The organism is Asaia spathodeae NBRC 105894, assembly GCF_025994195.1.
Taxonomy (GTDB): domain Bacteria; phylum Pseudomonadota; class Alphaproteobacteria; order Acetobacterales; family Acetobacteraceae; genus Asaia; species Asaia siamensis.
This window is the reverse complement of the sequence record NZ_BAPY01000026.1, coordinates 169956-227626: the sequence shown is the minus strand read 5'-3', so window position 1 is coordinate 227626 and position 57671 is coordinate 169956. Positions and strand designations below refer to the sequence as shown.

Annotated in this window: 50 protein-coding genes (2 of these 50 cut by a window edge); 32 read left to right on the top strand and 18 right to left on the bottom strand. The window is 59.1% G+C overall.

The window, feature by feature from the left end; all coding sequences use genetic code 11:
* From recJ to AA105894_RS10375, 5 genes are all read right to left on the bottom strand, one after another.
* Positions 1-332, bottom strand: the beginning of a protein-coding gene (gene recJ, locus AA105894_RS10395; RefSeq protein WP_267311637.1) for a single-stranded-DNA-specific exonuclease RecJ. Its footprint begins 1477 nt before the window's first position; 332 of the gene's 1809 nt are visible here — the first part of the coding sequence; its start codon is at positions 330-332; its stop codon lies off the left edge, out of view.
* 21 nt (positions 333-353) lie between these two features.
* On the bottom strand, positions 354-1346 hold the full coding sequence (gene glpX / locus AA105894_RS10390) for a class II fructose-bisphosphatase (RefSeq protein WP_188425466.1): 993 nt from the start codon (positions 1344-1346) through the stop codon (positions 354-356).
* 84 nt (positions 1347-1430) lie between these two features.
* On the bottom strand, positions 1431-2744 hold the full coding sequence (locus AA105894_RS10385; RefSeq protein ID WP_267311636.1) for a homoserine dehydrogenase: 1314 nt from the start codon (positions 2742-2744) through the stop codon (positions 1431-1433).
* Positions 2741-3946, bottom strand: a complete 1206-nt coding sequence (locus tag AA105894_RS10380; RefSeq protein WP_267311635.1) for an LL-diaminopimelate aminotransferase — start codon at positions 3944-3946, stop codon at positions 2741-2743. The genes AA105894_RS10385 and AA105894_RS10380 overlap by 4 nt, the downstream gene beginning before the upstream one ends.
* Positions 3947-4045: 99 nt before the next feature.
* Positions 4046-5047 (bottom strand): hypothetical protein, encoded by a 1002-nt coding sequence (locus AA105894_RS10375; protein ID WP_267311634.1) that lies wholly within the window; start codon positions 5045-5047, stop codon positions 4046-4048.
* 183 nt (positions 5048-5230) lie between these two features.
* On the opposite strand from AA105894_RS10375, the gene AA105894_RS10370 reads away from it, so the two are divergent.
* From AA105894_RS10370 to AA105894_RS10360, 3 genes are read left to right on the top strand one after another with little or no spacing between them, the layout of a single operon-like run.
* On the top strand, positions 5231-5899 hold the full coding sequence (locus AA105894_RS10370) for an ATP-dependent Clp protease proteolytic subunit (protein WP_188425469.1): 669 nt from the start codon (positions 5231-5233) through the stop codon (positions 5897-5899).
* Between the two features lie 18 nt (positions 5900-5917).
* Complete coding sequence (locus tag AA105894_RS10365; protein ID WP_267311633.1) at positions 5918-6925, top strand: ferritin family protein; 1008 nt, start codon at positions 5918-5920, stop codon at positions 6923-6925.
* On the top strand, positions 6922-7773 hold the full coding sequence (locus AA105894_RS10360; protein WP_188425471.1) for a hypothetical protein: 852 nt from the start codon (positions 6922-6924) through the stop codon (positions 7771-7773). The genes AA105894_RS10365 and AA105894_RS10360 overlap by 4 nt, the downstream gene beginning before the upstream one ends.
* Positions 7774-7858: 85 nt before the next feature.
* Here the strand turns inward: AA105894_RS10360 and ggt are convergent, their stop codons facing one another.
* The 3 genes from ggt to AA105894_RS10345 are packed head-to-tail and all read right to left on the bottom strand — an operon-like array spanning position 7859 to position 14258.
* Positions 7859-9655: a gamma-glutamyltransferase gene (gene ggt, locus AA105894_RS10355; RefSeq protein ID WP_267311632.1), complete on the bottom strand. Its 1797-nt coding sequence runs from the start codon at positions 9653-9655 to the stop codon at positions 7859-7861.
* Positions 9656-9670: 15 nt separating this feature from the next.
* Positions 9671-11740: a M1 family metallopeptidase gene (locus AA105894_RS10350; protein ID WP_267311631.1), complete on the bottom strand. Its 2070-nt coding sequence runs from the start codon at positions 11738-11740 to the stop codon at positions 9671-9673.
* Complete coding sequence (locus tag AA105894_RS10345) at positions 11727-14258, bottom strand: TonB-dependent receptor plug domain-containing protein (RefSeq protein WP_267311630.1); 2532 nt, start codon at positions 14256-14258, stop codon at positions 11727-11729. Before AA105894_RS10345 ends, AA105894_RS10350 begins: the two co-directional genes overlap by 14 nt.
* Before the next feature lie 111 nt (positions 14259-14369).
* Between AA105894_RS10345 and AA105894_RS10340 the strand changes: the two genes are divergently transcribed.
* The gene (locus AA105894_RS10340; RefSeq protein WP_267311629.1) at positions 14370-14606 is read left to right on the top strand and encodes a hypothetical protein; all 237 of its coding nucleotides are present in this window, start codon (positions 14370-14372) and stop codon (positions 14604-14606) included.
* A gap of 268 nt (positions 14607-14874) precedes the next feature.
* Here AA105894_RS10340 and AA105894_RS10335 read toward each other — a convergent pair whose 3' ends face one another.
* The 4 genes from AA105894_RS10335 to AA105894_RS10320 form a co-directional block, all read right to left on the bottom strand.
* Entirely contained in the window at positions 14875-16464 is a 1590-nt protein-coding gene (locus tag AA105894_RS10335; protein ID WP_267311628.1) for a Hint domain-containing protein, read from the bottom strand.
* Between the two features lie 277 nt (positions 16465-16741).
* Positions 16742-17773, bottom strand: coding sequence for an Ldh family oxidoreductase (locus tag AA105894_RS10330; protein ID WP_267311627.1), 1032 nt, complete (start codon positions 17771-17773; stop codon positions 16742-16744).
* Between the two features lie 20 nt (positions 17774-17793).
* On the bottom strand, positions 17794-19077 hold the full coding sequence (locus AA105894_RS10325; protein WP_267311626.1) for a cation:dicarboxylate symporter family transporter: 1284 nt from the start codon (positions 19075-19077) through the stop codon (positions 17794-17796).
* 67 nt (positions 19078-19144) lie between these two features.
* Entirely contained in the window at positions 19145-21475 is a 2331-nt protein-coding gene (locus tag AA105894_RS10320) for a TonB-dependent receptor (protein ID WP_267311625.1), read from the bottom strand.
* Positions 21476-21651: 176 nt separating this feature from the next.
* Here AA105894_RS10320 and AA105894_RS10315 point away from each other — a divergent pair, with 176 nt between their 5' ends.
* Positions 21652-22344, top strand: coding sequence for a GntR family transcriptional regulator (locus tag AA105894_RS10315; RefSeq protein WP_267311624.1), 693 nt, complete (start codon positions 21652-21654; stop codon positions 22342-22344).
* 60 nt (positions 22345-22404) lie between these two features.
* Here AA105894_RS10315 and AA105894_RS10310 read toward each other — a convergent pair whose 3' ends face one another.
* Complete coding sequence (locus AA105894_RS10310) at positions 22405-24522, bottom strand: TonB-dependent receptor (RefSeq protein ID WP_267311623.1); 2118 nt, start codon at positions 24520-24522, stop codon at positions 22405-22407.
* A gap of 262 nt (positions 24523-24784) precedes the next feature.
* Here AA105894_RS10310 and hemC point away from each other — a divergent pair, with 262 nt between their 5' ends.
* The 4 genes from hemC (at position 24785) to AA105894_RS10290 (ending at position 29337) form a co-directional block, all read left to right on the top strand.
* Positions 24785-25840, top strand: a complete 1056-nt coding sequence (hemC, locus tag AA105894_RS10305) for a hydroxymethylbilane synthase (protein ID WP_267311622.1) — start codon at positions 24785-24787, stop codon at positions 25838-25840.
* 144 nt (positions 25841-25984) lie between these two features.
* Positions 25985-28240: a catalase/peroxidase HPI gene (gene katG / locus AA105894_RS10300; protein WP_373316762.1), complete on the top strand. Its 2256-nt coding sequence runs from the start codon at positions 25985-25987 to the stop codon at positions 28238-28240.
* A 60-nt stretch (positions 28241-28300) separates the two neighbouring features.
* The gene (locus AA105894_RS10295) at positions 28301-28738 is read left to right on the top strand and encodes a pseudoazurin (protein ID WP_267311621.1); all 438 of its coding nucleotides are present in this window, start codon (positions 28301-28303) and stop codon (positions 28736-28738) included.
* A gap of 11 nt (positions 28739-28749) precedes the next feature.
* On the top strand, positions 28750-29337 hold the full coding sequence (locus tag AA105894_RS10290; RefSeq protein WP_267311620.1) for a cytochrome b: 588 nt from the start codon (positions 28750-28752) through the stop codon (positions 29335-29337).
* Positions 29338-29446: 109 nt separating this feature from the next.
* On the opposite strand, the gene pgm is transcribed toward AA105894_RS10290, so the two are convergent.
* Complete coding sequence (pgm, locus tag AA105894_RS10285; protein ID WP_267311619.1) at positions 29447-31093, bottom strand: phosphoglucomutase (alpha-D-glucose-1,6-bisphosphate-dependent); 1647 nt, start codon at positions 31091-31093, stop codon at positions 29447-29449.
* Between the two features lie 248 nt (positions 31094-31341).
* Here pgm and AA105894_RS10280 point away from each other — a divergent pair, with 248 nt between their 5' ends.
* From AA105894_RS10280 to AA105894_RS10205, 16 genes are all read left to right on the top strand, one after another.
* Positions 31342-32529 carry an SMP-30/gluconolactonase/LRE family protein gene (locus tag AA105894_RS10280; protein WP_373316767.1) on the top strand — a complete coding sequence of 396 codons (1188 nt, stop codon included), beginning with the start codon at positions 31342-31344 and terminating at the stop codon, positions 32527-32529.
* 458 nt (positions 32530-32987) lie between these two features.
* Positions 32988-34925, top strand: coding sequence for a Hint domain-containing protein (locus AA105894_RS10275; protein WP_267311617.1), 1938 nt, complete (start codon positions 32988-32990; stop codon positions 34923-34925).
* Positions 34926-35594: 669 nt separating this feature from the next.
* On the top strand, positions 35595-37421 hold the full coding sequence (locus tag AA105894_RS10270) for a Hint domain-containing protein (RefSeq protein WP_267311616.1): 1827 nt from the start codon (positions 35595-35597) through the stop codon (positions 37419-37421).
* A gap of 271 nt (positions 37422-37692) precedes the next feature.
* A complete protein-coding gene (locus AA105894_RS10265) occupies positions 37693-40326 on the top strand; it encodes a penicillin-binding protein 1A (RefSeq protein WP_267311711.1) in 2634 nt (877 codons plus the stop codon).
* A gap of 29 nt (positions 40327-40355) precedes the next feature.
* Positions 40356-41487 (top strand): peptide chain release factor 2 gene (gene prfB / locus AA105894_RS10260; RefSeq protein ID WP_188425487.1). Its coding sequence is split into 2 segments (ribosomal slippage): positions 40356-40424 and positions 40426-41487, totalling 1131 coding nucleotides; the frame shifts between segments, so codons are not numbered across the junction.
* Positions 41488-41874: 387 nt separating this feature from the next.
* Complete coding sequence (locus AA105894_RS10255; protein WP_188425488.1) at positions 41875-42537, top strand: energy transducer TonB; 663 nt, start codon at positions 41875-41877, stop codon at positions 42535-42537.
* A gap of 199 nt (positions 42538-42736) precedes the next feature.
* Entirely contained in the window at positions 42737-43801 is a 1065-nt protein-coding gene (locus AA105894_RS10250) for a MotA/TolQ/ExbB proton channel family protein (RefSeq protein WP_267311615.1), read from the top strand.
* 2 nt (positions 43802-43803) lie between these two features.
* A complete protein-coding gene (locus AA105894_RS10245) occupies positions 43804-44226 on the top strand; it encodes an ExbD/TolR family protein (protein ID WP_188425490.1) in 423 nt (140 codons plus the stop codon).
* A 114-nt stretch (positions 44227-44340) separates the two neighbouring features.
* Positions 44341-44775 (top strand): ExbD/TolR family protein, encoded by a 435-nt coding sequence (locus AA105894_RS10240; protein WP_188425491.1) that lies wholly within the window; start codon positions 44341-44343, stop codon positions 44773-44775.
* A complete protein-coding gene (locus AA105894_RS10235) occupies positions 44776-46032 on the top strand; it encodes a hypothetical protein (RefSeq protein WP_229719539.1) in 1257 nt (418 codons plus the stop codon).
* Between the two features lie 100 nt (positions 46033-46132).
* Positions 46133-46897: a response regulator gene (locus tag AA105894_RS10230; protein ID WP_267311614.1), complete on the top strand. Its 765-nt coding sequence runs from the start codon at positions 46133-46135 to the stop codon at positions 46895-46897.
* A 6-nt stretch (positions 46898-46903) separates the two neighbouring features.
* The gene (locus AA105894_RS10225; protein ID WP_188425493.1) at positions 46904-48265 is read left to right on the top strand and encodes an ATP-binding protein; all 1362 of its coding nucleotides are present in this window, start codon (positions 46904-46906) and stop codon (positions 48263-48265) included.
* Positions 48266-48339: 74 nt separating this feature from the next.
* Positions 48340-48903, top strand: coding sequence for a NifU family protein (locus tag AA105894_RS10220; RefSeq protein WP_188425494.1), 564 nt, complete (start codon positions 48340-48342; stop codon positions 48901-48903).
* 31 nt (positions 48904-48934) lie between these two features.
* Positions 48935-49525 (top strand): malonic semialdehyde reductase, encoded by a 591-nt coding sequence (locus AA105894_RS10215; RefSeq protein WP_267311710.1) that lies wholly within the window; start codon positions 48935-48937, stop codon positions 49523-49525.
* A complete protein-coding gene (locus tag AA105894_RS10210) occupies positions 49525-50169 on the top strand; it encodes a tRNA threonylcarbamoyladenosine biosynthesis protein TsaB (protein WP_267311613.1) in 645 nt (214 codons plus the stop codon). The genes AA105894_RS10215 and AA105894_RS10210 overlap by 1 nt, the downstream gene beginning before the upstream one ends.
* Entirely contained in the window at positions 50166-50630 is a 465-nt protein-coding gene (locus tag AA105894_RS10205) for a GNAT family N-acetyltransferase (protein ID WP_267311612.1), read from the top strand. The genes AA105894_RS10210 and AA105894_RS10205 overlap by 4 nt, the downstream gene beginning before the upstream one ends.
* Here the strand turns inward: AA105894_RS10205 and AA105894_RS15970 are convergent.
* Positions 50603-50836 (bottom strand): sulfurtransferase TusA family protein, encoded by a 234-nt coding sequence (locus tag AA105894_RS15970; protein ID WP_373316761.1) that lies wholly within the window; start codon positions 50834-50836, stop codon positions 50603-50605. The two genes, AA105894_RS10205 and AA105894_RS15970, sit on opposite strands and share 28 nt — an antisense overlap.
* Positions 50837-50932: 96 nt before the next feature.
* On the opposite strand from AA105894_RS15970, the gene AA105894_RS10200 reads away from it, so the two are divergent.
* The 5 genes from AA105894_RS10200 (at position 50933) to AA105894_RS10180 (ending at position 54873) form a co-directional block, all read left to right on the top strand.
* Positions 50933-51331: a MucR family transcriptional regulator gene (locus tag AA105894_RS10200; protein ID WP_267311611.1), complete on the top strand. Its 399-nt coding sequence runs from the start codon at positions 50933-50935 to the stop codon at positions 51329-51331.
* Between the two features lie 66 nt (positions 51332-51397).
* Positions 51398-51892: a Fur family transcriptional regulator gene (locus tag AA105894_RS10195; RefSeq protein WP_267311610.1), complete on the top strand. Its 495-nt coding sequence runs from the start codon at positions 51398-51400 to the stop codon at positions 51890-51892.
* Between the two features lie 23 nt (positions 51893-51915).
* Positions 51916-52788 (top strand): GNAT family N-acetyltransferase, encoded by an 873-nt coding sequence (locus tag AA105894_RS10190; protein WP_188425827.1) that lies wholly within the window; start codon positions 51916-51918, stop codon positions 52786-52788.
* Positions 52789-52866: 78 nt separating this feature from the next.
* The gene (gene lnt / locus AA105894_RS10185) at positions 52867-54330 is read left to right on the top strand and encodes an apolipoprotein N-acyltransferase (protein WP_267311609.1); all 1464 of its coding nucleotides are present in this window, start codon (positions 52867-52869) and stop codon (positions 54328-54330) included.
* Positions 54331-54393: 63 nt separating this feature from the next.
* The gene (locus AA105894_RS10180; protein ID WP_267311608.1) at positions 54394-54873 is read left to right on the top strand and encodes a helix-turn-helix domain-containing protein; all 480 of its coding nucleotides are present in this window, start codon (positions 54394-54396) and stop codon (positions 54871-54873) included.
* A 19-nt stretch (positions 54874-54892) separates the two neighbouring features.
* Here AA105894_RS10180 and AA105894_RS10175 read toward each other — a convergent pair whose 3' ends face one another.
* Positions 54893-55555: a tyrosine-protein phosphatase gene (locus AA105894_RS10175; protein ID WP_267311607.1), complete on the bottom strand. Its 663-nt coding sequence runs from the start codon at positions 55553-55555 to the stop codon at positions 54893-54895.
* 12 nt (positions 55556-55567) lie between these two features.
* On the opposite strand from AA105894_RS10175, the gene AA105894_RS10170 reads away from it, so the two are divergent.
* Together AA105894_RS10170 and AA105894_RS10165 are read left to right on the top strand one after the other, a co-directional pair.
* Positions 55568-55960, top strand: coding sequence for a hypothetical protein (locus AA105894_RS10170; RefSeq protein WP_267311606.1), 393 nt, complete (start codon positions 55568-55570; stop codon positions 55958-55960).
* On the top strand, positions 55953-56699 hold the full coding sequence (locus AA105894_RS10165; RefSeq protein ID WP_267311605.1) for a class I SAM-dependent methyltransferase: 747 nt from the start codon (positions 55953-55955) through the stop codon (positions 56697-56699). Before AA105894_RS10170 ends, AA105894_RS10165 begins: the two co-directional genes overlap by 8 nt.
* 33 nt (positions 56700-56732) lie before the next feature.
* Here AA105894_RS10165 and AA105894_RS10160 read toward each other — a convergent pair whose 3' ends face one another.
* Together AA105894_RS10160 and AA105894_RS10155 are read right to left on the bottom strand one after the other, a co-directional pair.
* Positions 56733-56912, bottom strand: coding sequence for a Trm112 family protein (locus AA105894_RS10160; RefSeq protein ID WP_188425828.1), 180 nt, complete (start codon positions 56910-56912; stop codon positions 56733-56735).
* A gap of 110 nt (positions 56913-57022) precedes the next feature.
* Positions 57023-57671 carry the 3' portion of a tetratricopeptide repeat protein gene (locus AA105894_RS10155; RefSeq protein WP_267311604.1) on the bottom strand. It continues 308 nt past the right edge of the window, so 649 of the gene's 957 nt are visible here — the last part of the coding sequence; its start codon lies beyond the right edge, outside the window; it ends in the stop codon at positions 57023-57025.

Sequence of the window (57671 nt, the reverse complement as noted above, 5' to 3'; positions counted from 1 at the left end):
TCGCCGAAAACACCGATCGTCTCGCCATTTCTGACGGCTTGGGCAATTCTGTTGCAGGCCTCATCCATGCCGCGCAGGCAGGAAGGGTCTGGCAGCCAGTCACGCAGACGAGGGTCCAGAAACGCTGCAACGCGGGTGGCCTCGACGCCCCTGCTGTGCAGGATACGGGCCAGGATTTCAGGAATGGCGGCGCGTTGCGCCATGGCCAAAGCCAGTCGGCCATCGCCAGTGGCGAGGCTCTCCTCGCGCCAGACCCATGCTCTTCCGCTACCGCTGGAATGGACCGAAAGAACCGGTTCTGGTGAGGCGATGAGGGAGGGGGCGTCAGACATACGCCCCCTTATAGTTCGGGATCAGTGACCTGCCCACGTCTTGGTGGAGAAATCATGACGCCCTTCGATGAAGCGCACCGTGGCCGATTTCGACCGCATGACGATGGAGTGCGTGCGGGCAATGGTCGGGCCATAGAAGCGTACGCCACGCAGCAATGTGCCGGTGGTCACACCCGTGGCCGAGAACAGAACGTCACCACGCGCCATGTCATGCAGGCCAAGCTTGCGGGTGGGGTCATTGCCGGGGTCCATCGAGCGTGCGCGTTCGACCTGGCTTTCGTCCTCGAACATGAGACGGCCCTGCATCTGGCCACCGACGCAACGCACGGCAGCAGCGGCCAGAACGCCTTCCGGCGCACCGCCTGAACCTGCATAGATATCCACGCGGCTCTCATCCATACAGGCGGCAATGGCGGCGGCAACGTCGCCATCGGTCAGAAGCATGACGCGGGCGCCAGCTTCACGGGCGCGGGCGATCAGCTCCTCATGGCGCTCACGATCAAGGGCGCACATGGTGATGGAGGAAATATCCTTGCCCTTGGCTTTGGCGAGGTCACGCAGCGTGGTCTCGATGGGGGCATCGATGTCGATCAGATCGTCCGGCAGGTTGGGGCCAACCACCAGCTTCTGCATATAGATGTCAGGAGCATGGAGGAAATTGCCACTTTCAGCCAGCGCCACCATCGTCATGGCGTTCGGCATATCCTTGGCGCAGAGATTGGTGCCCTCAAGCGGGTCGACGGCGATATCCATCTTCGGCCCGCCAGCGCCCACTTTTTCACCGATATAGAGCATCGGCGCTTCATCCATCTCGCCTTCACCGATGACGACCGTCCCCTCGATCGCCACTGTGTCGAACGCTGCCCGCATGGCCTGAACGGCCGCACCGTCAGCCTCGTTCTTTTCCCCACGGCCCGTCCAGGCCGATGACGAGATGGCTGCTGCCTCGGTTACGCGAACGAGTTCGAGCGCGAGGTTGCGATCCGTCACTTTATACTTAGGAGAGAAAGGCATCCGGTAAATCCTATCTGTACTCTATCCAGCTGAGCCGGAATTGCGACACGCCCTGTTATGCCGGGATGTGCCGCCTTTGCCACATCACACAGTCTCGATTTTCATGAGCAGTGGAGTGCCGATGACGGTTTCAAGCGGTTTCAGGGCCGTCAGAACGGAAAGCATGGCCGCTTCGCTGGTTTCATGTGTGACAAGCGCAAGCGGTACAACCGTCTGTGAAGATGATTGCTGACTGGCCTCTTCCGCGGCGTGCTGCGAAAGGGCGCGAAGCGAAACCCCATAGTCGCGCAGGGCTGCCGTGATGTCTGCAACGACACCCGGACGATCCTGTACGAACAGTCGCAGATAATACTGCCCGCGCAGGCTTTCACGCGGTGCGCAGGCGATTTCGGGCTGTGGTGCCATGCCCCAGACAGGCAGCGCCGTGCCACGGGCAAGGTCGATCACATCGGCCACAACCGCACTGGCCGTCGGGCCAGCGCCGGCGCCACGCCCCTCGATCAGCATGGGGCCACTGAAGCGGCCTTCTGTCAGAACAGCGTTGAACACACCGTCGACATTGGCGATCGGCGCTGATTGCGGCACCATGCAGGGGCGCATCGACGCCTCGATCTGGCCTGCGTCGTCACTGCGCGCGCTGCCCAGAAGCTTGATGCGATAGCCCATTTCGCGCGCAAAAGCCTGGTCGCAGGCGGCGATGTTGCGAATGCCCTCGACATGAAGGCTGTCAAAGCGCACGGGCCGACCGAAGGCCAGACCGGCCAGAATGGCCAGCTTGTGCGCCGCATCCCAGCCATCGACATCGGTCGTGGGGTCGGCTTCGGCATAGCCCAGAGCCTGTGCCTCGGCGAGGATATCGTCGAAGTCGCGCCCTGTCTCACGCATGGCGGTCAGGATGTAGTTGCAGGTGCCGTTCAGAATGCCGCCAACACGCAGCAGATGATCGGCAGCAAGACCTTCACGCACCAGCTTGATGGCCGGAATGCCGCCAGCAACCGATGCTTCGAACAGGAGCGATGTGTTGTTCTCGCCCGCCAGCGTGGCAAGGGCTGCGCCATGGATGGCAAGCAGCGCCTTGTTGGCCGTGACGACCGGCTTGCCGGCACTCAGGGCTTTTTCAACAAGGGCGCGGGCAGAGCCCTCTGCACCGCCGATGAGTTCCAGCACCACATCGACCTTCGGGTCGGCAGCAAGGTCGATGGCGTTGTCATGCCAGGTCAGGCCCGACAGATCGACGCCGCGGTCACGATTGCGGTCACGCGCCGAAACGGCCACCACTTTGATACGCCGCCCGGCGCGGGCGGTAATGGCCTCGGCATTTTCACGCAGCAGTCGCACCACGCCAGCCCCGACCGTGCCGAGACCAGCGATACCAAGATGAAGAGTTTGACCGTTCACGAAACTGCCTCTGCCTGTTTGACACCATGTTTATTGAGAAAGGTCTTGATGGCGCGCGTTGCCTGACGCAGGCGCTGCGTGTTCTCGACAAGACCGATACGAACGAAGCCTTCGCCATATTCGCCAAAGCCCAGGCCCGGCGCCACGGCCACCCCGGCTTCTCTCAGCAGGAGCTTGCTGAAATCGACGCTGCCCATCTCGGCAAAGCGCTCGGGGATGGGCGCCCAGGCGAACATCGACCCCTGCGGCGAGGGAACATCCCATCCGGCGGCATGCAGCCCGCGGATCAGCACGTCACGCCGCTCGCGATACATGTCGCGGATCTCGGCCACGCAATCTTGGGGGCCGCTCAGCGCGGCCACGGCGGCAACCTGAATCGGGGTAAAGGCGCCGTAATCGAGATAGGATTTGATGCGTGTCAGGGCCTGGATCAGATGCGGATTGCCTGCGGCAAACCCCATGCGCCAGCCCGCCATCGAGTAGGTCTTCGACAGCGAGGTAAACTCGACAGCAATATCCTTCGCTCCCGGCACCTGCAGGATTGACGGCGGCGGTTCATCACCGAAATAGATCTCGCAATAGGCGAGGTCGGACAGAATCCAGATCTGCTCGCGCCGGGCGAAAGCCACCAGCTCCTTGTAGAAATCCAGAGAGGCCGTGAACGCCGTCGGGTTGGAGGGGAAGTTCACGATCAGCGCGGTCGGCTTGGGTACGGAGTGACGTACGGCGCGTTCGAGCGCACGAAGCATGTCTTCATCCGGTGTGGCTGGAATAGAGCGTACGGAAGCACCTGCGATGATGAAGCCGAACTGGTGGATCGGGTAGGACGGGTTCGGCACCAGAATCGTATCGCCAGGGCTGGTGATGGCCGAAGACAGATTGGCCAGACCTTCCTTGGAACCAAGAGTCGCGATGACTTCGGTCTCGGGGTTCAGATCCACACCGAAGCGGCGCTCGTAATAGCCTGCCAGCGCACGGCGCAGGCCGGGAATGCCGCGGCTGACCGAATAGCGATGGCTGCGCGGGTCGGCCACGGTCTCAACCAGCTTCTTGACGATATGGGGCGGTGTCGGGCTGTCGGGATTGCCCATGCCCAGATCGATGATGTCCTCACCATGCGCTCGGGCCGCGGCCTTGGCCTTGTTCACCTCGGCGAAGACATAGGGCGGCAGGCGGCGGATGCGGTGGAACTCTTCGGTCATTTTTTGGGCTCGGGGGCACAGGGTTGAAATAAAATTACCGGAGTCAGGGCGACTCCGACAATCTTCACTAACCCGATTCCAGAACCGGAGGAACCTTCCTCAGTAGGGAGAGCGGTCAATTCTCGCGCCGCGTCCCAGCGCGCCAGCGCTGATGCGGATATCCGACGCCGGTACACCACGCAGGATCAGGGTCTGTGCCAGAGCGCGTGCGCGCAGCAGGCCCAGCTTGATCCCGAGCACCTGCTCGGCAGGCTGGAAGGAGGTGATCTCGCCAAAGCCCTTGATGAAAATCATGTCGTGCGGGCCGCGCGCGCCCAATACCTTGCCGATCACGCCATCCTGTCCGCTCGCCATCTGGTCCGATGCCTGGTTGAAGCGGATCAGCGTGCCGTGAGGCTCTGTCAGGTCATAGGCGGGCGGGGCGATATCGGGCAGTGCTGCATCGCGAGGGATGGCAAAACCCGGGAAACTGGGCGCAACGGGGGGCAGATCGCCGATCTGGGGAAGTTCTCCCGGCTTGATGGGCGGCGGCGCGAAGCGGGTGACCTCTGGCAGAGCTGCCTCTGGGGCAGGTTTGGGCTCATCTGCTGTCCTGGCCTTGTCGGGCTTTGCTTGCGGGGTTTTGGAAGCCGCAGCAGGCTGGGCGGGCTTGTCCGTACCGGCGGGTTTGGCCGGGGTATCGGCGGCCGTTGCTGTCGGCGTTGCAGGGGGCGTCTGGCCGGGGGCCGTGACGCTCATCGATGAGCCGTTTTCATCCGTGGCCGGGCGTGGTTTCGGCGGCGGCGGTGGGGCGGCAATCGTCAGCGGGCCGTCGGCAACGACGACATGCTGGCTCAGATTGCGCTGGAGCGTCATGCGGGCAGTCAGGGCCTGACGGGCTTGCGCGCTGGGCAGATCGACAGACGTTCTAGGTGTCAGACCGACACGCGGATAGTCACCATGGGCTCCGGGCGCAGGCGGGCGTTGCTTGGCAATCTCGCCACCCTGATACTGGTTGTACCAGTTGCCGACCGTATCGACGGCGTCTCTGTGCCCACAGGCGGCCAGTGTCATGATGCCCGTCATGGCAAAGCCTGTTCGCAGCCAGCCTGTTTTCTGCATGTCTTCTGATCGACCCTTGCGTTTCTTGTCCGGTTTTCCCGCGCTGGCGCCACCCTAACCCTTCCCGCCTTCTCTGGCGAGATGCTTGATTTGGAGCAAAAATCGGGGGGGCTCTTGTGAGGGGCGCCTATCGAGCGCAACATATAAGGGATGAACAGGCTCCACCGACATAGGAACCCCAGCATGCGTGGTATGACACCCCAGGATCTTTCCCGTCTCACCCCGCGTCTCGACGATGAAGAGCCCGATCCGCAGTCCCCCGACGCGCCCGAGCAGAAGGAAGCGGCTGAGAAGCCGCCCGGTGCCGAGATCGAAGGCAAACTCTTCGAACAGCGCAAGGTGCTGATTTTCGGCGGCATCAACGACAAGGTCGCCCGCGACGTGACCGGCCGCCTGCTGGCTCTGGCTGGCGCCTCCGACAAGCCGATCGATATCTACGTCAATTCACCGGGTGGTCATGTCGAGAGTGGCGATACCATTCATGACATGATCCGCTTTGTCGATTCCGTTGCCCCTGTGAACATGATCGGCACGGGCTGGGTGGCGTCTGCTGGCGCGCTTATTTTCGCTGCTGGCCGACCCGAGCGCCGCCTGTGCCTGCCCAACACGCGCTTCCTGCTCCATCAGCCGATGGGCGGTGTGCGTGGTCCCGCAACCGATATCGACATCGAAGCGCGCGAAATCATCAAGATGCGCGAGCGCCTCAATCGTCTTTTCGCCCGTGAGACCGGTCAGTCCTACGAGAAGATCGCCAAGGATACCGACCGCAATCACTGGATGTCCGCAGAAGAGGCCATTGCCTATGGGCTCGTTTCGCGCGTCATTTCGAAAATGAGCGATATCAAGGAATAAGAAGAGGAAATCTCTCTCATGTCTCGTCTTGCAGATCTCTACAGCCATCTTCCCGATGCGCCGTCAGACAAGACCCTGGCCAAGGCCGATTTCGAAGCCCGTCACTGGAGTAGCGCCATTCCCGGCCCGCTCAAGCCGGGCACCGAGGAACACAAGCGTGCCGTGGCCGACATGTTCAGGGAGACCTTCAACCCCTATAAGCCTTCGGTCATCGAATGGCCGAAGCTCGACCCCGAGACCCTGCATCGCATTACCTCCCTGCCTATCTGGGACATTGCGGTGCAGACCGAAGGCAAGGCCCGTCTGCGCATGGCGGCCTATGCCGACATGATCGACGACCCCGACATGAAGGACGCCCTGCGTCGCAATGCCTGGGAGGAGAACCGCCACAAGGAGGTGCTCTCCAAGCTGGTCGAGGCCTACAACATCCCGATGGCGCCCGAGCCGCCCTATATCGAGCCGAAAGACACGGAATGGGCCTATCTGGTCACCGGGTTTTCGGAATGCGTCGACAGCTTCTTCGCTTTCGGCCTCTTTGCTCTGGCCGAGCGCGCCGGTCTCTTCCCGATGGAGCTGATCGAGACCTTTGAGCCGGTCATGCAGGAAGAATGCCGTCATATCCTGCTCTTTGCCAATTGGCTGGCCTGGCATCGCGCCACCATGCCCTGGTGGAAGCGCCCGGTTTTCGAAGCGCGCGTTCTCGGCGTGTGGGCTTTCCTTGCGTATGAGCGCATGGATCTGGCCCGTTCGATCGATTCCGAAGGCAACGAGCACACGCAGGACAATAATTTCACCGTGACCGGCGCCAAGGACATGACAGATATCGACATCAAGGTGCCTGAGCTGATGCAGCTCTGCCTCGATGAAAACGACCGTCGCTTCTCTGGTTACGACCACCGTCTGCTGCGTCCCACCACAACGCCGACACTCGTCAAGACCGGGCTGGCTGCCTATCGTCTGTGGGGCAAGGCGTCCGATGCCGTGCGTTCGCGCCTTGGGCATAAAGCGCAGCACGCCCCTGCATGAGTGTGATCGAGCCGGGATCAGAAGCCCATAAGCATTATTTCTGTCAGCAGTTCATCGACACCCATCAGGTTTTCGACCCCGAAACCCTGCCATGGCCCGAACTGACAGAAGAAGAACTGTCCCGGCTCCGTGCGGTCCCGTTCTGGCAGGAGGTGTATCACACCGAGCGCCGGGCCGGGGCGATTGTCGATGCCTTCACACCCCAGATCATCGACCCTGAAGTCAAGGAGGCTGTCAGGCTTCAGGGCTATGAAGAGGCGCGTCATGCCGATCTGATTCGCGTCATGATCGAGCGTTACGGTCTTGATGCCCAGAAGCAGCCGATCGAGAAATTCCCGGCCGATCTCGAGAAAGCCTTCATCGATTTCGGCTTTGGCGAATGTCTCGACGCCTTTCTGGGCTTTGGTGCCTTCAAGAGCGCGCGTCAGTCGCAGTTTCTGCCCGAGAAGATGTTCGAGATCTTCGACATCCTGATGTTCGAAGAGACACGTCATATCGTCTTCTTCATCAACTACATGGCCTGGCGTGAAAAGCGTCGCGGCCTTGGTCGCGCAAGGCGGTCATTCAAATCGCTGCATTTCTATCTGCGCGCGCTCAGCCGCCTTCTGGGCATGGTGCGTCGTGGGCAGGAGCCCAATGACGGGCGCGATTTTGCCGTCACCCAGACCAATCTCTTTCTCGACGGCTTTTCGTTTCGCGGCTTTGTCGAAGATTGCTACCGCGAAAACGCCCGTCGCATGACGGCGTTCGACCCCGGTCTCATGCAGCCTCGCCTGCTGCCCGGTATTGCCGATCTGGCGCTGCGCGGGTTGCGCCTGTGGGATAAAGGGCGCGGCCTTTCGCGCTAACAGGCTTGGGGCTCTGTCCCATCCCCCGCCAAAGGGCGGTCGCCCTTTGGAAACCCTGAATTGGGTAGGGGAAGGGGCGTCCCGTTTATTCTCCTGTCGCGCCACCGCCTGCATGACGACGATCATAGCCGCCGTAGAACTGCCCGTCGGGATGTGATCCCAGCTTGGCACCTCCAGCAAGAACGCCCTCGGCTGAGCCCCAGGGCTGATGCGTCTCAATCGTATAGCCATGAGCGCGCAGGGTGGCGATGACGGGTTCCGACAGGGCGCCGGGTTCGATCTCGACGGCTTCTGGCTGCCATTGTTCGTGAATGCGGGGCATGTCGACCGCTTCCTGAATGGTCATGCCGTAATCGACCACACCCAGAATCGCCGCGAGGGTAATGGTGGGAATGCGTGAGCCGCCCGGGCTGCCAATGGCCATGATGGCCTTGCCATTTCGGGAGAGAATGGTGGGCGACATGGAAGAGAGCGGCGTCTTGCCGGGAGCAATCGCATTGGCCTTGCTGCCGACAATGCCGAACATGTTCGGCTCACCGGGTTTGGACGAGAAATCATCCATTTCGTCATTCAGGAAATATCCGGCGCTGCCTGCCATGACCTTCGCCCCGAACCAGCCATTGAGCGTATAGGTGACCGAGACGGCATAACCCGAGTGATCCATGATCGAGTATTGCGTGGTTTCGCGCTTTTCGGGCTGCGGGTCGCCAGCCACGAGGCTGGAAGAAGGCACCGCATCTTCGGCTGGAATGGCAGCGCGGATTTTTGCGGCATAAGCCGGGTCGATCAGATGAGCCACAGGGTTTTTGACGAAAGCCGGGTCGCCCAGATCGCGCCGGTCCGAATAGGTGTGACGCATCGCCTCGATTTCCTGATGCGTCGAGCGCGCGCTGTAGAGCCCTTCGGATTTGAGGTCATAGCCTGACAGGATATTGAGCATTTCGCACAATGCCACACCGCCGCCACTCGGCGGGGGGGCGGTATCGATCTGATAGCCACGATAGCTGCACCGTATGGGCGCCATGATTCGTGGCTTGTAGGCGGCGAAATCGGCCATGGTCAGCAGGCCACCATTCGCCTTGCTGACGCGCACCGTTTCTTCAGCAATCCAGCCACGATAAAAGACGTCCGGTCCCTTGTCGGCAATGGCCTGAAGCGAGCGGGCGAGGTCGGTCTGTCTGAAGCGCTCGCCAATCGTGAAGGGCTGGCGGTCGGCGCGCAGAAAGATTTTCGAGGCGTAGGGATCGTTGATGAAGGCCCTGGTCGAGGTGTTCAGCAGATGAACGTCATTCTCTTCGAGCACGTAGCCTTCACCGGCCAGAGCGATGGCGGGTGCCATGACCTGAGCCCGTGTCAGATGTCCCCAGCGTTTCAGTGCGAGATCAAGCCCGGCCACCGTGCCGGGCACGCCCACGGATTTCCATCCGATGGTCGAGAGCCCCTTGATGATCTTGCCGTCCTTGTCCTGATACATCGTCTCGGTGGCAGCAAGCGGAGCATGTTCGCGGAAATCGATGAAAAAGGCTTTGCCATCCGGTGTGTGCAGGGTCATGAACCCGCCGCCACCGATATTGCCTGCAGCCGGATAGACCACAGCTAGCGCGTAGCCCACGGCAACAGCGGCATCGACAGCATTTCCGCCGTCATGCAGGATCTTTGCCCCGACATCAGACGCCAGATGCTGCGCCGAGACCACCATGCCATGCGCGCCCTGCGTCGAGGGAATAGGGGGGCGACTGGTCGCGGCGCCGCCAAAATTGAGCGCGTCGCCACCTGGTGCTGCCTGGGCAGAGCCGAGGGGCGAGAGCGTGACGGCACAGGACAGGGCGGAAGCGGACAGAAGCTGACGCCAGCGGCCCGGCGTTGAGGCAGGGAAAGACATAAGACGGTCCTGAAATCAGTGAGAAGAAGCGGGTGAAGAGGGGTGTGGCGCCGGGCTGAGCGCATCATTGCTGCGATCGATATCAGGAATGGCATGATCCGGGTCGAGGCTGGCGCGCCGCACGGGGCTGCCGCCTTTGAGTGTCACGACATGGGTATTGCCGCCGCTCCAGACTTCTGTCGGAATAACAATGCGTTCGACGCTGCCATCCTCACGGGTGACGGCAAGTGTGACCGGCAAAGGCAGCCACCCCTTGTTGCTGATCGTCAGCGAGACGCCTTTTTTCGGGTCCTTGTTGGTATAATCGATGGCATCGAGCGCATAATCGGGGCTGCGATTCTCGAAATACCAGCCGCGCCAGAACCAGGAGAGGTCTTCACCTGCATCGCTCTCCATCAGACGGAAAAAATCCGAAGGGGTCGGATGCTTGTAGGCCCATACGGCGATGTAATGGCGAAAGGCGCGGTCGAAGCGTTCCGGCCCCAGGATCTGGCTGCGCAGCAATTCGAGCCCGTAGGCAGCCTTGAAATAGGCCATGGCATGACGATTGCCATGACCCGGAATGGTGGATGAGGTCATGAGCGGGTCATAGACAGGGTCTTTCAGGATTTTGACGATGTCATCTGCTGGCTTGCCCGTGTCGGGGGCATATTCGCCATCCTGCTTGGGGGCGAATTCTCCCTTGTTGAAATGTCGGGAGGCGAGGGAGTCGATGAAGGTGTTGAACCCTTCATCCATGAAGCCATGGCGGCGCTCATTGCTGCCGACAATCATGGGGTACCACCCATGGCCCAGCTCATGGGTGGTGATCCAGAAGAGCTTGGCGTCGCGGTCCTGCATGCCGTCAAAAACGATGCCGGGATATTCCATTCCGGCGCCATGACCGCCGACATTGATCGCTGTGGCCCAGGGATAGGGGTACCAGCTCGACGAGAAATACTCGATGCTGTGCTTCACATATTCCGTCGATCGGTCCCAGGCCTGTGGGCCGATGCCCTCTACGGGGTAAACCGACATTGCCAGTCGTGGTGTGGGTTTCAGCCCCGGGGCTGGAGCTACAGGCGGCAGATTGAGCTTCGCCGCATCCCAGAGCAGGGCAGCAGAGGCAACAAAGGCCACATCGCGCGTATTGGGCATGAAAAAATGCCAGCTACGGGTGCCGTTCGCCGATAGATGGGAGGCAGTTTCGATATCGGCCTGATTGCGTATCAGCACGCGTTTTTCGCTCACGCGTGCCTGCGCCAGACGCTGGCGTTCCTGCGCCGTCAAGACGTCTTTCTCGTTGAGGAGCGCTCCCGATCCGACAACGAGGAAAGTTGACGGCACCGTGACGCGATAATCGATATCGCCGTAATCGAGATAGAATTCGCCACCCAGATAGGGAGCCGTGTCCCAGCCACGCAGATCGTCAAAAACGGCTATGCGCGGATAAAACTGGGCAATTTCGAAAATATCCCCATTCCGCGACGGGGTGACTGCTGTACGACCACCCCAGGTTCCGGGGATTTCGTAATGCCATGATACGGTGAATTTCACGGTGCTGGCAGGTGCAAGCGGGGTGGGGAGGGCGATCTGCATCCGCGTGTCGGAAATCAGCGGCGTGACAGCAATTTCCTTTCCATGCGCGTCAAGCAGCGCGACACGGTCGATCTGCATCCCCTCTGTGTGGCCGTGTGCCTTGAAGCGCGCTGGCATGGCGGCTGCGCCTCGTGAGGTCTCGCGATAGATATTCTGTTCAAGCTGCAGCCAAAGCACGTTCAGGGTGCTGGGGCTGTTATTGGAATAGGTGATGGTCTCCTGCCCGGTCAGGCGATGGGCAGGGGCATCGAGCGCGACATCGATGCGGTAATCCGCCCTGTTGTGCCAGTAATCGGGGCCGGGCGTTCCATCAGCGGAGCGATAGCGGTTGATCGCGGTCGGATAGTCGATAGGCGCGAAGATATGCGCGGGCTTTGGCTCCTGCTCTGGCCCTGTCTGGGCCGGAGGAGGTGCTGCTGCGACAAGCAGGGTGGCCAGCCCTGTTGCAGCGCTGGCCTTGAGAATGGGCTTTGTCGCCGCCCGACAAAGCGGCTTAGAAATTCGCATCGACACGACCGAAATAATAGGCGCCGGTCATGGAAAGCGGAGAGGCTGAGTCGTAGATCTTTGGCCCGAGATAATTCACGACAGCGGGCACCATGCGGGGACGCTGGTTGAAGATGTTGTTCGAGCCGATCGCCAGGCGCCAGTGCTTGTTGACGCGATAGGCCACTTCGAGATCGGTGGTCCAGACAGGCGTGTTTTCGAAGGGCAGGAAGGTGGTGGTGGAGTAGCGGACGGAAGACGGTGCGAGATCTTCATAGGTAAGCAGGGTCTTGTAGGAGCCAAAGCGCGTCTCGCGAATATTGACCCCCCATTTGCCGTAATCCCAATGCGCATTGAGGATGATCTTCGAGCGCGGCACGCCCTGCGCCGAAGCCTGCGTCTGGGCGTTGGCGAAAGGATTACCGAAGATATTGGTGTTGAGATGGCTCACCACCGTGCGGTTCAGGTTGAGCAGCAGGGAGAGATCGAGCGAGCCGTAGCGATGCAGCAGGAAGCGGTAATCGCTCTGGATATCCAGACCCTGCGTGCGGGTGCTGGCTGCGTTGGCGTAGTAATAGGCCTTGATATTGCTCAGAGAGACGCTGCCGCCTGTTGCGATATCGACACCGGCCGCCTGAATGGCTTCGAGAGCCGATGTGCCTGCGATGCTGGATGCGGCCAGGATACGGTCACGGATGTTGATCTGATAGACATCGGCAGAGATGTGGAACCGGTCGATCGGCTCCAGCACGATGCCGCCCTCAGCGCTGGTTGACCGCTCAGGCTTGAGCGATGAGGCCCCGATGGAGCGCGCCGCAGTGCTGTTGGCCCCGAGCAGGCCGGAAGCGCCTGTCGGAGAAACGCTGAGCGAGCTGTAATGCTCCTCGGCCAGTGTCGGCGCACGGAAACCGGTGCTGATCGTGCCGCGGATGGCGATGCGACGTGTGAAATCATAGCGCGTGGTGATTTTGCCGGTCTCGGTGTTGCCGGCATCGGTGTAGTGTTCGAAGCGACCGGCGAAATCGAGATCCCAGTGCTTCAGCGGGTGGAAATCGCCATCGAGATAACCGGCCCAGACATTACGCTGCCATTCGCCCGCGCTGACGGGTGAGATGCCTGCATAGCCGGATGTGCCGCCATAGAGATAGGAGGCGTCATTGCCCGCGCCCACATGGTACATTTCGAGACGGTGTTCGGCGCCCATGGCGAACGTCATGGGGGTGGCCATGCCGACATTGAAATTGCGGCGCATGTCGAAATTGCTCGTCCACTGGGCCATGCTGTAGGTCGCCGCGCGCGTGGTCGTCGGGGAATAGCCATACACATTGGCATAGCTGGAATTATAGGTGTTCTTGACGCCGATATCGTCGTCATCCTGCCCGTAAAGCGTGCTCAGATCCCAGCTGAAGCCGAAAAGATCGTCGCCCTTCAGGCCAAGATTGGCCTGAAAGTTGTTTTCGTCGATCGTTTCCAGAGGTGAAAAACCATAGGGGTAGATCGTGGTCGGTGCCGAGGCCCCGGGGAGGCGATAATTCTCATAGGCTTCGGCGTGGCGATGGGCATAGGTGACCAGCCCGTAGGTGCGCAGGCCCTCGACAATATCCTTGCCCCATTCGATCGAGAGGTTTTCACGCGTTTCTTCGGGCGTGCTTTCGATCTTGTTCGAATTGGCAGGCCAGGTCGAACTGGCAGTCCAGCGATGGTCACGCGTGCTCTTGTTATCGGCCACGAAATGATCGGTGTGGTAAATCTGGCCCGAAATATAGACGAAGCCGTCCTGACCCCATTTGTGGCCGCCATCGGCACCGATCAGATATTGCCACCCGTCGCCATTATAGGCGTTGGCGCCTGTCTGGGCATAGGTATGGATGCCGTGAGCGCTTTTCTTGGTGATGATGTTCACCACACCGGCGATGGCATCAGACCCATACATGGCGGCGGCGCCATCGCGCAGCACTTCCATATGGTCGATGGCCCCTGCCGGGATCATGTTGAGATCGACCGGTGTGGTCCCACCCGCCATGTTGCCGGTGATATTGCGTCGCTTGCCGTCAACCAGCACCAGAACCTCATTGGCCGATAGTCCGCGCATACGAACGGATGAGGTCAGGGCCGCCGTATCATTGCCCAGTGCAGAGACGCTGATGGACGGATCGAGACGTGACAGAACACTGGCGAGGTTAAGCTCGCCCGTGCGCTCCATCTGGGCCTGTGTGTAAAGCGTGATGGGAGACGAGCTGTCCCGAACGCGTCGGTTGGACGAGCGCGTGCCGGTCACGATGATGGCTTCGTTCCCACCATCGGCTGCAGCCAGCGCCGCCTTCTTTTTCCGGGGCGAGGCGGCAGGGGCCGCTTGCGCTGTCGTCGGCTTTTGTGCGGCACCGGGTGCTGCGGCATGATTGCGGTGTTTATGCGATTTTGTGGAGGTTGAAATCGTGTCTGCGCCGAAAGCCGGAAGTCCGAACCCCTGAAACAGGGCGGTTGATGAAACGAGTGCAAAGGCGAGGGTTTTTCTGGAAACAGTCCGCTTTCTTGGCATTTCTTCGACTTTCAGGACGCTATCGACACGATACGATTTCGTAATATCCGATCATATGCAAGTGCTTTGATCAACAAACAAAAAAGAAACATTATGTAACTAGGTCATTGGATGTGGAATTTGATTACGGTCAAAATATTTTCTTGGGATATAAGAATTTATAAATTGAATGTGCTGTATGAAAATATCTCATATACAAATAATGATGTTATCCTCTCGGTGATGGGAGAATTTCTCTCATCAGATTCGGGAGGCGTTACTATGACGGTGCGATACGATAGAGATGCCATGATTGCTGCTCCCGCTTTACAAGAGGCGGGTAAGCCTTGGCAAAAAGCGCATGAGTAGGGGGCCATGGGGAATGGCGGCCCCTGTTTTCAGACCAGGTTCTGCACCTGTGTCGATTATTGGTCTGGAAAGCGCGCCTCGGTTTGAAGGCAGGGCTTTGCGCTGTGCCGTTCCGGGGGTGGAATAGCGGCATCAGCCCGGTTTGCGTTGATAGATGCTGCAAGCGGAGGTCATTCCCTCTTTTTCCGCAGCATTGTCTGACCGGATTGCGGTTCTGAGCCGCAGGCAGGCTTGCCCTGCCGGTAGCATTACCGGCAAGGCGCACAGGTCAGGCTGCTGCGCGGCAGTCTGCTGCAGTCATGTCCGATTCAGCCGGGTAAAGGCTGGTCGATACGATCTCGATGCTGAGCGTCGAGCTGTCCGAGGTATCGGCATCGTTGAGCGCGATCCGGGCTGATCCGGCCGTCCAGCGTGTCCGGTTATTTTCGATCGTATGCCAGCCAGAAGCTGTCTCTTGCGTCAGATGTGCCCGCAACTGGTGGGTTTCTGTAGCGCAGAAATGCGTCACATCGCCGACCAGAACACCCAGTGCGCGGCGATCATCGACAAACGGACCGATCATTTCCGATGGTTTGCCGGTGCGCGTCACGAGATCCACGAAGGATATTTCGGGCGGTAGAACGAAGATGTGATGTTTGTCGCTGATCCGGTCTGAGGAGATTTTTTCGCCCTTGTCGGTGACCAGATGGATGCCGGCTTCTTCTGTCGCTGCGACAACAGGCATCTCGGCGGCCATACCAAGAGCCTGCGCGCGGTCGCAGAGACCACGATAAATCGGTTCGACAAACGCTCTCTCTGTGCGCAGGGGGAGGGCGCTGTCATTGCCCCAGGTTTTCTGCTGCGGAATATGCAGGGCCACAAGGGAGTCCGACCCGGAAACGCTCGTGAAATTCTCCTTGGTGCCCGTATCCAGATAGCTTTCGCAGAGAAGGTTGTTGGCCCTGATGATGGAATGACGGGCGAGTTCGATATGAAACACCTCATAGGACGGTGTCTGCGTATCGAGCACAATCGACTGTCCGTTCACCAGCATGCGTACAGGCACGAAGGCGTTGTCGATGCACAGGCAATGCTCACCCGTGATCAGAAGATCGGCAGACGGTTCATTCGGCGCAAAGGCGTCTTTTTTGATCCGTACCGGATAGCCCTCTTCGGCAGAGAGAATGGTTCTGCGGCCGGTCCAGATCACCATGCGAGACGTGTCTTGCTGATCGCCGAACACGCGCACCTGGCTACCGATACGCAGATCTTCGACAGCGACGCTGCCCAGAACCGTCTCGATCAGACTCCCCGCCAGAAAGCACTGTGTCACCGCAAAAGAGGCCGTGCCGTTTGGTTCCCCATGAGGGGCGGTAGCATAATTGGAGGTGATCGTTGTGCCAAAAGGAATCGAAAGGGATGCGCCGGGGGAGACATTTGAATAGAACTCCAGCCGGGTTGCCGCGCTACCGCCCGACGCGCCGGTAAGCCCGATGCGATAGGTGCCAGCCGGAAAATCCGACATCATGATTTTCGATGTCTCATTGAAGCCTGAAACAGTCGGGTAAGCAGTCAGGCCAGAGGTGAACTGACCCGCCGCATATTGGAGAATGCTGTAATCACCCGAGAAATTCACCGAGACGCTGTTGCTGGCCATGATGACCTGGCTTTCGACATAGGCATTGCCCTGAATGTTGATCTGGCCAGCTGTGAGATAGGCCGGGCTTGCCCCGAGATCGTTGATGATCAGGACGTGAGAAGCATTTTCAACATTGAGCGTGCCACCAGCCTGCAGAAAGCTCGCCTGCACATAGACAGTATCGTAAGCGTCAGTGACGGTGATGGTATCGTCGGTCTGGATTACACCTTTTTGGGCCATCGTCCGGTTCTCTCTTTTTGATTATTTATATTCGGGAGATTGTGCGAAGGAAAAAGGATTATGCAAACAGATAATACAACAAATTAAGCAATTAACGTTTTTATAAAAAAAATAATATTGCGTGGTTTAGAATCACAGGAATTAACTCTATCCGGGTCTTTTCCGGGCCGGCGGTGCTGAACTGACGGTCCTTTGAAGGCCCGTTTCGGACACAGTCAGGCAAATGGCTTTCTGCCCCTTGTCCGGCTCGCCAGGGGGCGAGCCGGTTGCGGTGCGGCTAGAGGCCGAGAAACTGCGCCGTGTCCGGATCGACAGGAATACCGAGTTCCGCGCGTTTGCTCGCTTCTTCCCACTCCTTGTCACCGGGTGCACAGACAGGCACATCGGCTTCAGCCGGGGGAGAATTGCGAAGCACATCGAGATAGCGCTCCATTTCCGCTTCAAAAGCCTCCTGGCCGATGAAGCGGGCCGGATCGAAGGCCACCATGATGTGACCGACATTTTGTGGCTTCGGGCCTTTCTGCGCCTCGGCGGTCGAGATCATGACGGGGTCAGGGTCGGCCCCGGCAAGAATGGCAGAGAGAATCGTCACCATGCCCGCAAGCGCTGCCCCTTTATGGCCATAGGCCATGCCGCCAAGCGGTTGAAGAAACCGCGCCTGCATGGCGTCGAGTGTCGGGTGGCCTTCCTCGTTCAGAGCCACTTCCGGCGGAAGGGGCAGGCCAAGGCTGCGATACAGCTTCACGCGGTTGAAGGGGATGGATGACGTGGCCATGTCGAGCAGCCATGGCTGGCGGTTGCGTACCGGTGCGCCCATGGCAATGGGGTTTGTGCCATGAAAGGGCGCCCGCCCTCCCGCCAGAGCCACGGCGGGGTCTGAATTGCTGAGCACGAGCGAGACGAAACCCTGTTCGGCAGCTGCCAACGCATAGGCGCCACCTGCGCCGTAATGGGTCGAATGATGCACGGTCACGGCACCGATTCCGGCATGGCGGGCCAGAGCGACGGCCTCATTCATGGCGCGATAGGAGGAGGCATGGGCAAGGCCATAATCGGCGTCGAGTCGCCCAGTCGCCGGGGCTGTCTGTTCGAAGCGGCGCAGCGGGCGCTTGTTCACACCGCCATTGTTGAGCATGTCAACATAATAGCCGATCAGTCTCACGCCGTGGCTGTCTGTCCCAAGGCATGACGCATGCATCAGGGCCCGCACGGTTTCGGCGGCGTCTTCAGGCAAGGCATCTGCGGCAACGAGCCTGGACTGGCAGGCTTCGGCAAGCAGAGCGGCCGGATAGCGTATGGCGTCGTTCATGGAAAATCCGTTTTCAGCGGTTATTGGGAGCCGAGCATCTTCCGTGCCCGTTCGCGGTCGAGTGCGCCTTGCCATGCTGCAAGAACAACAGGCGCAACGCAATTCCCGGCCAGATTGCCGACGGCGCGTGCAATACCGCTGAACCAGTCAACGGCGATTAGCAGAACGAGGCTCGAAAGCGGAATGGAGGGAGCAGCGGCCATGGTGGCGGCCAGCACAACAATGGCAATGCCCGGCACGCCATGCGCCCCTTTCGACGTGATGAGCGCCGTGGCCAGCATCGAGAGGATCTGTGTGAGGGTGAGTGGTGTGTGCGTTACTTCAGCCAGAAAGACGACGGCAAATCCTAGATAGATCGAGAGCGCATCGAGGTTGAGCGAATAGCCTGCAGGCACGACCAGCCCCACGACCTGACGCGAAATGCCCATCGCCTCGAGCTTGGTCATGATGCTTGGCAGGACGGAATCGGAACTGGTCGTGGCCGTGACGATCAGGATCTCTTCTCGAAAATAGCGCGCAAAGCGCAGCGGGTTGACGCCGCAAAGCTGAAGCAGCCCGCCAAGTATAACGATGATGAAAACAGCAATGGCGCCGAAATAGAGAATGACGAACAGGGCCAGATGGTCGATGGCATCCAGCCCGTATTCCGCCACCGTGGTCGAGACCGCTCCGAAAACGCCAAGCGGGGCCGTGGCGATGATGACGCGCATCATGCGCGAAAAAAGGGACGAGAAACTCTCGATCAGCTTCGTGATAGGTGCGCCAGCCTCGCCCAGTCGCGACAGGCAGCAGCCCAGAAGCACGGCAAAGAACAGGATCTGGAGAATATTGCCTTCGGCAAAGGCGGCAACAGGCGAGCGGGGAATAAGGTTGAGAATGAACCCCGTGACCCCCTGGCCATGCAGGGCATGGGCATTGGCAGCATAACTCGCCACCGCCCGCGCGTCTTCGGGGCTGGGCGTATAGCTCATGCCGCGCCCCGGATGCAGCAGCAGCGCGGCCCCGACCGAGAGCAGCAGAACCAGCGTAGTCATGGCCTCGAAATAGATCAGGGCCCGGCTACCCAGCTTGCCCACCGCACCGAGCGACCCCGCGCCGGTAATGCCGCTCACGACGATGCAGAACAGAAGCGGCCCCACGATCATGAGGATGAGGCGAAGGAAAAGATCGGTCAGCCAGCGGCATTGATGGGCAAGATGAGGGGCGAAAAGCCCGATCAGAATCCCGCCTATGGTGGCAATGATGACCTGAATGAAAATGCCGGGGCGATAGCGGGCGGATTTCTTCAGGTCATGGGCGCTCAAATCGGCTCTCCAGTCAGAAAGGCGGGGCCGGATCAGGCCCCGCCATAAGGGCGGTCGGGTCGTGCGATCAATAGGTTACGTTGATTTTCGCGCCAACAAAACGGGGCAGGCCGGGAATGACGCCGTAGAAGGTGGCCTGTGTCCCGCCGGACAGCCAGTAGCGGCGGTCGGCAAGGTTCTGGCCATAGACGGTCAGCGACCAGTGTTGCTTGGGCGCGGCGAAGGTCAGGAAGGAGTTGACCAGGAAATAGGCAGGGGCCCGATAGATGCCGCCATCGCCAATATGCTGGGGCTGTGTCTGGGCACCGCGATAATTATAGTCGACATCGAAGGTCATGCGATAATCGCGGAACATGGGCCAGGTATAGACCGCAGCTCCGGACAGGGTGAGATTGGCCAGCCCCATATTATAGCCGTTGTAATTCGTATAGACGGGCGACCAGACACCCGTGGAAGCAAATTGGGCGGTCGTGGCGCTGCGGTTCAGGCTCTGGAACTGGGTGTAGACACCGTTCTGGTAGCCGAAATTCTGCGTGAGCGTCAGGCCATGAAACGGATGCGCCTCGATGTCGAATTCAGCGCCGTAGATATAGGAGCGGGGCGCGTTCACATAGCCACCGAGCACGCCATAGGGGGGCACCAGAATGCTGCCCAGAAGCTGCTGGTCGCGATAATCATAATAGAAACCGGCCGCGTTGAAGCGCAGGCGACGGTCGAACAGCATCGACTTGAAACCACCCTCATAGGTCAGCACGGATTCAGGCTTGAAGGGGCGAAGCTGGTTGGCGTTTTGCGTGATATTGGCCGAGAAACCACCAGGCTTGAAGCCTTTCGAGAAGATGGCATAGCCCATGATATTGGGGGTTACCTGATATTGCAGGCCAACACGCCCGCCAAACTGGTTGGTCAGGGCACCGGCGCTGCCGAAATTGGTCTGTGCTGTGGCAAGGCCCGTGTTGAGATTGACGTTGGTGCTCGTCAGATTGAGCATCTGTCGATCGTCTGATTCGTGATTGATGGCCCCGATCAGGGTGAGCTTGGGCAGTATGCGGTAGCTGAGCTGCACATACTGGTTGAAATTCTGCTGGTTCTGACGATACGAGGTTTCGTTCAGCGGCGTGGTGCCGGGCCGGTCGGAGCTGTCATACCAGAAGCTCTGGGCCATGCGGGCGCGGCTGTAATACATCCCCGTTTCCCAGTGGAGGCGCGCCTTCGGGTCGCGTGATTCCAGCTTGATCTCCTGAGAGAACACATTGGTCTGGTTGTTGCGGAACATGTTGCCGTAAGACAGAACCGAGTTGGTCTGGTTGGTCAGTTCGTGTTCATCGACCATTTCATAGGCGCTTTGCGTCCACAGACGCGCCCAGCTGAAGTCTTTGGTGTAGCGGATATTCGCGCCCCAGAAGAGATTGTCCTCACGCGGCTTCGGGTTGTTGGCATTGATGCCGATAATCTTGGCAAAGCGCGGGTCCAGGCCCCAGGCGGTCTGATAGATGTCGTTCGTGACCGGCACGCCATAGGCGTTGTAGAGATTATGCCCTGATGACGATTCAGACTGGTCGGTCGTCCAGTGGCCGCCAATATCAAGGCGTGAGGTCTCGTCAATTTGCCAGCGCAGCTTGCCACGCAATGCGCCGATATTGCTGTTGCCATAACCGACGCCCTGGCCGTTATGCTGGAAACCGCCTCCCGTGAGCGATTGCCCTGCAATACGATAGGAGACGCTGCGTGAGAGTGGGCCGGAGACAAACCCTTCGACACGATTGCGGCCGTAGCTTGCGATATCCTCGGTCAGGCCTGCGTGGAATGTCTGTGTCGGATCGCCCGTGTGAAAATTGATCTCGCCGCCCGTGGTTGACTGACCATGGGTGAAGCCCGAGGCACCGGGAGCGACCGAGATATCATCCATATCGAACAGCATGCCAGTGGTCATGATGCTGACCGGATAAGCGACGCCATCGACATAAGGCATGACCGAGGGCGTGTTGTTCTGGGTAAAATCCATCAGCCCGACGCCGCGCAGGGCAAAATTGAGGGCAGCGCTGCCAAAGCTCGGCTGAATGGTTAGGTTGGGAGCAACACGCACGATATCGGTCAACTGCCGAACGTTGCGATTCTGCAACTCCTGACGCGACAGGATGGTTTCGGAATGGGCGTTGTGCTGGCCGGCGCTGGTTACGCCGCGACGGGCGGCAACCTGAACCGTTTCGCTGCCGCCATTGAGCGGCGCATGAGAGCGGGCCTTGCCATGTGTCGCGGTCTTTGTGTGCGTTGAGGCAGAGGCGGCCTGCGCCGTCGCGCCAGAAAGAAGAAACGGCGACGCCACAATGGTGGAGACGAGCAGAACTGTCCGACAGGACATCATGCGCGAGGGGCGATGGCTCTTCTTGGGGGGCATGGACGGCTCCGACAGCGATATTTCTCGTATGGGCAGGACTTGTATACTAACTAGAATACAAACTGGAACAGTTCCACAACGAAATGAAAAATTTGTGAAAACCGCGTCTGACTGTTGCTGGTCCGATACGATGCAACCCGCTTGCCTTGGGTCTTTCCCCAGCGCATAAAACACTCATGCAGCATCAGAAACTCGACCCGGAACGTGCCAGCGGCCTCGTGATCGAGGAGCGTATCATTCACGCCGTGCTTTCAGGCCGAATCGCCCCAGGCGAGCGCTTTGGCGAGAAAGAGGTCGGCGAGATCTTCGGGGTGTCGCGCACGCTGGTGCGCGAGGCGATGATACGCCTCAGCAGTCGTGGGCTGGTCGATGTCTCACCGCGTCGCGGCTGGTTCGTCATCGAACCGACCGTGGCTGAAGCGCGTGAAATCATCGAGGCCAGACGTGCGGTCGAGACAGGGCTGATCATGGATCACGCGCTCGTCTCGCCAGAAGCCATCGCGCGGTTGCGGGCGCATCACGAGGCCCAGCAAGGGGCTATTGCCGGACAGGATCTGGCGAGGCGCTCCTATCTGCTCGGCCATTTTCATGTGCATATGGCCGATGTGCTGGGTAATTCGGTTCTGGCCGATATTCTGGAAAATCTGACGGCGCGCACCGTGCTGATTTCTGCCCTGTATCAATCGGAAGAAGACGCCCAGCATTCCTGCAACGATCATGGTGAGCTGATTTCGGCCATGGAGCGCGGAGATCGGGAAGAGGCCATACGCATCACGCAGGACCATCTGGTGCATCTCGAAAAAGCCCTGCGCAATCGTGCAAGAAGCAATCGCCATACCGGATTGAGTGGCGCACTGGCCGAGTCATGACCAATTCCGCCCTGCTATGGCAGGGCGGGCAGGATCAGGGCGGGTAGTGTCAGCGGCGGGTCAGAGCCGCCCGTCGATTGTAAAGCCGAAGGCGCGCGGCTGGCCGATCTGGGCCTGAAGGCCAGCCCAGTTGGTGCGTCCGCTGAACAGGATATTTTCGTTGGTCAGGTTCTTGCTGTAGAACCGGATCGTATAATGACGCGTGCGATAACCTATATGGGCATTGAGCACATTATAGTCTCCCGCTACCAGCCCCGTGCCGCTTTCCACCTGCGAGGTATAGCTGCCGACGCGGTTGAAAATCGCCCCCATGAACAGGCCGTTTCTGAAGCTTTTCTCGACACCGATATTGAGTGTTGCCGAGGGGGCATTGCTGAATTTCTTACCCTCGACTGAATGATAGGCCGCAGGGGCATCAAGAATCTTGGTGTCCAGAAGGCCAAGTCCGCCGAAAAACTCGAGGGTTTTCGTGACGTGGTAAATCGCCTCGAGCTCAAGACCCAGACTGCGCCCATGCGGGATATTGACGAAGGTATAGTTCAGCAGATCCTGATAGTCGTGATAATCATTGTAAAACAGATTGGTGTTCAGGCTCAGCTTGCGGTCCAGCAGTTCGGTATGGCCGCCAAGCTCATAGGTCGTCACCGTTTCCTTCCCGTACTGATAATAGGTGCCGTTGTCCCAGTCGATGGCCCCACCGCCCGGGTTGTAGCCGCGTCGTACGGTAAAACTTGCACTGGTTACCGGGGTGAAGCTGTAGCTCAACCCGCCTTTTGGCAGGAACATGGTCGTTCCGGCATTGAGCGCGACCTTGCCCCATGAGAGGGCAACATTGCGTGCCTGCTCCTCTCGTTCGACGCGCGCGCCCGCAATCAGGCTCAGCCCGCCGACAAGATGAAGGGTTCCGTCGACATAGCCTGCATAGGTGCGTTCGGCATCAGGGCCATTCACGCCCATATCCGATCGGATATTCTGGTCGCGGTTGAAATAATAGAACCCGGCGACACCGTTGAAACGACTCTGCGCCGGGGCAAGAACGAGCCTGTCCTCGACCGTATTGTTCTGCTCGCGCAGGGCCAGATGGCCAAGGCTGTTGGCGCTGCCGATGGCGTTACCCTGATGGAACAGCGCGTCATACCAGACATGGCCATAGGTCAGTTCATTGGTCAGGGAAGGAGAGATCCGGTAACTGGCGCGCAGGCTTGCCTGATCGATGCTCGAATCCGAGATGCGCGTGTTCATATCCGCATTATCGAAGTGATAGCGAAACAGGTCGGGGCCCGTAGCGGTGTAGAGATATTCACCGTGCTGTTCGCGGTGCCAGCCCATGAGCGTGACCTTGAGAGCAGGCAGGATCTTCGGTGTCCAGAGCAGCTTGCCGCGTATCGAGGTCTGACTCACTTCATGCGGATTGAACGGCCAACCACTTCCCGGATAGCGGATGTAGCTGTCGCCGCGCACGCCGTCTGTCGTGAGGCGAAAAGCCAGCTCATCCTTGATGATCGGGCCGGATAGCAGCCCGGCAAAGACCCCTTTGCTGCCTGCGCTTTCATAACCGCCCCTGACGCCAGCCTGCCAGTACTGCGTCGGTGCTTTGGAATTCAGCGTGATGGCACCCCCTATGGCGTTTCGGCCCTGTGTCGTGGCCTGAGGGCCGCGCAGCACGCTGACCTGATCCATATCCCAGGTTCCGGCATCGACATAACGCTGGCCTGAATAGGTTTCGGGCAGGCCATCGATAATGGTTGCCGTTCTGGGGCGACTGCCTGACATCAGGCTGAAAATACCACCCGCAGCGCCAGAGCCCGTCACGCCACGTATGGTCGGAATATCAGCAGCATTACCGATCATGTTGGGCACGCGATTGACCACGTCATAAAGCGATCGGTATTCGCTTGCGTCGAGATGACGCAGGACCGTTACTGCGCTGTTCGTGTTCTTCAGGTGGTCGAGCTTGTCGCCAACAACCACGATCGTCTCGGTCGGGTTTCCGCTGTCATTATTGCGTGGCGCTTCTTTTTTGCTGCCTTGCTGTGAGGTGGAAGCCGTTTTCCTGTTCTCGTCTTCGGCCTGCGCCGTATCGGGAAGACAGAAAGCGCCACTCACCAGGGCAAGCAGCAGGGTTCCGGCTACCGGGATATTCCGGCCTCGTGACAGAACAGCAGGACAGGGGGGCATTGGAGAGGGGCCTTTCGATGAATACCCCATTATTGATAATGAGAATCATTATTAATAAAAGTCATTGGTGCCTTTCCAGCCCTGCACAACAGTCACTTCGGCGTAACTTGTTGCGAAGAAGACACGAGGCAGAATCCGCTACAGAAGGAGGCAGCAGCCAATGTCTGGCGGCAGATTGGCGCGGCGTTGACAGGTAAATCCTGTTACTGAGCGCAGGACAAACAATTACACCTTGAATAACCGGGGCGGTAAGGCTTGGCGCATGACGATCCTGCCCGCCTCCTCCCTGATGACCGATCTGAATTTTGCCGCGACCCTGTCGTCGTCGCTGCCATTGCCGCATCCGGTCTTCGGGCGCGAGCTTCGTGTCGGTACGCGGGCATCGCCTCTTGCGCTTGTTCAGGCACGCAGCTTCATGGCGCAGCTGGGTGAGACCTTTCCGCTTCTGGAAATATTCGGCTCCCTGCAGGAGCGCCGAATCTCGACGAAAGGCGACCGCGATCAGGTCAGGCGACTGGCCGAAATCGGGGGGAAGGGGCTTTTTTCGAAAGAGATCCACGAAGCCCTGCGCGCTGGCGAGATCGATTTTGCCGTTCACAGCCTCAAGGATCTGGAAACCTTTTTGCCCGATGATCTGGTGCTGGACTGCACGCTCAGGCGTGAAGACCCGCGTGATGCTCTTGTGCTGCGTGATCGAAATGCCGTGCAGCCAGGTCAGGACCCGCTGGATTGCCTGCCGAAAGGAGCCGTTATCGGATGTGCCTCTGTCAGACGTCAGGCGCAGATTCTTGCCAGAAGACCCGATCTACGATTCTGCCTCATACGGGGCAATGTGCAGACGCGGCTGCGCAAGCTTGAAGAGGGGGCATGCGATGCCACGTTGCTGGCTCTTGCCGGGCTGAACCGTCTGGGCATGGCCGCGCGGGCTGATGTGGTTTTCGAGCCCGATGACATGCTCCCCGCCTGCGGGCAGGGCATTATCGGTATCACCCTGCGTCGCCGCGACACCGGGCTGCGCAAGCTCATGACGGCAATCGAAGATCCGGCAACCCGTCTGGCAGCAACGGCAGAGCGCGCCTTGCTCGAGGTGCTTGACGGGTCATGCCGCACGCCCATTGGCGGCTTTGCCAAGTTCGAGAACGGGCGTCTGGTCCTGCACGGGCTGATCGCTGCCGAAGATGGCAGCGTCGTGGTGCGGCGAGAGATTGCCGGTCTGCCGGAAGAGGCGTCGGCGCTCGGAGCCGAAATGGGCGCCATGCTGCGCCGGGACACGCCAGCCGCTGTTTTCTCCCGGCTGATCGGTCAGCCGGGGTGGTAGGACGCCGCTGTGAAGTGGGGTTTTTCCTATAAGAGATATAATTACAATCGGTTTGATAAATAACAATACTGAAAATAAACCGGGAACCACAATAATGATCCTCAAAATCTGGGGGGTCATGGAAAATACTCAGGGAGTAATGAAATGAAGCTTCTGAAGTTCGGGATGGCAGCGCTGATCGCTTCCACCACATTGACCACGCTGCCTTCTTCAGCCCGCGCAGACGGCATCGAGAAGCCCCATGAGTTCTATTGGCCGACCCGCCTCAGCCTGGCACCGCTGCGTCTGCATGCAGCAGAATCGAACCCCTATGGCGGCGATTTCGATTATCCGCGTGCTTTCCAGAAGCTGGATCTGAACGCAGTCAAGGCTGACATCCGCAAGACCCTTACCCAGTCGCAGCCCTGGTGGCCTGCAGATTACGGCACCTATGCACCGTTCTTCGTGCGTATGGCCTGGCATGCCGCTGGCACCTATCGCGCCATGGATGGTCGCGGCGGTGAGGAAGGTGGCGAGCAGCGCTTCGAGCAGCTGAACAGCTGGCCCGACAATGCAAGCCTGGACAAGGCGCGTCGCCTGCTCTGGCCGGTGAAGAAGAAATACGGCCGTGACCTGTCCTGGGGCGATCTGATGGTGCTGACGGGTAACGTCGCCCTCGAATCCATGGGCTTCAAGACACTCGGTTTTGCCGGTGGTCGTGCCGATGACTGGGAATCAGAGCTGGTCTACTGGGGCCCCGGCACCCAGTTCGGCGCATCGAACGTGGACTCGCAGATCAAGAAGTCTAGCGTCGAGCCCGGCGGCCATCTGCCCAAGCCTCTGGCCTCCACCACCAAGGGTCTGATCTACGTCAACCCGGAAGGCCCGAATGGCGTGCCTGATCCGGCAGCGGCTGCTCAGATGATCCGCCTTGCTTTCGGCCGTATGGCCATGAATGACGAAGAGACTGTGGCGCTGATCGCTGGGGGTCATACCTTCGGCAAGGCTCATGGTGCCGCTTCGGCCACGAAATGCGTCGGTGTTGCACCGGCTGCCGCACCGGTCGAGCAGCAGGGCCTCGGCTGGGCCAATCACTGCGTGCAGGGCAAGCTGAAGGCGACCGACGCCATCACCAGCGGTCTTGAAGGCGCATGGTCGGCTGATCCGATCCACTTCACCTCGCAGTATCTCGACAATCTGCTGGGCCATGAGTGGGTCAAGACCAAGAGCCCCGCTGGTGCCATCCAGTGGATGCCCAAGGATGCGGAAAACATCGTGCCGGACGCCAGCGACCCGAACAAGGCGCATCCGCTCATGATGTTCACGACCGATATCGCGCTCAAGACCGATCCGTCCTATCACGAGATCATCACACGCTGGGCGGCTCATCCCGAGCAGTTTGCCGATGCTTTTGCCCATGCCTGGTTCAAGCTGACGCATCGTGATCTGGGGCCGAAATCGCGCTACTTCGGACCTGAAGTCCCGGCTGCCGATTTCCTGTGGCAGGACCCGCTTCCCGCTGCGCAGGGGGCAACGATCAATCAGGTCGATATCCGCGAGCTGAAGAAGGCCATCGCCTCTTCGGGTATCTCCGAGCGTGACCTGATCAAGACCGCATGGGCTTCTGCCGCGTCGTTCCGCACCTCCGACCATCGTGGTGGTGCCAATGGTGCCCGTATCCGTCTGGCACCCGAGAATGACTGGGCTGTTAATGATCCGGCCGATCTGAAAATCGTTCTGCCGAAGCTCGAGGCCGTGCAGAAGCGCTTCAACAGTGCCAACCATCATGGTCGCAAGGTCTCGCTGGCCGATGTGATCGTGCTGGCCGGCAATGTCGGTGTCGAACAGGCCGCCAAGAAGGCTGGTGTCAGCCTTGACCTGCCTTTCGCACCGGGTCGTGTGGATGCCGGGCCGGAGCAGACCGACAAGCAGAGCTTCGCCCTGCTGGAGCTGAGCGCCGATGCTTTCCGCAACTACTATCGTGCGGAGCAGGATGAGAAGTCTCCCACCGAAATGCTGGTCGATCGTGCGGGTAATCTCGATCTGACAGTGCCTGAAATGACGGTGCTGCTGGGTGGTCTGCGTGTGCTGGATATCAACACGGCGCATTCAGAGCAGGGTGTTCTGACGACCCGCCCCGGCGCACTGAGCAACGACTTCTTTGTCAACCTGCTCGACATGTCGACGCGTTGGGAGAAGTCGGCTTCTCAGCCTGGTGTCTATGACGGGTTTGATCGCGAGACGAACAAGCAGCGCTGGACGGCCTCGTCTGTCGATCTGGTCTTCGGTGCCAGCTCCGAATTGCGGGCCGTGGCTGAAGTCTATGCGTCTGATGATGCACAGGCCAAGTTCGTGACCGATTTCGCCAAGGCCTGGACCAAGGTGATGACGCTCGATCGCTTCGATCTGCATCGCAACTGAGCTTCTGACGAAGCAGATTCCCGCCAGCACCATGGTGCTGGCGGGTCAGGAGAGTAGACCATGTCCAGAATGATACGTGCTCTGGCGCTCTGCGCCGCCATGATGCCTCTCGCCGCTCAGGCTGCGACGGTAGAAGTGAAGATGCTGTCTCACACAGCCAACGGCGGCCGGGGCTTCGAACCCGCCATCGTGCATATCCAGCCCGGTGATACGGTGCATTTCATTGCCAGCGATCCGGGGCATAACGCCCAGTCCATCACCGGCATGATCCCTGACGGGGCCACCCCCTTTGCCGGTCAGATGGGTCACGATCTCAGCGTAACGTTCTCCAAGCCGGGTCTCTATGGTTATAAATGCCTGCCGCATTATTTCCTGGGCATGGTCGGGATGGTCGTGGTGGACAAGCCGGTGAATGAGGCCGCAGCCAAGGCCGTTTCACAACCGGGTGCGGCGAAGATCCGCTTTGATCAGCTTTTCGCTCAGCTCGATCACTCCTGAGAGCGGATGCCATGGCCGGGTCTGATACAAGCACAGGGACACAGCGCTACACGCGTGTAGCAAGCCTGCTGCATTGGCTGATTGCCGCTCTTGTTCTGGTACAGATCGGCCTTGGCCTGACAATGGATCACGTGACCCTTGATGACATGGTCACGTTTTCCCTGTTCCAGACCCATAGGGCTCTGGGCATGATCACCCTGGTTCTGGTTGTGCTGCGGGTGGTCTGGCGTCTGCGTCACAAGCCACCTGTTCTGCCAGCCTCAGAAACGGCATTGATGCGCCATATCGCCTCAATGACTCATGCTCTGCTCTATGCCGGACAGGTTCTGTCGCCGCTCAGCGGGTGGGCGCTGGCATCAGCTTCATCGCTGGCTCTGCCACTCAGCATGTTCGGTCTGTTTGACTGGCCGCTTCTGCCATTATCGGCGGATGGTCGCTTTGAGGATCCGCTGCGTCTCGTCCATCACTGGGCCGGATGGGGTTTTGCCGCCCTTATAGCCCTGCATATCGGTGCTGCCCTCTGGCACGGTGTTGTCATGCGCGACGGGCTAATCTGGAGAATAATCCCCTTTTCCCGCCACGCGTCCAAACCGCAGTAAAATTCGGTAAGGCCGGATTTTCTGTCCTTCGGGGCAACCGGACAACAGGGATGGTGTCCAAGCCGGTTTGTTTGAAACCCTCTCCCGAAAAGGAGAGGATTTCTTGTCTTCAGGCGTTGAACAGGGCCGAAATAGCGGTCTGGGCATCCTGCTGGATCTGCTTCAGATGGGCCTCGCTGACGAAGCTTTCTGCATAGATCTTGTAGACATCTTCCGTGCCTGAGGGGCGGGCTGCAAACCAGCCATTATCGGTCGTGACCTTCAGGCCGCCAATAGCGGCGTCATTGCCCGGTGCGCGGGTCAGGGTTGCCGTCACGGCGTCGCCTGCCAGATGCGTCATGGAAAGCTTTTCCGGGGTGAGCTTCGACAGAATGGCTTTCTGCTCTGCATTCGCAGCCGCATCGATGCGCTGATAGAAAGGCGCCCCCAGTTCGGCGGTCAGGGCATGGTAGTGCTCTGCCGGGGTCTTGCCGGTTACGGCGGTGATTTCTGCGGCCAGCAGACCCAGAATCAGACCATCCTTGTCAGTCGACCACACGCCACCGTCACGACGCAGGAAGGATGCGCCCGCGCTCTCTTCGCCACCGAAACCGAGCGTGCCGTCATACAGCCCGTCGACAAACCATTTGAATCCAACAGGGACTTCAACCACTTCGCGGCCGATCTTTTTCGCGACGCGGTCGATCAGCGCCGAGCTGACCAGCGTCTTGCCGATCTTCGCGTTCGCTCCCCAGCCCTTGCGCTGGGTGAAGAGATACCAGATTGCGACGGCGAGATAATGGTTTGGGTTCATCAGCCCGTCGGGGCGCGAGACGATACCGTGACGATCGGCATCCGTATCGGTGGCGAAGGCGACATCGAATTGCGAGCCCATGCCGATCAGACGGGCCATGGCATAGGGTGAGGAACAGTCCATACGGATCTGACCGTCCCAGTCTGCGGTCATGAACCCGAATGCCGGATCGAGCTCCATGCTGACGATCGTGGCCTTGAGGTCGTAGCGCGCGATGATGGCAGGCCAGTAATCCAGCGCCGCGCCACCCAGCGGATCGATACCGATGCGGATGGTCGAATTGCGGATGGCCTCCATGTCGATGACCGCGCCCAGATCATCGACATAAGGCGTGATGAAGTCATGGCCGCGTACACAATCGGCCTTGCGGGCTTCTTCGTAAGGCAGACGATGCACGTCCTTGAGACCGGCAGTCAGGAAGGCATTGGCCTGATCCTGAATGACCTTGGTGATATCGGTATCGGCCGGACCACCATGGGGCGGGTTGTATTTGAAGCCGCCATCGACCGGCGGGTTGTGCGAAGGCGTAATCACTACGCCATCGGCCAGCCCCTCGCTGCGTCCCTTGTTGTAGGTCAGGATGGCATGGGAAACGACCGGGGTAGGGGTGAAGCGACTGTTGCAGTCGATACGCACCTCGACGCCATGGGCGGCGAATACCTCGATGGCCGAACGCTGTGCCGGGTCTGACAGGGCATGGGAGTCGATGCCGATGAAAAGTGGCCCCGTAATTCCCTTGTCCTTGCGATAGCGGCAGATCGCTTCTGAAATGGCGAGGATATGGTTCTCGTTGAAGCTCGTATGCAGTGACGACCCACGATGACCGGAGGTGCCGAATGACACGCGCTGGCTTACAATCGCCGGGTCTGGCTTGCGGTTGTAATAGGCCCCGATGAGTGCCGGTATGTCGGCGAGGGCGGAGGGATCCAGCGTCTTGCCGGCGAGGGGGCTGACAGCAGTCATGAGTCTTCGGGTCCTTGATCTTGCAGGCGGTCCTGATGGCGCAAGGTGACACCGCCCGATGGCGCCGAGTCAATGCGTCGGAATACTTTCATGAACACATCACATGGCCGTTATGCGGCATGGAAGTGACGGTCCGGATCATAATCCCAAGCTGACAATAACTTGATACAAAACTCATCTCGTCCGGATTACGGTGCCAGGCGTTCCCGCCGCGACAGCAGGAACCGTAACGCTCACAGGATCACATGATGGAACTCAAGATGCCCCTCGCCCGCAGAGGGTTTCTGACAACGGCTCTGGGTGGCGCCGTCTGCGCTGCCCTGCCGGCCCGTGCCGCGACAGAGGCGACGGCAACACCACCCAACGTGATCAGCCAGCCGCCCCGCCAATGGGGTGCTGCTGCGGGACCGGCCTATTTTCCTGACCCTGATGTGATCGCGCTCGATCCGTCTTTCAGCAATCTGACCTATTTTGCTGCCCCCATCCGTCGGATCTACGACAAGGGTGACTGGACGGAAGGCCCCGCCTGGAGCAGCGAAGGGCGTTATCTGGTTTTCAGCGACGTCGTTCAGTCAAAGGCGCTGCGTTATATCTGGGAAACGGGCGAGGTGACGGAGTTTCGTCCGGATAGCTATGCCGCCAACGGCAATTGTTTCGATTTCCAGGGCCGTCTGATCACCTGTGAGGATTTCTTCCGTCGGCTCGTCCGCTTCGAGCATGATGGCAGTGTGACGGTGCTTGCCGACAAGTTCGAGGGCAAGGGGCTGAATTCGCCCAATGACGTTGTGCCGCATCCGGATGGCAGCATCTGGTTCACCGATCCGGGTTACGGGACCAACATCTCGGAAGGCCATGCGGACGAACCGGGTGGCCCGACCAATCCCGATGGCAAGATCCGCTGGAAGATCGGACGGGAGCTGATTGGAGAGATTGGTGGCGTGAGACGCCAGCAGGACCATGTGTTCCGTCTCGCCCCCGATGGCACGCTCAAGGCCGTGCTGATGGAAAAAGACGTGACCTGCCCCAATGGTCTGGCTTTCTCGCCCGACTACAAGAAGCTTTATATTGCCTCGACCCCCGCCGGGCCCGGTCAGAAGAAGGGTGGCGATCAGGCTATTCATGTGTTCGACGTGCAGGGCGACAGCCTGACCAACGGGCGCGTCTTTGCAGATATGCGCTTTCATGGCGCCCAGATGAATCCTGACGGATTCCGGGCCGATGTATTCGGCAATCTGTGGTGCGGTGTGACAGGCCCGCTCGGCTTGTGTGGTGTGTTCGTGTTCAGCCCGCAAGGCGTCTTGCTTGGGCGTATCCGTCTGCCGCAAGGGTGCTCGAACCTGACATTTGCGGGGCCAAAGCGCGACCATATCGTGATGTGCGCAGGCAGCGCCCTTTATATGCTTCAGGTCGGTGTGCAGGGCGCGGCATCTTCCTGATTCGGTCATCGGTTTGATCGGATCGCTGTATCCGGAAGCCGGATTTAACCCGGGTTGCGCCCCGTGCGGCGCGCGACCTGGGTTTGTCATTTGAGTGTATGGCTCTATCTTTGCAAACAAACACAATAAAATGGGATGTAATAAAATTTATCAATACATCTATAATAAATAGGAATATCTTATGATTTTTAGTCTATAATAATACAATATTTATCACTTATTTGGGTGGTGCGGGAGGGGGATTGGTGAGGAGGTTTTGTAAATAAATTATAAATATAAAACGGCAAATACAATATAATACCACAAGACGAATATTTTAATTTTTACTATATTTCTGTTATTTATGAATTAAATTTATGAAAAGCAATGCCGGGGATATAAAAAAATATTTCCCCACCCCCAAAGAATGTCGGACACGATATTTACCAGCTTCTATATAGAAATCATCATAGGAAATAATGGGATATACGCTCACTATTATTTGTGAAAAATATACAATTTGTCTAATTTTATGTGATTTATTTGTTTATTACAAAACTAGCGGGCCCGGTAACGGAAGCTTCGGGGTTGAACAAAAAGAAAGAAAAACGATGGTCAGTGTCATCATTTCTGCTGGAATTTCAAACGGCTACCATTGGAACGGAGCGACAGTCACAGTCCTGAATGGAGGGGCTCTGGTGGGTGGTGGATTGATCAACTGCATCACCACTGTCCAGGCTGGCGGCTATATGGGAGGCGAGACCATCACCGGAGGGATCGCCAATGTTCAGCCTGGAGCAAGCATGACGAGTTGCACCATCACCGGTGGGGCTACGGTCACGGCGAATGGGGTCGCCATCTCGGGTGGTACTGTGGGGCCTGGCTCGACACTTAACTGTAACGGAGCAACCCTCTCAGGTAATCTCGTCAATAGTGGGTTCACTAATGGTGGCGTCCTGACAGGGGCGGGAACCGTCGAGAGAATAGTCGCGGGTGTGGTCACGGGTCAGACGATCAACGCTGGGGCGACAATGGTGGTCGATGGTGGCGACATCAACGGAGTATTCACCGTGCAGGCCGGAGGGTCGGCTGTTTTGACCGGCAATGTCGGGGGCACCATTAATATGGCTGCGGGCGGCTACACTCAAATTACCGTCTCCGGTTCTGTTATGCCTCATACAGTCATTACCGGTTTTAACGGTCAGGATTCGTCTCTGTCTGACCGGGTTTACCTCGCGGGTCTGACAAAGAGTCAGGTGGCTTCTGTTTCTGTCGGCACAGACAAGATCACGCTGACCATGAAAACGGGTTTTTCCATGACCCTGAATATTCAAGGGGTGGGGGCTTCCGGGTACTCGCTGCTGGACACGTCAAATGGTCTCGCGATCGTAGTCTGTTATCTTGCAGGTACCATGATCCGTACGCCAGACGGTAGTAAAGCAGTTGAATTGCTTAAAAACGGTGACATGGTGTTGGCGCGTGCTGGGGATGAGGACATTCTGCGTGAAGTGATCTGGACAGGGCAGGGGCATTGCTCTGTCAATTCTGCCCTGGAAGATGACCGTGCTGGATATCCGGTCTGCATCCGAAAGGGAGCCATCGATGAGATGATTCCTGACCGTGACATGCACGTCACGGCCGATCACTGTCTGCTGATAGATGGAAAATTTGTTCCGGTGCGTATGCTCGTGAATGAGAGCACCATATTCTACGATCGCTCGGTTACTGAGTATACCTATTATCACTTCGAAACGCGTGAGCACTCTATCGTCGTTGCTGACGGTATTCTTTCAGAAAGCTATCTCGACACAGGAAATCGTTACATCTTTGACGTGCAATCGGCGAGATTGCATCCGTTGAGTGAGCGCAAGACATGGGAGCACGATGCTGCAGCTCCCTTATGCACGACTCGCTGCGAAATCGAACCGATTTTCAGAAGGCTTGTGGCCCGATCTGGCGTAGCTGCAGCAGAGGTGCCTCACACGTTTGACCCTGATCTCTGCCTCGAGACCGATCAGGGAAATCTCATCAAGCCGTTGCGCGTGGCGGGTTGCAGGCATCTGTTCCAGCTTCCCGTAGGGGTAAACAGCGTTGTGATCAGGTCACGATTTTCGCGCCCATGTGACGTGTATGGTGCTTTTGTCGATGATAGGCGCGCTCTTGGCGTTTTAATAGGGCAGATCCTCTATTTTGCTGATGGCAATATTACTGAGATAAAGAGCCATCTCGATTTACACGAAATGGCGGGTTGGCATAAGCGGGAGGAATCCCCTTGCCGATGGACTGCGGGGGATGGCTTCCTGTTTCTTCCGGAGTGCCAGCTAAAGAGTGATCGCATCCTCACGCTCGAAGTGCTGCAGGCAGGGCCCTATAAGCTCGACGGAGCGACGGAATGGACTCGGGCGCTGGCCGGCTGACATCATGGGCGATTAGTGTGGCGTTATCGCCACGCGTCGTATAGACTTCAACATCGTGGATGAAGGTCCGCCGAATATTATACAGGTCATCGGAGCTAGTTTCGAGGCAGATGGCATGTCTTGGTCAGAGCCACGGAGCGAGTCACTCTAGTTTGGGCTATCCTGCGTGACTCCCGAATTCAGATTTTATGCTTATATTTCGTATTGCAATAGTGAATCTATAAAAACAATTCTTTTATAGGCTGACCTACCTTATCGCGAGGCGCTTGAAGGAGTGTTCCTCGTTTGGGACGGCCTACTCGCAGATTGACGTTGTGAGCATGTCTGCGCCGTAAAGATCGATCTGCCCTGTCATGAAAAGCCGGTTCCGCCGGCGCGTCTCAGTTGAACGAATCTTTATATCTCGGACGATGGCAATGACAGATACAAGAAAGAAATACAGAAAAATGAAAGATAGAATAAAATAGATATATTGATAATGCAGTTGAAAATAATCGATAATTTCTATCGATTTTCTGAATCTGGATGATACAGGATACCGAAAATAATTTGATAATTGATTACATCAAAGTAACTATATAAATTTTTCGTGCAGCTGAAAACGGGCTTATCCCTGTTTCTTTTGTGAAAACAATAAGAACCATACCAAAATTGGGAAGAGAAGAAACGATGGCCGGCACCAACTTTGTGATCAGTTCAGGCATGATGAACGAACTTCACTTCTTCAGTGCGAACATCACAGTGAAGAGTGGTGGTGCCTTGTCTGGTGGATGGGCATTGAGTTGTGTCACTGTTCTCGAGAGTGGTGGACGAGCGCTGGATGAAGGCTTCGGGGCAGGTAAGGTGACCATGCAACCGACCGCCCTCATATCCGGTGGGTCGTTTTACTCAAGTGTGACGGTTAGTGCGCTGTCAGGTGCGACACTGACAGACTGCACTATGGATTCGGGTGTGACGGTGAGTTGTGCAACCGGCGCTCTGGTGACGGGCCTGACGTCGAATGCCGGCACGATCATTGGTGGGACTGTTGCTGGAGTAGGGTCTGTCGAGACTGTGACCGGATCGGTCCAGAACCAGACTGTGGCATCCGGCGCAACGATTGCAGTCAATAGCGGCGGGCTGATCGCAGGCAGCGTGTCGCTGCAGGAGGGGGCGTCAGCAGATTTGAGCGGGCCGGTAGGCGGAACCGTCAACCTGGCCGGGACCAGCTATGCGACGGTCACGCTCTCTGCTGGGGCGATGCCCACGACGCTCATCACAGGCTTTAACGGCGCAAGCGAGAGCCTGTCCGATCAGATCAAGATCGCTGGTCTGGTAAAGGGCGATATTGCCTCGGTGATCACGGGCACCGACGTCTTGATGCTGATTCTCAAGGACGGTCGTATCCTGACCCTGAATGTTCAGGGTATCCAAAATACAGGTGTCTCGGTTCTTGAGACCGATGACGGCATCACACTTGTTGTCTGCTACCTTGCGGGCACGCGGATCGAGACACAGGAAGGTGTTGTTCCTGTCGAGATGCTGCGGGTGGGCGATCTGATAAGCGCAGTGGTCGATGGTAAGAAAGAGCTGCGTGAAATTATCTGGACGGGCCGAGGACATTGCGAAGTCGATACGGAAAAATCCGATGATTATGCCGGATATCCCGTTTGTATTCGTAAAAATGCGCTGGGCGATAACCAGCCCCTTCGTGACCTCTATGTCACCAGCGAGCACTGCCTCCACATTGACGGTCGTTTCATTCCGGCGCGCATGCTCGTCAATGGCCAGACGATCTGTTACGACCGCTCGCAAAGCTCGTATGATTTCTTCCATTTCGAAACACGCCATCATTCGATAGTCATCGCTGAAGGCGTGTTGTCGGAAAGCTATCTCGATACTGGAAACCGTGCGCTCTTCGGCGCTCAGGCCGGATCTGTTCCGCACGAGATATCTCGCAAGACCTGGGTAAAGGACGCAGCAGCACCGTTGGGCACCGACAGGGCTTTCGTCGAACCGATCTACCGGAAGATTGCGTCTCGCATAAATGGCAATGAGAGTTTTCTCCCGAAAACGGTATCCGATGCGGATCTCTATTTGCAGACGGAATGCGGGCAGATCATCCGTGCCGTGCGTGTGGCTGGGGCCAAGCATGTATTTCTGCTGCCGTCTTCGGCACGCTTCGTCTCTATTCGCTCGAGGGCTTCGCGCCCGTGCGATGTGATTGGCCCGTTCGTCGATGATCGTCGGACGCTTGGTGTGCGTGTTGGACAGGTTTTGCTATTCGTTGCGGGTCGAATTGTCGAGTGCCGTCAGCATCTCGAGCCCTCCGAGATCTGCGGCTGGCATTCCTATGAGGGGAATACATCGCGTTGGACAAATGGCGAGGGCTTTCTTTCTTTGGAGGAAAGCATGGGAGACGAATTGCGTCTTCTGTCGTTGGAGCTTCTTGAGGCGGGGCCATATCTGGATGTGAAGGGAGTGACTGGGGCGCAGTCCTACCTCAACGCGGTTTGAGCCACTAACGCGGATGCAGATCAAAAAGGCGGATTTGGGGTCGTTGGTGCAGAGCCCGCGAAGAAACCCGGCAGGCGATGAGACGCTCGTGTCCCTTGGTGAAACCGTGCCATAATGGTCGCCCTACCCCAAGTTTGCGGGGGGCGACGTGCTCCCTCAAGGCTGCTAAACGATTCTCATGATCCGTGCCTCTACCGCCCTCTCATCCGACACGTTCTCATCCCTGTGGCTTTCCACTGCGACTGGTGGTGGCACTTCAGCGACTGCGCCAATGGTCGGACGTCGCGGCGGTGGGCGTAATGGCCCGCCGCGCGGACCACGCTTCCGGCGCTGGCGTCAGGGTCTGGCCATTGCGGTCGGCGTCATGCTGGTCGGTGTGGCCGGGTCGGGGCTTTTTGTCTGGCATCAGTATGAGCAGATCGCTTCCGACCTGCCGAGTGTCGACACGCTCAAGACCTATCAGCCGCCCACGGTCAGCCGGATCTATACGTCTGATGACCGGATCATGGCCGAGCTCGCCGCCGAGCGCCGGATCTATATCCCGATCAACGCCATTCCAGAGCGCGTGAAGAACGCCTTCATCGCGCCGGAAGACCAGAATTTCTATACCCATGCCGGTCTTGATCCGCTGGCGATCCTGCGTGCCGAGCTGACCAACCTGACGCATCGCAGCAAGCGTGCCCTGGGGGCCTCGACCATCACGCAGCAGGTGGCGCGCAACATGCTGCTCAACAGCAATGCGCGCACCCTCGAGCGCAAGGAGAAAGAGGCGCTTCTCGCCCTGCGTATCGAGCAGACGCTCAGCAAGGACAAGATTCTCGAGATCTACCTCAACGGTATCTATCTCGGTAACGGCGCCTATGGCGTTGCGGCGGCCGCACAGACCTATTTCAACAAGCCGCTCGACCAGTTGACCGATGCCGAAGCGGCCTTTCTGGGGGCACTGCCGAAATCGCCCGCAAACTACAATCCCTATCGCCATCCCGAGCGGGCTATCGAACGCCGTAACTGGGTGCTCGACCGGATGGCAGAAATTCATGCCATCACGCGAGAGGCCGCAGAGGCCGGGCAGAAAGAGCCGCTCATCCCGCATGATGCGGTGCGCTTTGGCCCTCTGCCCAATGCCGAATGGTTCGGCAGCGAAGTCCGTCGCCAGCTCATAGACCGCTACGGCCCCGACCGGGCCATGCAGGGCGGGCTTGAGGTGCATACCAGCCTCGACCGCAAACTTCAGGATGCAGCAACGCTCAGCCTGCGGCAGGGCCTCATGGACTATGACCGCAGCCATAGTCGCTGGCGCGGTCCGGTCACGAAGCTGCATGATCCGGGCGCCATTGCAGGCTGGGCCACGGCGCTCAAGGATATCACGCCTCCTGCTGGCATGATCGACCAGTGGCGCCTTGCTGTTGTTCTCAACCCCGCCCAGGGCCGTGTGGGCTGGCTTTCGCATGGCGAGGCACAGGAAGGACAGGTCCTGCCGAAGGATCTTGGCTGGATGCGCAGTGGTGGTGCTTTGGCGGCGGGCGACGTGATCATGATCGAGCCGCAGGCTGAATCAGGCCGTGTCGCGGTGCGTCAGGTGCCAAAAGTCGAGGGCGCTCTCGTCAGTCTCGATGCACGCACAGGGCGTGTTCTGGCCATGGTGGGCGGCTGGTCCTTCAAGGAGTCGCAGTTCAATCGCGCAACGCAGGCACTGCGTCAGCCGGGCTCATCCTTCAAGCCCTTCGTCTATCTCGATGCGATGGAGCAGGGGATTCCGCCGTCGGAGAAATTCGACGATGCCCCTGTTTCCTATGGCGACTGGCACCCGAAAAACTACGAAGAGGATAACTGGGGCCCGACCACGCTGCATGACGCACTGCGTGAGAGCCGCAACCTCGTCACCATTCGTCTTGCCGCCCATCTGGGCATGAAATCCGTGGCTGACATGGCCATCTCCATCGGTCTTGTCGACCAGATGCCGCATGTGCTGCCAGCAGCTCTTGGCGCGGTCGAGACCACGGTGCTGCGTGAAGCAGGGGCCTATGCGACCATCGCCAATGGCGGCAAGCTCGTTACGCCGTCGCTGATCGATGCCGTGCTTGATCGTGACGGCACCGTGCTCTGGAAACCCGAGGGCGTGGCTCTTGGCACCACCATGCAGGCACCCAACCAGACAGCTGTCATTGCCCCCGCCCTTCCGGCCACGCCCGATGCCGCTGTGCCGCCGGCAACGCCGCCGGTCCGGCCTGTGCAGCCGCCTGTGACCCAGCCCGTGGCGGGCAGTGTGGAAGTGCCGCATCTGCAGGACAACCGGCGTCAGGTCGCAAGCGCCGCGAGCACCTATCAGATCACGGCGATGATGCAGGATGTCATCAAGCGTGGCACCGGCACGATCGCAGGACAGGGCATCACGCGCGAGATCGCGGGCAAGACCGGCACCAGCCAGGATTTCCGCGATGCGTGGTTTGCCGGTTTTACGCCCGATATCGTCACGATCGTCTGGGTCGGTTTCGACACGCCGCAATCCCTCGGCAAGAGCGAGACCGGCGGGCGCATCGCCGGTCCGATCTGGAACCGCTTCATGAAGGTCGCGCTTGAAGGGCGGCCCGAACTCAAATTCCGTGTGCCCGAAGGCGTGACACTGGCCCGCTACGACACGGGTCGCCTCATGGCGGTCGACGGGTTCAAGGCCGATCAGGTGCCAGGCATGAGCATCGCGCTGCATGGCTTCGGTGCCGGTACCGAGGCGCTGACAGCCGCCGATACCGGGACCGATCTGTACGATACGGAAACCGATATGGCCGGGGCGGCCAGCCAGGCGGGTCCGAGCGACCCCAATGGCGAGAATTCGGGCGCCCCCAAGAAACTTCAGGCCCCCAATGCGCAACCTCCGGGTGACATCGGCATGGGCGGGCTTTATTGAGGCACAAACCTTTTCTGGGAGCATGAACAATGTCGGCCGAAACCGAGGCCCTATCGGAGCAGATCAAGCAGTCGGTGGCACTGCTGAGGAGGCATCTTTGACTGGGATGCAGCACAGACACGACTCGCGGAACTCAATCACCGCGTAGAAGACCCCGACCTCTGGAACGATGCCGACGCTGCACAGAAGCTGATGCGTGAACGCACGCTTCTGGCGACGCAGATCGAAGGCGTCGAGAAGATCGAACGCGACACCGTCGATATGCTCGAACTCGTCGAACTGGCCGAGGAAGAGCAGGATCAGGACACCGTGGCCGAAGCCGTGGCAACCCTGCGCAAGCTGGCCGAGCAGGCCAATGCCCGTCAGATCGAGAGCCTGCTCTCGGGCGAGGCGGACAGCAATGACTGCTATATCGAGGTCAATGCAGGCGCTGGCGGCACCGAGGCCCAGGACTGGGCCGAGATGATGCTGCGCATGTACACCCGCTGGGCAGAGCAGCGTGGCTACAAGGTGACGGTCATGGAAACCAGCGAAGGCGAACAGGCGGGCATCAAATCCGCCACGCTGCTGGTGACGGGTGCCAATGCCTATGGCTGGCTCAAGACAGAGGCCGGTGTGCATCGCCTGGTGCGCATCTCGCCCTTCGATGCGGCTGCGCGCCGTCAGACGTCGTTTGCCTCTGTCTGGGTCTATCCGGTGGTGGATGACACGATCGAGATCGAGGTCAATGACAGCGATCTGAAGGTCGATACCTTCCGCGCTTCCGGCGCCGGTGGGCAGCACGTCAACAAGACCGATTCGGCGATTCGCATCACCCATATCCCGACGGGAATCGTGGTGGCATGTCAGACCGACCGTTCGCAGCACCGCAACCGTGCCACAGCCATGCAGATGCTGAAGGCCCGCATGTATGAAGCAGAGCTTCAGAAGCGCGAGGCGGCGGCGGCGCAGACCGAGGCGGCCAAGACCGATATCGGCTGGGGGCACCAGATTCGCTCATACGTTCTGGCACCGTATCAGTTGGTGAAGGATCTGCGCACAGGCGTGGAAAAGGGTAATCCAGACGCAGTTCTCGATGGAGCGCTGGACGATTTCATGTCTGCGGCTCTGGCACAGCGCGTGGGTGCAACGCGCTCGGAAGCAAGCGCCACAGCTCAATAATCCGGGCTATGGGGAAGGGGCTGAATCTCTTGCTACGCAAGACTTTCAGCCCCTTTTTTCGTCTTTCATAAATATTACTCTTGCAGTGAATTAATGTTCCGTTTCACTGTGTCTCAAAGTGTCGTGTCGCTGGTATGCAAACCAACGCGCTCCGGGAAAACGGCACGAACGAAACGAAACTGACTTGACAGCAGTGCCTTACCTTTGCCCAATTTGCACGGGAGCCATGCGTCAGAAGCATGGTAAACATTTCGGGATGTGTCGGCCAAACTGACGCTTGACCGGAACGCAAGTCGCATGGGGCGGTTGCGATAATTTCAAGTCGGTCCGCCCCTCTCGCAAGAGAGGTGTGGGGTACAGGACAGAGGGTTTGGAGTGACACAACCGATGAACTACGCCGAGCAGGAGCGACGCCCGACGAAGTACATCGTCGGCATCGCAATCGCTGTGCTCTTCCACGTCGTTGTGATCTACGCCTTGGTGAATGGTCTGGGTTCGAAAATCGTCGAACAGTTCCATCCGCCGATCAAGACGAAGATCATCACGGAACCGAAGAAGCCACCGCCGCCGCCGCCGCCACCGCCGCCGCCGCAGATGACGACGCCGCCGCCGCCGTATATTCCGCCGCCGAAGATCCAGATTCAGCCGCCGCCGCAGAAGCACGTGATCAAGCAGGTGACGCATGAGAAGCCGCCGGCACCAATGCCGCCTGCGACTGTCTCGGCTCCGCCCACGCCGTCCGCGCCTGTAGGTCCGCCGGTTCCTGACCACTCCGCTGGCGCTGTGCCGATCAACGGTGCGAAGCCTGTCTTCCCTGAGGAAATGCTCGAGGAAAACCGTGAGGGTAGTGTGACAGTGGCCTGCGACATCGACACGACGGGCAAGCCGTCCAACTGTCAGGTGCTGAACTCCTCCGGTGGGCATGCCTTCGTGGAAGCCGCGATGGAATTCCTTCGCAAGGCCCGTTACCAGCCCGCCGTCACCAACGGTCAGGCCGTGGTCGAGCATCACCATACCCTGCACATCAACTTCGCCCTGGGCGACGACTGAGTGCGGACCGGTCAGGTTTCCCCCGACCGGAAATAGAGAATGGGGTGAGGGGTCCGCAGGATCTTTCCGCCCGGCGGGGACGGGGGCAGGCAGCCTCCGCGCCCCGGATAGTGAGAAACCAAGCCGCTCCCCCCCAGAACGGGGCGGCACTGCCAGAGTCCTTCTCGATAGGGGCTCTTTTTCAGAGGATTTGGAGTTAATGACGAGACTGTTCCGCCTTCCCGCTCTCGCCGCCCCGGCCCTGGCAGTCACGCTTGCCGTGGCGCAAGGTGTGGTCGTGCCGGCCGTTGCTCTTGCTCAGGACGCCCCGGCTGCCCAGCCCGCTCCGGCTGCACCGCAGGCAGCGCCTGACGCCGCAGCTCCTGCTGCTCCGGCACCTGATGCAGCCGCTCCTGCTGCCCCGGGCGCACCGGCACCTGATGCGGCTGCTCCGGCTCCGGGTGCACCGGCTCCTGATGCCGCAGCCCCTGCCGCTCCGGCTCCCGATGCCGCTGCTCCGGCCCCGGAAGCTGCTGCTGACACGGCTGCTCCGAAGTCTCAGGAAAACCCGTACGGTCTGGGCGCTCTGTGGTCCGGCGGCGACGTGATTTCCCGTAGCGTTCTGATCATCATGGTGATCATGTCCGCAGGTACCTGGATCATCATGGTCACGAAGTTCATGGAGCAGGCCAAGGTATTTGGTGCTTCCAAGGAAGCCGCTCGTGAATTCTGGACCAAGCCGACCGTTCAGGAAGGTGCTGCTGCCCTCAAGCCGGCTTCGCCGTTCCGCTACATCGCAGAGACGGGTATCGTTGCTGCCGAGCATCATGAAGGCTCGATGCGCGACGCCATCGACCTGCACAGCTGGACCGCGATGTCCGTGCAGCGTTCGGTCGACACCATCAACACGCGTCTGCAGGGCGGCCTCGCCTTCCTTGGTACCGTGGGTTCGACCTCGCCGTTCGTCGGTCTGTTCGGTACCGTCTGGGGTATCTATCACGCTCTGACCGCCATCGGCATTGCAGGCCAGGCATCGATCGACAAGGTTGCCGGCCCGGTTGGTGAATCGCTCATCATGACGGCTATCGGTCTTGCTACCGCTGTTCCGGCCGTTCTGGGCTACAACCTGCTCGTTCGTCGCAACAAGGGCGCCATGGACCGCGTGCGCAACTTCGCCGCCGACGTTCAGTCCGTTCTGCTGGGTGGCTTCCGTCACGGCGTAACGCCGACGACCGGTGGTGACCACAGCCCGACGACCACGACCACCAGCTCGCGAGTTGCCTGATCATGGCAATGAACGTCGGTGGGGGTGGTGAAGAAGACGAAGTCGTCTCGGCGATCAACACGACGCCGCTCGTCGACGTGATGCTTGTTCTTCTCATCATCTTCCTGATCACCATCCCGGTTGCGACGCATTCCGTGAAGGTGCAGCTGCCGCGCGACGCCAACCAGCCGACCCAGACCAAGCCAGGCAACGTTGTCCTGGCGGTCACGGCGAACGGTCAGGCGTACTGGAACGAGATTCCTCTGCGCGGTCATCAGGATCTGCTCGATCGTCTCGAGAAGGTCGCAGTCATCAAGCCGCAGCCCCAGATCCAGATCCGGGGCGACGGCAAGGCACGGTACGAAGCTGTCGGCAAGGTCGTTGCTACATGTCAGGAAGCTGGCATCTACCACATCGACTTCATCACCGAGCAGCCTCACTCCTGATCCCGGTCAGGGCCCCAGCTACAGGAAGACCCCGCTCACAGGGCAGGGTCTTCCGGCTCCGTTTTTTCCAGAATCCGGCCTCTGCCGGTTTTCCGCCTGTTGGAGAGTTCTCTCATGGCCATGAGCGTCGGATCCGACAGCACGCATGAAGACGAGGGCATCGTCGATATCAACACGACGCCCCTGATTGACGTCATGCTCGTGCTGCTCATCATGCTGATCATCACCATCCCGCTCCAGACCCATTCGGTCGCGCTGGACCTGCCGCAGGGCAACCCGCCGCCGAGCACGGAAGAGCCCAAAGTTGTCACGGTTGCGATCGATTTCGATAACTCGATCAGCTGGAATGGTGCCCCCATTTCGTCCGAGGCCGATCTCCAGGCTCATTTCATGGATGCAGCCAATCAGCCTGATCAGCCTGAAATGCATATTCACCCCAATCGTCTGGCCGATTACAAGACGGTAGCTCACGTGCTCGCCGACGCTCAGCGTCTGGGCGTCACCAAGCTCGGTATCGTCGGTCAAGACCAGTTCATGGAAGGACAGTAAGTGCGTTTTCCCCGTTGTTCTCGCGCCCTCCTTGCAGCCAGCTCGCTTCTGGCGGTTTCCTCTTCCGTTCCCGTCATCGGCGCCTGGGTGGCTCCTGCCGCTTACGCTGAAGACCAGCTGAGCGCCAAGGTCGGTAAGCCGCTCCAGGAGGCGCAATCGGCTCTGGGTGCGAAAAACTATGCCAAGGCCATGGCTGCCGTTGATGCTGCCGATGCCCTGCCGGGGAAAACCGAATACGAGAAATACACCATCGCCCAGATGCGCGCGGCTGTTGCCGCGTCGTCGGGCGATGTGGCGGCTGCGTCGAAGGCCTATGATGTTCTCATCGCCTCGTCACGCACGCCTGCTGCTGCCAAGCAGCAGATGCTCATGGCCAATGCGACCATGGCGTATAACGCCAAGGATTATGCTCACGCTGTGCCGGCTATCGAGCGCTATCTGAAGATCGCCGGTCCCAATGCGCAGATGCAGGCTCTTCTGGTGCAGGCCTATTACCTGCAGCAGGATTACAAGAATGCTGCCCGTGTCCAGCAGGATCAGATCGACGCCGAAATCAAGGCGAAGCACGTCCCCAGCGAGAACCAGCTTCAGTTCCTGGCGACCTGCTATCATCAGATGAAGGATTCGGCCAACGAGACGCATGCCTATGTGCTGCTGGCCAAGTTCTACTCCAAGCCTGATTACTGGGCGATGCTGATCCATAATCTCGCGGCTGATCCGCAGATGCCGGATGCGCTGCAGTTCAATCTCGAGCGCCTGCGCATGGCGACCGGCGTTCTCAAGGACCCCTCTGACTATATGGATATGGTTGAGCGCGCTGTTCAGGCAGGTCTGCCCCAGCTCGGTCTCAATCTGATGGATCAGGCCTATGCGTCTGGTGCGCTGGGCAAGGATGCTGGCGCCGCACGCGAGGCGCGCCTGAAAGCCATGGTCGTCAAGCGTGTTGCCGAGACAAAGGCTAGCCTTGCGGCTGATGCCGATGCCGCCCGCAAGATGCCCAACGCGGCTCCGTCGCTCACGGCAGGCTATAATCTGGTGCTCAATGGTCAGGTCGATGCCGGTCTTGCGCTGATGCGTGAGGGCCTGGCCAAAAAACCGGCTGCGCCGGAAGGAGCCAAGCTGCAATACGGCATGGCGCAGATGGATGGTGGCCGCAAGGACGACGCCGTCAAGACCTTTGCTGATGTCCATGGCGACCACGGATCGGCGGATCTGGCCCAGCTTTGGACGCTTCTTGTAACGAAACCATCAAAGTGAGGTAAAGCGCGTGTAAACGCGCTCCCAACGGTTGTCCTTGCGCCGTGGTAGACATAGATTGTATCAAATCTCGTTTACCACAGCATGATCGATGGGATAAATGACGACAGTAACTCCAGCTCCTGACCTGCCGGCTCGTATCCTTATCGTTGAAGACGACCCCGGCATGCGAACTCTGATCCAGCGCGCCCTTCAGGGCGACGGTTTCCGGGTTCGCAGTGTGGCTTCAGGAGATGAGATGTGGGACGCCCTCGCAGTCGGTCCGGTAGACCTTCTGGTGATGGATGTGATGCTCCCCAAGACCAGTGGCGTCGAACTCTGCCGTGCCATCCGCAACGGCCAGGGAACCAATCACCCGGGCGAATCGCCTCTCGCCCAGACCCCCATCATCATGGTTTCCGCACGCGGTGAAGAGCGTGACCGCGTTCTCGGTCTCGAGATCGGTGCCGATGACTACGTGGCCAAGCCCTTCGGCCAGCGCGAGCTTCTTGCCCGTGTGCGTGCTGTCCTGCGTCGCGGCCAGGGTGCAGCGCCGACCGAGGTTTCCCGCAAGGAAACCATCCTGTTTGCAGGCTGGAAGCTCGATCTTCGCCGTCGCGAACTGACCGACCCGTCCGGGGCCGTCGTCGACATTTCGGGCGCAGAGCATGATCTGCTCATCAGCTTCCTCGATAACCCCCAGCGTGTCATCGCTCGTGATCGTCTGCTCGAACTGTCGCGCACACGTCTGGGCGATGTCTCCGATCGCAGCATCGACGTTCTGGTCAGTCGCCTGCGTCGCAAACTCGGCGCCGATGCTGACGCGTTGATTCGTACGGTGCGTGGCCTCGGCTACATCTTTGTCGCTGAAGTCGAGCGCGTCTGAGGGTAAATGCCTTTCACCCTGGGAGGGGGCAGCACGCCCCGCATCATTCGTCTCTGGCCTGTCGGGCTTGTGGGGCGTGTCAGCGTCGTGCTGCTGGCGGCAGTCATTCTCGTCTTTGTGGCCAGTGCGTTCTTCTATGAAGAAGCCGAAACCTATATCGACGATGACAGCCGCATCACCCAGCTTGCCGAAGAGCTGAGTACCGATCTCAGGGTGTTGCGTACAACCCCGATCAGCCAGCGCGGGCTGCTGGGGGCGCTGCTTTCGGATAACGGAATCAGCGTGGCCTGGCGGTCAGCCAATCAGAGTTTCGAGCGCGATCAGCCCCATCGGCTGCGTCATGTCGAAGACAGTCTGATCGCCAATGATCGCGATCTGGCACGGGCCGATCTTCATGTCTGGGCCGATCGCGCCGATTCATCGAGCATCCACGGCACCTTGCAGCTGGCTGATGGCAGCCGCCTTGTCTTCAACGTGCCCGGTATCCTGAAGCATCGTCATATGACGGGCGGCCTGGCTTCTGCGGCGATTACGGCCAGTGCCGTTGCGATTGCAGCAGCCATGATCGTCCGCTCGCTCAGCACCCCGCTGAGGGCGCTGGCGGAGGTGGCCGATAGCATCGCCAAATCCGATGACATGCAATGGACGATGGTCGATGAGCGTGGGCCGCGAGAAGTGCGCGGTCTGGCTAATGCAATCAACAAGATGCAGCATCGCATTCGTCGCCTGATCAATGACCGCACCGAAATTCTGGCCGCCGTATCGCATGATCTGCGAACACCTCTGGCGCGTCTGAGACTGCGCGCCGGCTTCATGGACGATGAGGAAACACAGGCAGCCATTGAGGCCGATATCGATGAGATGGAGGCCATGGTGACAGGCGTGCTTGCCTATCTGGCTGGCGATCTCGATCCCGAGCCGGTCAAGCAGGTCGATCTCGTGGCCATACTCAATACCCTGCTCGACTCACAGAGCGATCGGGGCAGGGAGACGAGCTATACCGGCCCTGATCGTTGTCAGGCCTGGGTGCGACCGCTTGCCATCAAGCGTGTCTTTGCCAATCTCATTGATAATGCCTGCAATTATGGTGGCGATGCCCATGTCACGCTCGAAACCGCGGGGCAGGCAGCCATTATATCGGTCGTCGATGACGGTCCCGGCATTCCCGAAGCCGAACTCGAAAAGGTGCTTTCTGCTTTCTATCGTGTCGAGGGGTCGCGCTCTCGTGCGACGGGCGGTATGGGGCTAGGGCTTGCCATCGTTACCCGCGAGGTGGGCCGCGCCAGAGGCAAGGTCGATCTGCACAACGTGCCGGGTCGCGGGCTTTGCGTTCAGATCACGCTTCCTCTTGGAGCCGCAAAGGTCTGAATTCGGGATAAGGGACTTGCGTAGTCGCGATTGATGGCACATCTCACAGCGACAACTGCAAATTGAGAGTCGTGATGTTCATCGAGACCGAGGATACACCAAACCCCGCCACCTTGAAGTTCTTGCCCGGTCGCGCCGTGACCGGCCATCGCGGGACGGCCGATTTTGCCGAGGCCAAAGCAGCAGAGGGGCGCTCTCCCCTGGCGACGACGCTGTTCGATGTGAACGGTGTCTGTGGCGTTTTCCTCGGGGCCGATTTCATTTCTGTCACCAAGACAGATGAGTTCAGCTGGAACACGCTCAAGCCGCTGCTTCTTGCTGCCATCACCAGTCATTTCGAGTCGGGCGCGCCCAGCCTCGAGGCCGCTGCCGAGACGCAGGAAGAAGCGATTGCACCGGAAGATGAGGCTGTTGTCGCCCAGATTCGTGAATTGCTTGATACACGCGTTCGCCCTGCCGTTGCGGGAGATGGTGGTGATATCGTATTCAGGGGCTACCGTGATGGCGTTGTACGCCTGACGATGCAAGGTGCCTGTGCGGGTTGTCCTTCTTCGCGTGCAACGCTCAAGCACGGTGTAGAAAACATGCTGCGCCACTACGTTCCTGAAGTGGTGGCCGTCGAACAGGTTGAGGATTGAAGACGTGAGTGAGACCCATCCGGAGACCTTCATGACGGCGCCCCTGGATGAGACTTCACTCGATCAACTCTTCCGCCACGCGCGCTCGCCGCGTGGCTGGTCCGACCTGCCGGTCGAGCGTGAAACGCTTGTTGCGCTCTATGACCTGCTCAAGCTTGGACCGACTTCAGGCAATTGCTGCCCGGCGCGCTTCGTTTTCCTGACATCCGATGACATGAAGGAGCGGCTCAGACCGGCTCTTTCATCCGGTAATATCGCGCTCTGTCTGCAGGCGCCTGTCGTGGTGCTCGTGTGCCACGACCCACTTTTCTTCGAGCATTTGCCACGGCTGAGTCGCGAAGCCGATCTGCGAAACTGGTTTGCCGCCGATGTCGGCTTGTCGGAAGAAACGGCCTTTCGCAATGGCTCCCTTCAGGGAGGCTATCTGATCCTGGCTTCCCGCGCCCTGGGCCTGTCCGTGGCGCCATTCTCCGGATTTGATTCATACGCTGTGGAAGAGATTTTCCTTGGCGACACAGGGTGGCGGATCAATTTCATCGCCGGGCTGGGTTATCCCGATGCCCATGCTCTGCCCGAGCGTGCCATGCGTCTGGGCTTTGACGAGAGCTGTCTCGTTCTCTGATGCAGGCAGATGGTGCAACACGCAGTCTGGTGCTGAATGGCGCCACGCTTGGTGCCGGGTCATGTGGCGATGTGGCGGCTTTTCTCGGGAGTGAGTGCGTCGCCCAAGAACATCTGGAGGGGGTTGGGGCAACCGCCTCTCTGGCCGCTACCTGCCAGAACCTGCTTCGCACGCTTGGTTGGCAAAAGGGTCCTCATCGCATCATAGCCGTTACCGGGCCGGGGTCATTTACCGGGCTGCGGGCCAGTCTGGCTCTTGCCGATGGTCTGGCATTCGGCTTTGGAGCGACCCTTCATGGCGTGACAACCGGGCAATGCTTCAGATCCAATCCCGCATGGGCGAACAGCATCTGTGTGACGCAGGCAAGGCGGAACAGGATCTATGTCGAGTTTCAGGACGGCAGATTCTGGGCTGGTGCTCCTGACGAACTTGCCCTGCCAGAGGGCAGTTGCGTGATCGGGAATGGGGCTTCCCTGCTCCAGAGTGCAGACCTTGCACGTATCGATGTGGTGCAGCCTGATATTGCCCTGATCTTCGAAGCCGGATCACGAATACCCGCCAGCGGTCCTTTGCAGCCCTTGTATATCGATGCGCCAGAAGCCAAGCCGCCTGCGCAGGGCCTGCGGCCTGCGCCGCTTCCTTGACCGGTTCTCCGGCCTGCATTCTGGCAGGGCCTTCTCATGCTTCGCTGCTTTCTGAGCTGCATTCCGCCTGCTTTGAGGAAGACGAGCGCTGGAATGAAGACGCTTTCTCGGGTCTGTTTGCGACCCCCGGTATCATGGCGTGGGTTATTGTGGCCGACGAAGATCCAGCCGGGCTGCTGATGCTGCGGCAGAGCGCCGACGAAGCCGAAATTCTGACTCTGGGTGTTCACCCCCGGTATCGAAGGAAAAACCTGGCAGCGCAGTTGCTGGTCGCAGGCTGCGCGGCGCTCAGAGCGCGGGACGTGAGCACCCTTTTTCTCGAGGTCTCGGTCAGGAACGATGCGGCGACGGCACTTTATCTGAAGCACGGCTTTATTCTGTGCGGCCGCAGAAAGGCGTATTATCCCGACGGGAGTGACGCATCAGTCCTGAGCTACGATTTGACGAGCGTCATGCGGTAATCAGCTATCGCATCTTCGCCGAGCGGCTGACAGTCACTTGTCTGTCCAAGTGTTCTGAGAAGAATTTCCACATTCCGTCTCGTTTCTTCGCCACGTAAAATAATTTCCAATGCTTCACCGGGACTGCTTTTATCCAGAGCAAGTCTGACGTGAACCGTTGTCATGGGGCAGGTCTTGTCTCGGATATCTATTTTTTTTGAAGGCATAATATTCAAACTTTACGAATAGTTGTTATATCTTCTTGAACTCGTTTTACCAATCAGTATATCTTTCCCAAAATATGTTCTTTGGGGAGAATTCACATGTCCGACGATCCGGATAACTTGACCCTTCAAAAGCTAACTACACAGATTATTTCCGCTTATGTAACTCATAACGAAATTGCTGGTCAGGATCTACCAAACCTGATCCGCACGGTGCATCAGACGCTTTCGAATGTTGCCCATACCAAGCCCGAGACCGTCAAGCCAACCCCGGCAGTCCCTCCCAAGAAATCAGTCTTTCCCGATTACATCATTTGCCTTGAAGACGGGAAAAAGCTGAAATTGCTGCGTCGTCATTTGCAGACAGTGTACGATATGACGCCTCAGCAATACCGCGAGCGCTGGGATCTGCCCCCTGAATATCCGATGGTCGCGCCAAATTACGCCAGCCATCGTTCGAATCTTGCCCGCAAGATCGGCCTGGGTCACAGACGGTGAGAAAGCCGCCCTTTGTCTGCCACTTAACGTTGGCAAAGGGCTCGTTTTTCGGCTACGCCCTATTTCATGGTATCTGAAGCGAAAGCTGACGCAAAGCGAAGCGGGCGGGCTCAGGATGAGTCGCGCATCGGTCAATTATGCATCGAACGTGGCCTGAAAATGACAGGGCAGCGTCGCGTTATCGCGCGCGTTCTGTCAGAGGCTGAAGATCACCCCGATGTCGAGGAGCTGTATCGCCGTGCGTCACAGCTCGATAGCCGGATCTCGATCGCCACGGTCTATCGCACGGTCAGACTGCTCGAGGAAAAGGGCATTCTCGAACGTCGTGACTTTGGCGGCGGTCGCGCACGCTATGAGGCCAGTGAGCCGGGTCACCAGCACCATTATCATCTTATCGACGTCGATACCGGCCATGTCGTGGAATTTGAGGATGAGGAACACGCAGACCTGATGGAGACGCTTGCGCGTCGTCTTGGCTTCGATCTGGTTTCCCATCGTCTCGAACTTTTTGGTCGCCGTCTGCCGCAGAAGGCAGGTGAGCCGACAGGTCAGGACGGATGAACGCCAAACCTTCGCACGCCGAGATGTTTCGCCTTCTGGTGACAGATGGTGACAGCACGGGGGCGTCCAGCCAGTCACTCTCGACACTCGATCTGGCGCGGGATGCCTTTCCGGAATTACGTGGCGGTCAGTTGGGTGTCAGGATCGCGACAACCGATGCCGAGCGCGAGGCAGCGCAGGCGCTGCGCTATCGCGTCTTTTTCGAAGAGATGGGTGCGCGCGCCGATGAGCGCACCGCCCGGCTGAAACGCGATATCGACGATTTCGATGAAGTGGCAGACCACCTGCTGGTTATCGACCATGCCGTCTCTTCCGGAGCGGAAGGTGTGGTGGGCACATATCGTCTGCTTACCAGTGACAAGGCAGCCCTTCTCGGGCGTTACTACACGTCCAGCGAATACGATATTTCCCCGCTGACCGAGTTTCCGGGGCGCCTGCTGGAGGTTGGCCGCTCCTGTGTCGATCAGCGTTATCGCGGTCGTTCGGCCATGCAGCTCCTCTGGCGGGGAATTGCCTCCTACATCTTCCTGCATAGGATCGATGTGCTGTTCGGCTGTGCCAGTCTGCCCGGTACCAATCCGGAGTTGATGGCAGACGAACTGACCTATCTCTATCATAACCATCTGGCGCCCCCGGCGCTGCGTATCCGTGCCCTGCCGGACCGTTATGTCGATATGCAGCGCAGTGATCCGCATCTGCTCGATCACCGTAAATGTCTCTCCAGATTGCCGCCTCTCATCAAGGGATATCTGCGTCTGGGTGGTTTCATTGGTGACGGCGCTGTCGTCGATGAGCAATTCAACACGACGGATGTTGCCGTTCTCGTCAAAAGCGAGCTTCTGGCAGACAAATATTACCGTCACTATGAGCGTCGCCTGAGGGACGCTCTCGAATAAAACCAGGAGCAAACTGTGACTTACCGGCTCTGGAATTCTCCTTTCCCGCCGAGCCGGCTTCCATTTTCCACCGGGAAAATGATTCTGGCTGATCTTCTCGTCGGGGCCTTTGCAGCCCTGGCGCTTCCGCCCCTCTTTTTTCTGCCGGCACTGGCACTCGGGCTTCTCTACCTTTATCGCTGCACTCAGGATGCTTCGAGCGTCCGACAGCTGGCTCTCCACGCCTTCTTCTTCGGCCTTGGCTACCATACCCTGGCGCTTTCCTGGCTGACCAATGCCATCCTGACCCGCGCCCATGAGTTCTGGTGGGCCGTGCCTATCGCTGCGCCCGGATGTGCCCTGATTCTGGCTCCGCTTACCGTGGTGCCCGTCCTGCTGTGTCGTCTGGCGCCTTCCGGTCTGTCCAGAATGATCCTGCTTGCAGCGCTCTGGACACTCGCCGACATGGCACGTGTCTTTATCTTCACAGGTTTCCCCTGGAACCCGACAGGCAGCGTCTTCGAGCTTCCCGGTCTGGCAGGAGACATCCTGATCCAGCCTGCTGCCTATATTGGCGTCGACGGGCTGAGTTTCCTCGCGGCTCTTACCGGCCTTCTCGTATGGCACTCCCACCGGGCGCGCATTTTTCTGGGCATCTTCTATGCCGCATGGATCGGGGCAGGCTGGTATCGCCTCTCTCATCCGACCCTGCTTCCGGTAACCAATCCGGTGGTCGCCCTGCTGCAGGGTAATGTGCAGGAGCGTGATATTCTCTCGCGTTCGGGAGCACTGGACGCGTTCAGGCTCTATCTGCGTCTGACGAATGAGGGGGTCGCCCGGGCGCGTGAAGTGGCCGCAGATCGCAGCGTCGTCTATCTGTGGCCTGAATCCGGATTTCCAGGGCTGCTGGACGAGGATGAAGCCGCGCGCCGTCTGATTGCGCAGGCCGCAGATGGTGCCTGGGGCATGATCGGGTCTGACCGGCGCGATGCACAGAACCGCTTTTACAACAGCGTCATGGCGCTGGATGAAAGCGGCCAGATCGCAGCGGTTTATGACAAGGCGACACTCGTGCCGTTTGGAGAGTACCAGCCGCGTTTCATCCCGTTTAATCTTCTGCCTGACCAGCTCACACCGGGACGCGGCCTCGCAACCTGGTCCCTTCCTGCTCTGGGGCAAGTGGGCCCCATGGTTTGCTATGAGATTATTTTCTCGGGGCATGTTATCGGGCCAAGCCGACCCAGCTGGCTCGCCAATGTCACCAATGATGCATGGTTCGGTAATAGTGCCGGACCACGTCAGCATCTCGCCACGGCCAGAATGCGCGCCGTCGAAGAGGGGCTGCCGGTCGCCCAGGCGGCAAATATGGGAATCACCGCAGCATTTGATGCTTCGGGGCATGAACTGGGGCGTCTGCCCTGGGGGCATGCAGACAGTCTGGTGATTGCCTTACCCTCGCCTCAGCCACCGACCATCTTCGCCCGCTATGGAAGGAGTCTGCCGCTAATTCTCTGTGCTTTTGGGGTTTTTCTGGCTGTTTTCCTTGGGCGTCAGCAAAGTTAGATAATAAAAGGTTAATGCATTGCGATTGGCGCCTGCGATTAACCCCAGTATGAGTCCTTGTGCATGAGTAATACCACGAAAAGCGCTTCGGCTGCGGGTCCGATAGACGCGCTTGTGGGAGCGCGTATTCGGCTTCGACGGACTCTTCTGGGTATCTCTCAGGAGAAGCTCGGCGCAGCACTTGGATTGACCTTCCAGCAAGTGCAGAAATACGAGCGTGGCGCCAACAAGGTTGGTGCCAGCCGTCTCTATGAGATGTCGCGCGTACTGAATGTACCGATAGGGTTCTTTTTTGATGATCTGGCAGGTGTCGGGACGTCGAACCCGGGGTTTTCCTCGCAGGGCGCGGGGTTCTCCGAGGCGCCGCCCGACTTCAATGGCAAAGGAAGCGAGATGGGGCGTGACGCATCGCGTTTTGCGGGAAAAAGCTCTGATCTCGACGAGTCATCGCTCGAGCTTCTTCGGGCGTTTCAGCGAATCTCCGACGAGCGTGTCAGGCGACAGCTCGTCAATCTCGTCAAGAGCATGGCCTCGCCCGAATAGGGGGCGCGCCCGGCAGGTTCTATTCGCGACGCAGAACCTGATCTGTCAGGAATGACGCCAGTTTCCCGGCTACGAAATCCTGCTTGAGCTGAACCTCGTCATATTCGTGTTCGACCCAGTCAAGAAACGGGATTCGACCCTCGGCCTGGCTCTGATAGCGCAGAACGAAGGCGTCCAGAATGCCGGTACGGGCGCGATTGAAATGGCCAAAACGCCAATGGAGCTGCCTGAGCGCCTCGGCTGCAGAGCCTCCCTCAAAGAGAATGACCAGAGCGGAGGCCAGACCGGCGCGATCGGCACCCGATTTGCAATGCATGAGCATCGGCATGTCGATGAATTTATAGAGACCGGCAAAGCGCAAGATGCGATCGCGATGCGGGGCGCCACGGCTTTCAAAGGCCATGTCGACATGGGCAAGGCCAAGGTTCTGCGCGGCATTGCGTGAGAGCGCGTCTGAGCCACAGCGCCGGTGACCGCGCAGATTGACCAGCGTATGGAGCCCCAGGCGGCGCTTCAGACGCGCGAGCCTTGCCGGCGTCGGGTGATTGCAGCGATAGACCTTGCCCGGCACCACCGTTGCCAGATTGGTCCAGGGCAGGCGAAAGATCGCATGATCGACAAACAGGCTGTCGATCCACGCCCTGCGGCGACCACTGGGTGAGGCAAGCGATCCATCGAACACGAAATTCTCTCCTTGAGACAATTCGCCCTGCCTGCCGCAGCGGCGCCCATCCGTCAATTGCCGCGCGTGAGTGAGGTTGATACAACTCATTTCATGCGTGCCTTTTCGCTTCTCTTCTTGATGACGGTTCTTACCGGCTGCGCGGCAGAGACGTTTGGCCCGCCCAGGCCTGACCTGGCTGTCAACGGTCCGCCCGGCCATCCGCCAGGGCGCCCGCCCCATCACGACCGTATGGCCCGCGCCTATGCTTCGTTGCCCATCGCCACTCCGGGTATGGACGGGCAGTCTGGCCCGCCAATGCTGCCCGGGCTTGCAACAGAGACGGTCACCAGTGAGGTCAAGCCGCAATACGCGGTGCCTGACGCAGAAGTCTCTTACGGCAAGAAGGATGCGGGGCATGAGTGAGTTCGTGACCGGGCAATATGACCCGCGTGCACGCGATTACGTGCAGAGTGCAGTCCATGCCGCGGGCGCAGATCTGGATCATATGGCCGCTCTGGTGAAAGCATCAGAGGCGCGCGTTGTTCTCGATCTTGGTTGTGGGGGAGGGCATGTCAGCTACGCTGTCGCGTCTCATGTCAATCGGGTCGTGGCGTATGACCCGACACGCAGCATGGCACGTGCGGTGCAGGAAGAAGCGCACAAGCGTGGCCTTGCCCAGCTAAGCCCGGTTTGCGGTTATGCCGAGAGCCTGCCATTTGCCGATTCATCGTTCGATGCTGTTCTGAGTCGCTTCAGTGCGCATCACTGGGCCGATCTGGAAACGGGGCTGAGTGAATGGAGGCGGGTCCTGCGTCACGGCGGCACAGGGATTCTGGTTGATACGGTCGCCCCGGAAAATGCCATGGCCGATTCGGTGCTGCAGACCATAGAAACGCTGCGCGACCCGTCTCACATGCGCAATTACAAGGTATCGGAGTGGCGCCGTCTGCTTGCCGCTGCCGGTTTTGAGGTCGAGGCCGTCACCAACAGGCGGCTGCGCCTCGATTTTGTACCTTGGGTAGCGCGTACGAAAACGCCAGACCTGCATCAGCAGGCCATTCTTTCCCTGCAGCGTGCGACCAGCCCCTCTGTCAGGGAAATGCTGGAAATCGACGAAGATGGCAGCTTCACGCTGGACACGGCCCTGTTCGTCCTGTGCTGACCCCTCGCGGGGTCGCGCCTGCAAACTGGACTGTCAGTCCGAAATATGACGTGCTTCTTCTGGCAGCATCACTGGAATGCCGTCGCGAACGGGATAGGCCAGCCCGGCCCCCTTGCTGATGAGTTCCTGCGCATCGCGGTCATAGACCAGCGCTTCCTTGGTGACCGGGCAAACCAGCATGGAGAGAAGGCGTGGGTCGAGATCCTGAGCCATGTTCGAAATCCTGAAATGTTGAGAGGCCGTATCGCCGGGGCGTCTGTTCATGAAACATGACGCCTCGACTGGGAAACCCGGCCCTGATCTGTGATAGGGCCGGAGAAGGCTCAGGAAAAGAGCAGGGCGGAGAGCTTGCGACGGGCCGGAAGCGTTGCCGGGTCGCTGTTTCCCCACGCTTCGAAGAAGCGCAACAGCTCGGCCTTTGCGGCCCCTTCATTCCATTCACGGTCCTGGCGCAGGATCGACAGCAATGTGTCGGCAGCTTCTGCCTTGTCACCCGCGCCGTTCAACGCACCGGCAAGACGAAAGCGCAGGGCGAGATCATCAGGCGCGGCGGCACATTCAGCGCGAAGCCCGTCCAGAGCCGAGGCAGCCTGACGGCTTTCCTTGTGCAGGGCCAGAGCAGAGCGGGCGCCGGAGATGCTTGGGTGCTCGGCCAGCTTGAGCGGCACCTGACTCAGGGCTTCATCGGCACCTTCATCGTCATCGAGAGCGATCAGGGCACGGATCATGCCTCCCCAGCCTTCGGGGTTCTCTGGCTCCATTTCCAGTAGAGACGCATAGAGACTGGCCGCTTCTGCCGCCTCGCCGTCCTGCAGGGCGGCATTGGCGGCGGCAAGCAGGTCGGCGCTGGGCATGGTGGCGCCTGTCGCCTTGAGGACCTGCTCTATGAAGCGACGCACCTCGCTCTCGGGCTGGGCGCCCTGCATGATGTCGAGAATCTGTCCCTTGTAGAAAGCAGCGACCAGCGGGATC

Coding starts and splice junctions, on each gene's coding strand:
- hemC (WP_267311622.1), top strand. CDS start 24,785: ATGACGATCCTGCCCGCCTCCTCCCTGATGACCGATCTGAATTTTGCC.
- AA105894_RS10345 (WP_267311630.1), bottom strand. CDS start 14,258: ATGCCAAGAAAGCGGACTGTTTCCAGAAAAACCCTCGCCTTTGCACTC.
- pgm (WP_267311619.1), bottom strand. CDS start 31,093: ATGACTGCTGTCAGCCCCCTCGCCGGCAAGACGCTGGATCCCTCCGCC.
- AA105894_RS10280 (WP_373316767.1), top strand. CDS start 31,342: ATGGAACTCAAGATGCCCCTCGCCCGCAGAGGGTTTCTGACAACGGCT.
- AA105894_RS10340 (WP_267311629.1), top strand. CDS start 14,370: ATGTGGAATTTGATTACGGTCAAAATATTTTCTTGGGATATAAGAATT.
- ggt (WP_267311632.1), bottom strand. CDS start 9,655: ATGTCTTTCCCTGCCTCAACGCCGGGCCGCTGGCGTCAGCTTCTGTCC.
- AA105894_RS10230 (WP_267311614.1), top strand. CDS start 46,133: ATGACGACAGTAACTCCAGCTCCTGACCTGCCGGCTCGTATCCTTATC.
- lnt (WP_267311609.1), top strand. CDS start 52,867: ATGATTCTGGCTGATCTTCTCGTCGGGGCCTTTGCAGCCCTGGCGCTT.
- AA105894_RS10365 (WP_267311633.1), top strand. CDS start 5,918: ATGTCTCGTCTTGCAGATCTCTACAGCCATCTTCCCGATGCGCCGTCA.
- AA105894_RS10210 (WP_267311613.1), top strand. CDS start 49,525: ATGCAGGCAGATGGTGCAACACGCAGTCTGGTGCTGAATGGCGCCACG.
- AA105894_RS10240 (WP_188425491.1), top strand. CDS start 44,341: ATGGCCATGAGCGTCGGATCCGACAGCACGCATGAAGACGAGGGCATC.
- AA105894_RS10200 (WP_267311611.1), top strand. CDS start 50,933: ATGTCCGACGATCCGGATAACTTGACCCTTCAAAAGCTAACTACACAG.
- AA105894_RS10370 (WP_188425469.1), top strand. CDS start 5,231: ATGCGTGGTATGACACCCCAGGATCTTTCCCGTCTCACCCCGCGTCTC.
- AA105894_RS10330 (WP_267311627.1), bottom strand. CDS start 17,773: ATGAACGACGCCATACGCTATCCGGCCGCTCTGCTTGCCGAAGCCTGC.
- AA105894_RS10275 (WP_267311617.1), top strand. CDS start 32,988: ATGGGATATACGCTCACTATTATTTGTGAAAAATATACAATTTGTCTA.
- AA105894_RS10180 (WP_267311608.1), top strand. CDS start 54,394: ATGAGTAATACCACGAAAAGCGCTTCGGCTGCGGGTCCGATAGACGCG.
- AA105894_RS10255 (WP_188425488.1), top strand. CDS start 41,875: ATGAACTACGCCGAGCAGGAGCGACGCCCGACGAAGTACATCGTCGGC.
- AA105894_RS10270 (WP_267311616.1), top strand. CDS start 35,595: ATGGCCGGCACCAACTTTGTGATCAGTTCAGGCATGATGAACGAACTT.
- AA105894_RS10380 (WP_267311635.1), bottom strand. CDS start 3,946: ATGACCGAAGAGTTCCACCGCATCCGCCGCCTGCCGCCCTATGTCTTC.
- AA105894_RS15970 (WP_373316761.1), bottom strand. CDS start 50,836: ATGCCTTCAAAAAAAATAGATATCCGAGACAAGACCTGCCCCATGACA.
- AA105894_RS10335 (WP_267311628.1), bottom strand. CDS start 16,464: ATGGCCCAAAAAGGTGTAATCCAGACCGACGATACCATCACCGTCACT.
- AA105894_RS10290 (WP_267311620.1), top strand. CDS start 28,750: ATGGCCGGGTCTGATACAAGCACAGGGACACAGCGCTACACGCGTGTA.
- AA105894_RS10195 (WP_267311610.1), top strand. CDS start 51,398: ATGGTATCTGAAGCGAAAGCTGACGCAAAGCGAAGCGGGCGGGCTCAG.
- AA105894_RS10310 (WP_267311623.1), bottom strand. CDS start 24,522: ATGCCCCCCTGTCCTGCTGTTCTGTCACGAGGCCGGAATATCCCGGTA.
- AA105894_RS10190 (WP_188425827.1), top strand. CDS start 51,916: ATGTTTCGCCTTCTGGTGACAGATGGTGACAGCACGGGGGCGTCCAGC.
- AA105894_RS10165 (WP_267311605.1), top strand. CDS start 55,953: ATGAGTGAGTTCGTGACCGGGCAATATGACCCGCGTGCACGCGATTAC.
- AA105894_RS10220 (WP_188425494.1), top strand. CDS start 48,340: ATGTTCATCGAGACCGAGGATACACCAAACCCCGCCACCTTGAAGTTC.
- AA105894_RS10360 (WP_188425471.1), top strand. CDS start 6,922: ATGAGTGTGATCGAGCCGGGATCAGAAGCCCATAAGCATTATTTCTGT.
- AA105894_RS10320 (WP_267311625.1), bottom strand. CDS start 21,475: ATGCCCCCCAAGAAGAGCCATCGCCCCTCGCGCATGATGTCCTGTCGG.
- katG (WP_373316762.1), top strand. CDS start 25,985: ATGAAGCTTCTGAAGTTCGGGATGGCAGCGCTGATCGCTTCCACCACA.
- AA105894_RS10315 (WP_267311624.1), top strand. CDS start 21,652: ATGCAGCATCAGAAACTCGACCCGGAACGTGCCAGCGGCCTCGTGATC.
- AA105894_RS10375 (WP_267311634.1), bottom strand. CDS start 5,047: ATGCAGAAAACAGGCTGGCTGCGAACAGGCTTTGCCATGACGGGCATC.
- AA105894_RS10225 (WP_188425493.1), top strand. CDS start 46,904: ATGCCTTTCACCCTGGGAGGGGGCAGCACGCCCCGCATCATTCGTCTC.
- AA105894_RS10295 (WP_267311621.1), top strand. CDS start 28,301: ATGTCCAGAATGATACGTGCTCTGGCGCTCTGCGCCGCCATGATGCCT.
- AA105894_RS10160 (WP_188425828.1), bottom strand. CDS start 56,912: ATGGCTCAGGATCTCGACCCACGCCTTCTCTCCATGCTGGTTTGCCCG.
- AA105894_RS10265 (WP_267311711.1), top strand. CDS start 37,693: ATGGTCGGACGTCGCGGCGGTGGGCGTAATGGCCCGCCGCGCGGACCA.
- AA105894_RS10350 (WP_267311631.1), bottom strand. CDS start 11,740: ATGCGAATTTCTAAGCCGCTTTGTCGGGCGGCGACAAAGCCCATTCTC.
- AA105894_RS10245 (WP_188425490.1), top strand. CDS start 43,804: ATGGCAATGAACGTCGGTGGGGGTGGTGAAGAAGACGAAGTCGTCTCG.
- glpX (WP_188425466.1), bottom strand. CDS start 1,346: ATGCCTTTCTCTCCTAAGTATAAAGTGACGGATCGCAACCTCGCGCTC.
- AA105894_RS10250 (WP_267311615.1), top strand. CDS start 42,737: ATGACGAGACTGTTCCGCCTTCCCGCTCTCGCCGCCCCGGCCCTGGCA.
- AA105894_RS10215 (WP_267311710.1), top strand. CDS start 48,935: ATGACGGCGCCCCTGGATGAGACTTCACTCGATCAACTCTTCCGCCAC.